The sequence below is a fragment of the Streptomyces sp. NPDC028928 genome (assembly GCF_055564915.1).
Genome location: NZ_JBVHVI010000001.1, coordinates 1,018,994 through 1,075,930, shown reverse-complemented (window position 1 = coordinate 1,075,930; position 56,937 = coordinate 1,018,994). Strand labels below are relative to the sequence as shown.

General features: G+C 73.1%; 46 protein-coding genes and 2 pseudogenes (1 of these 48 running past the window's edge). 19 read left to right on the top strand and 29 right to left on the bottom strand.

The annotated features are described in order from the left end of the window. Positions 1–155 precede the first annotated feature (155 nt). From ACZ4U1_RS04660 to ACZ4U1_RS04650, 3 genes are read right to left on the bottom strand one after another with little or no spacing between them, the layout of a single operon-like run. Positions 156–1,040: a class I SAM-dependent methyltransferase gene (locus ACZ4U1_RS04660; RefSeq protein WP_467899515.1), complete on the bottom strand. Its 885-nt coding sequence runs from the start codon at positions 1,038–1,040 to the stop codon at positions 156–158. Beyond that, the gene (locus ACZ4U1_RS04655) at positions 1,037–1,666 is read right to left on the bottom strand and encodes a TIGR04282 family arsenosugar biosynthesis glycosyltransferase (RefSeq protein ID WP_467899513.1); all 630 of its coding nucleotides are present in this window, start codon (positions 1,664–1,666) and stop codon (positions 1,037–1,039) included. The genes ACZ4U1_RS04660 and ACZ4U1_RS04655 overlap by 4 nt, the downstream gene beginning before the upstream one ends. After that, positions 1,663–2,376 carry a glycosyltransferase family 2 protein gene (locus tag ACZ4U1_RS04650; RefSeq protein WP_467899512.1) on the bottom strand — a complete coding sequence of 238 codons (714 nt, stop codon included), beginning with the start codon at positions 2,374–2,376 and terminating at the stop codon, positions 1,663–1,665. The genes ACZ4U1_RS04655 and ACZ4U1_RS04650 overlap by 4 nt, the downstream gene beginning before the upstream one ends. 577 nt (positions 2,377–2,953) lie before the next feature. Here ACZ4U1_RS04650 and ACZ4U1_RS04645 point away from each other — a divergent pair. Beyond that, positions 2,954–3,634: a response regulator transcription factor gene (locus ACZ4U1_RS04645; RefSeq protein ID WP_467900090.1), complete on the top strand. Its 681-nt coding sequence runs from the start codon at positions 2,954–2,956 to the stop codon at positions 3,632–3,634. A 1-nt stretch (position 3,635) separates the two neighbouring features. Then, complete coding sequence (locus ACZ4U1_RS04640) at positions 3,636–4,751, top strand: sensor histidine kinase (protein ID WP_467899510.1); 1,116 nt, start codon at positions 3,636–3,638, stop codon at positions 4,749–4,751. Here ACZ4U1_RS04640 and ACZ4U1_RS04635 read toward each other — a convergent pair. Together ACZ4U1_RS04635 and ACZ4U1_RS04630 are read right to left on the bottom strand one after the other, a co-directional pair. Beyond that, on the bottom strand, positions 4,723–5,016 hold the full coding sequence (locus ACZ4U1_RS04635; RefSeq protein WP_467899507.1) for a hypothetical protein: 294 nt from the start codon (positions 5,014–5,016) through the stop codon (positions 4,723–4,725). The genes ACZ4U1_RS04640 and ACZ4U1_RS04635 overlap by 29 nt on opposite strands. Before the next feature lie 69 nt (positions 5,017–5,085). After that, on the bottom strand, positions 5,086–6,075 hold the full coding sequence (locus ACZ4U1_RS04630) for an NAD-dependent epimerase/dehydratase family protein (RefSeq protein WP_467899505.1): 990 nt from the start codon (positions 6,073–6,075) through the stop codon (positions 5,086–5,088). 186 nt (positions 6,076–6,261) lie between these two features. Between ACZ4U1_RS04630 and ACZ4U1_RS04625 the strand changes: the two genes are divergently transcribed. Further along, on the top strand, positions 6,262–7,236 hold the full coding sequence (locus ACZ4U1_RS04625; RefSeq protein WP_467899503.1) for a phosphotransferase family protein: 975 nt from the start codon (positions 6,262–6,264) through the stop codon (positions 7,234–7,236). Positions 7,237–7,250: 14 nt separating this feature from the next. On the opposite strand, the gene ACZ4U1_RS04620 is transcribed toward ACZ4U1_RS04625, so the two are convergent. The 6 genes from ACZ4U1_RS04620 to ACZ4U1_RS04595 form a co-directional block, all read right to left on the bottom strand. Beyond that, complete coding sequence (locus ACZ4U1_RS04620; protein ID WP_467899500.1) at positions 7,251–8,465, bottom strand: cytochrome P450; 1,215 nt, start codon at positions 8,463–8,465, stop codon at positions 7,251–7,253. A gap of 314 nt (positions 8,466–8,779) precedes the next feature. Beyond that, positions 8,780–9,001, bottom strand: coding sequence for an MbtH family protein (locus tag ACZ4U1_RS04615; protein ID WP_467899498.1), 222 nt, complete (start codon positions 8,999–9,001; stop codon positions 8,780–8,782). A 21-nt stretch (positions 9,002–9,022) separates the two neighbouring features. Next, positions 9,023–21,268 carry an amino acid adenylation domain-containing protein gene (locus ACZ4U1_RS04610; protein WP_467899496.1) on the bottom strand — a complete coding sequence of 4,082 codons (12,246 nt, stop codon included), beginning with the start codon at positions 21,266–21,268 and terminating at the stop codon, positions 9,023–9,025. A 38-nt stretch (positions 21,269–21,306) separates the two neighbouring features. Then, positions 21,307–22,317, bottom strand: coding sequence for a class I SAM-dependent methyltransferase (locus ACZ4U1_RS04605; protein WP_467899494.1), 1,011 nt, complete (start codon positions 22,315–22,317; stop codon positions 21,307–21,309). Between the two features lie 40 nt (positions 22,318–22,357). Next, the gene (locus tag ACZ4U1_RS04600; RefSeq protein ID WP_467899492.1) at positions 22,358–23,548 is read right to left on the bottom strand and encodes an ornithine cyclodeaminase family protein; all 1,191 of its coding nucleotides are present in this window, start codon (positions 23,546–23,548) and stop codon (positions 22,358–22,360) included. A gap of 37 nt (positions 23,549–23,585) precedes the next feature. Beyond that, on the bottom strand, positions 23,586–24,344 hold the full coding sequence (locus ACZ4U1_RS04595; protein WP_467899489.1) for an iron-containing redox enzyme family protein: 759 nt from the start codon (positions 24,342–24,344) through the stop codon (positions 23,586–23,588). Positions 24,345–24,761: 417 nt separating this feature from the next. On the opposite strand from ACZ4U1_RS04595, the gene ACZ4U1_RS04590 reads away from it, so the two are divergent. Beyond that, positions 24,762–26,018, top strand: coding sequence for an MFS transporter (locus ACZ4U1_RS04590; protein WP_467899487.1), 1,257 nt, complete (start codon positions 24,762–24,764; stop codon positions 26,016–26,018). Positions 26,019–26,237: 219 nt separating this feature from the next. Here ACZ4U1_RS04590 and ACZ4U1_RS04585 read toward each other — a convergent pair. After that, positions 26,238–26,423, bottom strand: a pseudogene (locus ACZ4U1_RS04585) (pirin-like C-terminal cupin domain-containing protein); the annotation flags it as partial. 210 nt (positions 26,424–26,633) lie between these two features. On the opposite strand from ACZ4U1_RS04585, the gene ACZ4U1_RS04580 reads away from it, so the two are divergent. The 3 genes from ACZ4U1_RS04580 to ACZ4U1_RS04570 all read left to right on the top strand — a co-directional run bounded on the left by ACZ4U1_RS04580 (position 26,634) and on the right by ACZ4U1_RS04570 (position 27,790). After that, positions 26,634–27,239 (top strand): hypothetical protein, encoded by a 606-nt coding sequence (locus ACZ4U1_RS04580; protein ID WP_467899485.1) that lies wholly within the window; start codon positions 26,634–26,636, stop codon positions 27,237–27,239. A gap of 6 nt (positions 27,240–27,245) precedes the next feature. Then, on the top strand, positions 27,246–27,509 hold the full coding sequence (locus ACZ4U1_RS04575; protein WP_467899483.1) for a hypothetical protein: 264 nt from the start codon (positions 27,246–27,248) through the stop codon (positions 27,507–27,509). Between the two features lie 107 nt (positions 27,510–27,616). Beyond that, positions 27,617–27,790 carry a hypothetical protein gene (locus ACZ4U1_RS04570; protein WP_467899482.1) on the top strand — a complete coding sequence of 58 codons (174 nt, stop codon included), beginning with the start codon at positions 27,617–27,619 and terminating at the stop codon, positions 27,788–27,790. Position 27,791: 1 nt separating this feature from the next. Here the strand turns inward: ACZ4U1_RS04570 and ACZ4U1_RS04565 are convergent, their stop codons facing one another. The 3 genes and pseudogenes from ACZ4U1_RS04565 to ACZ4U1_RS04555 form a co-directional block, all read right to left on the bottom strand. After that, positions 27,792–27,953 (bottom strand): hypothetical protein, encoded by a 162-nt coding sequence (locus tag ACZ4U1_RS04565; RefSeq protein ID WP_467899478.1) that lies wholly within the window; start codon positions 27,951–27,953, stop codon positions 27,792–27,794. A 251-nt stretch (positions 27,954–28,204) separates the two neighbouring features. Next, a complete protein-coding gene (locus ACZ4U1_RS04560; protein ID WP_467900088.1) occupies positions 28,205–30,826 on the bottom strand; it encodes a P-loop NTPase fold protein in 2,622 nt (873 codons plus the stop codon). A 567-nt stretch (positions 30,827–31,393) separates the two neighbouring features. Continuing rightward, positions 31,394–31,531 (bottom strand): annotated as a pseudogene (locus ACZ4U1_RS04555) (hypothetical protein); the annotation flags it as partial. Between the two features lie 910 nt (positions 31,532–32,441). Between ACZ4U1_RS04555 and ACZ4U1_RS04550 the strand changes: the two are divergent. From ACZ4U1_RS04550 to ACZ4U1_RS04540, 3 genes are all read left to right on the top strand, one after another. Then, entirely contained in the window at positions 32,442–32,594 is a 153-nt protein-coding gene (locus ACZ4U1_RS04550; protein ID WP_467899475.1) for a hypothetical protein, read from the top strand. A 129-nt stretch (positions 32,595–32,723) separates the two neighbouring features. Continuing rightward, positions 32,724–32,921, top strand: a complete 198-nt coding sequence (locus ACZ4U1_RS04545; RefSeq protein WP_467899474.1) for a hypothetical protein — start codon at positions 32,724–32,726, stop codon at positions 32,919–32,921. Beyond that, positions 32,918–33,091, top strand: coding sequence for a hypothetical protein (locus ACZ4U1_RS04540; protein ID WP_467899472.1), 174 nt, complete (start codon positions 32,918–32,920; stop codon positions 33,089–33,091). The genes ACZ4U1_RS04545 and ACZ4U1_RS04540 overlap by 4 nt, the downstream gene beginning before the upstream one ends. Before the next feature lie 488 nt (positions 33,092–33,579). Here the strand turns inward: ACZ4U1_RS04540 and ACZ4U1_RS04535 are convergent, their stop codons facing one another. Next, a complete protein-coding gene (locus ACZ4U1_RS04535; protein WP_467899470.1) occupies positions 33,580–34,545 on the bottom strand; it encodes a pirin family protein in 966 nt (321 codons plus the stop codon). A gap of 484 nt (positions 34,546–35,029) precedes the next feature. Here ACZ4U1_RS04535 and ACZ4U1_RS04530 point away from each other — a divergent pair, with 484 nt between their 5' ends. Then, on the top strand, positions 35,030–35,974 hold the full coding sequence (locus tag ACZ4U1_RS04530; RefSeq protein WP_467899467.1) for a LysR family transcriptional regulator: 945 nt from the start codon (positions 35,030–35,032) through the stop codon (positions 35,972–35,974). 15 nt (positions 35,975–35,989) lie between these two features. Here the strand turns inward: ACZ4U1_RS04530 and ACZ4U1_RS04525 are convergent, their stop codons facing one another. Together ACZ4U1_RS04525 and ACZ4U1_RS04520 are read right to left on the bottom strand one after the other, a co-directional pair. Continuing rightward, entirely contained in the window at positions 35,990–36,556 is a 567-nt protein-coding gene (locus tag ACZ4U1_RS04525; RefSeq protein ID WP_467899465.1) for a GNAT family N-acetyltransferase, read from the bottom strand. Between the two features lie 2 nt (positions 36,557–36,558). After that, the gene (locus ACZ4U1_RS04520) at positions 36,559–37,158 is read right to left on the bottom strand and encodes an HD domain-containing protein (RefSeq protein ID WP_467899462.1); all 600 of its coding nucleotides are present in this window, start codon (positions 37,156–37,158) and stop codon (positions 36,559–36,561) included. Between the two features lie 62 nt (positions 37,159–37,220). Here ACZ4U1_RS04520 and ACZ4U1_RS04515 point away from each other — a divergent pair, with 62 nt between their 5' ends. Further along, positions 37,221–37,847 (top strand): transmembrane-type terpene cyclase, encoded by a 627-nt coding sequence (locus ACZ4U1_RS04515; RefSeq protein WP_467899460.1) that lies wholly within the window; start codon positions 37,221–37,223, stop codon positions 37,845–37,847. 159 nt (positions 37,848–38,006) lie between these two features. Continuing rightward, positions 38,007–38,363, top strand: coding sequence for a cupin domain-containing protein (locus ACZ4U1_RS04510; protein WP_467899458.1), 357 nt, complete (start codon positions 38,007–38,009; stop codon positions 38,361–38,363). A gap of 102 nt (positions 38,364–38,465) precedes the next feature. Here the strand turns inward: ACZ4U1_RS04510 and ACZ4U1_RS04505 are convergent, their stop codons facing one another. The 3 genes from ACZ4U1_RS04505 to ACZ4U1_RS04495 all read right to left on the bottom strand — a co-directional run bounded on the left by ACZ4U1_RS04505 (position 38,466) and on the right by ACZ4U1_RS04495 (position 41,710). Then, the gene (locus ACZ4U1_RS04505; protein WP_467899456.1) at positions 38,466–39,440 is read right to left on the bottom strand and encodes a D-cysteine desulfhydrase family protein; all 975 of its coding nucleotides are present in this window, start codon (positions 39,438–39,440) and stop codon (positions 38,466–38,468) included. A 63-nt stretch (positions 39,441–39,503) separates the two neighbouring features. Beyond that, positions 39,504–40,856 (bottom strand): vWA domain-containing protein, encoded by a 1,353-nt coding sequence (locus tag ACZ4U1_RS04500; protein ID WP_467899453.1) that lies wholly within the window; start codon positions 40,854–40,856, stop codon positions 39,504–39,506. Further along, positions 40,853–41,710 (bottom strand): AAA family ATPase, encoded by an 858-nt coding sequence (locus tag ACZ4U1_RS04495; RefSeq protein ID WP_467899451.1) that lies wholly within the window; start codon positions 41,708–41,710, stop codon positions 40,853–40,855. The genes ACZ4U1_RS04500 and ACZ4U1_RS04495 overlap by 4 nt, the downstream gene beginning before the upstream one ends. 110 nt (positions 41,711–41,820) lie before the next feature. On the opposite strand from ACZ4U1_RS04495, the gene ACZ4U1_RS04490 reads away from it, so the two are divergent. The 4 genes from ACZ4U1_RS04490 to ACZ4U1_RS04475 all read left to right on the top strand — a co-directional run bounded on the left by ACZ4U1_RS04490 (position 41,821) and on the right by ACZ4U1_RS04475 (position 44,800). Then, entirely contained in the window at positions 41,821–42,393 is a 573-nt protein-coding gene (locus tag ACZ4U1_RS04490; RefSeq protein WP_467899449.1) for a TetR/AcrR family transcriptional regulator, read from the top strand. A gap of 88 nt (positions 42,394–42,481) precedes the next feature. Beyond that, a complete protein-coding gene (locus ACZ4U1_RS04485; RefSeq protein WP_467899447.1) occupies positions 42,482–43,162 on the top strand; it encodes an ABC transporter permease in 681 nt (226 codons plus the stop codon). A gap of 28 nt (positions 43,163–43,190) precedes the next feature. Then, complete coding sequence (locus ACZ4U1_RS04480) at positions 43,191–43,862, top strand: ABC transporter permease (protein ID WP_467899445.1); 672 nt, start codon at positions 43,191–43,193, stop codon at positions 43,860–43,862. Next, complete coding sequence (locus ACZ4U1_RS04475; protein ID WP_467899442.1) at positions 43,859–44,800, top strand: ABC transporter substrate-binding protein; 942 nt, start codon at positions 43,859–43,861, stop codon at positions 44,798–44,800. Before ACZ4U1_RS04480 ends, ACZ4U1_RS04475 begins: the two co-directional genes overlap by 4 nt. Before the next feature lie 6 nt (positions 44,801–44,806). On the opposite strand, the gene ACZ4U1_RS04470 is transcribed toward ACZ4U1_RS04475, so the two are convergent. The 8 genes from ACZ4U1_RS04470 to rhaI form a co-directional block, all read right to left on the bottom strand. Then, positions 44,807–45,961: a betaine/proline/choline family ABC transporter ATP-binding protein gene (locus ACZ4U1_RS04470; protein ID WP_467899439.1), complete on the bottom strand. Its 1,155-nt coding sequence runs from the start codon at positions 45,959–45,961 to the stop codon at positions 44,807–44,809. Positions 45,962–46,030: 69 nt separating this feature from the next. Further along, complete coding sequence (locus ACZ4U1_RS04465) at positions 46,031–47,032, bottom strand: zinc-dependent alcohol dehydrogenase family protein (RefSeq protein WP_467899437.1); 1,002 nt, start codon at positions 47,030–47,032, stop codon at positions 46,031–46,033. A 95-nt stretch (positions 47,033–47,127) separates the two neighbouring features. Further along, a complete protein-coding gene (locus ACZ4U1_RS04460) occupies positions 47,128–47,769 on the bottom strand; it encodes a LutC/YkgG family protein (RefSeq protein WP_467899435.1) in 642 nt (213 codons plus the stop codon). Next, positions 47,766–49,244 carry a LutB/LldF family L-lactate oxidation iron-sulfur protein gene (locus ACZ4U1_RS04455; RefSeq protein WP_467899433.1) on the bottom strand — a complete coding sequence of 493 codons (1,479 nt, stop codon included), beginning with the start codon at positions 49,242–49,244 and terminating at the stop codon, positions 47,766–47,768. The genes ACZ4U1_RS04460 and ACZ4U1_RS04455 overlap by 4 nt, the downstream gene beginning before the upstream one ends. 25 nt (positions 49,245–49,269) lie before the next feature. Continuing rightward, positions 49,270–50,025: a (Fe-S)-binding protein gene (locus ACZ4U1_RS04450; protein ID WP_467899432.1), complete on the bottom strand. Its 756-nt coding sequence runs from the start codon at positions 50,023–50,025 to the stop codon at positions 49,270–49,272. A 72-nt stretch (positions 50,026–50,097) separates the two neighbouring features. After that, positions 50,098–51,564: a rhamnulokinase gene (locus tag ACZ4U1_RS04445; RefSeq protein WP_467899430.1), complete on the bottom strand. Its 1,467-nt coding sequence runs from the start codon at positions 51,562–51,564 to the stop codon at positions 50,098–50,100. Then, on the bottom strand, positions 51,561–53,600 hold the full coding sequence (locus ACZ4U1_RS04440; RefSeq protein ID WP_467899428.1) for a bifunctional aldolase/short-chain dehydrogenase: 2,040 nt from the start codon (positions 53,598–53,600) through the stop codon (positions 51,561–51,563). The genes ACZ4U1_RS04445 and ACZ4U1_RS04440 overlap by 4 nt, the downstream gene beginning before the upstream one ends. A 108-nt stretch (positions 53,601–53,708) precedes the next feature. Next, a complete protein-coding gene (gene rhaI, locus ACZ4U1_RS04435) occupies positions 53,709–54,869 on the bottom strand; it encodes an L-rhamnose isomerase (protein ID WP_467899426.1) in 1,161 nt (386 codons plus the stop codon). Positions 54,870–55,146: 277 nt separating this feature from the next. On the opposite strand from rhaI, the gene ACZ4U1_RS04430 reads away from it, so the two are divergent. Both ACZ4U1_RS04430 and ACZ4U1_RS04425 read left to right on the top strand, forming a co-directional pair. Next, the gene (locus ACZ4U1_RS04430) at positions 55,147–56,664 is read left to right on the top strand and encodes a sugar ABC transporter ATP-binding protein (RefSeq protein WP_467899424.1); all 1,518 of its coding nucleotides are present in this window, start codon (positions 55,147–55,149) and stop codon (positions 56,662–56,664) included. Continuing rightward, positions 56,661–56,937, top strand: the beginning of a protein-coding gene (locus tag ACZ4U1_RS04425) for an ABC transporter permease (RefSeq protein WP_467899421.1). Its footprint extends 794 nt past the window's final position; the window shows 277 of its 1,071 coding nt (coding positions 1–277); its start codon is at positions 56,661–56,663; its stop codon lies beyond the right edge, outside the window. The genes ACZ4U1_RS04430 and ACZ4U1_RS04425 overlap by 4 nt, the downstream gene beginning before the upstream one ends.

Genomic DNA, 56,937 nt, shown 5'->3' with positions numbered 1-56,937 from the left:
CTGCCGCTGTACACGCTCGCGGACCGGGCGGTCGTGCGCGGGCTCGGCGCCGCCGGGCGCCGGGAGCGGACGATGTACGTCCGCGTCCCGGCCGCCCTGTCCGGGCTGCTCCTGCTGGTGTGGTTCCCGCTGGTCAGCGGGATGGTCGACCGGCGCTACCGGTCCGCCACCGGGCTGTCGACGGACGGCTTCCTCGCCCGCTGGCTGCTGATCAGCGCGGTGCTCTTCGGCGGCTCCGCGCTGCTGCTCCTGCTGCGGTTGCGCAGGGCGACGAAACGGCGCCCGCCGGCCGTCCACTGACCGACGGGCCGCCAGCCCGCCCGGCCCGCGTACCGCAGCAGGGCCGGGGTACCGAGCCGCGCCCACGGGAAGACCCCGCCGCCCGCCGCGCCGCCGGTGGCGCGGCGGTCTGTCCGGCCGTCGGTGGCGCGGCTGCTCGTCCGGCCGTCGGTGCCGCCGCCCGCCCCGCCGTCGGTGTCGCCGCTGTCCGGCCCGCCCTCGGCGCCGCCACCCGTCCCGCCCTCGGGACCGGCGACGACCTGTACCTCGGACCGCTCGTCGACGTCCACCGCGGCCGTCTCGGCGATCAGCAGACCGCCGGGGCGCAGCAGCCGGGCCACCCGGTCCAGCAGGGCGCGCGGATCGCCGCCGATGCCGATGTTGCCGTCCATGAGCAGCACCGTGCCCCAGCGTCCCTCGCCGGGCAGCGGCTCGAACACCGAGCGCCGCAGCGCCTGGCCGCCGGTACGCACGGTGTGGTCGACGGCGGCCTCGCTGACGTCGATCCCGAGAACGGTACGGCCCCGCGCGGCGAGTTCCGCCACCAGCCGCCCCGGCCCGCAGCCGACGTCGAGGACGGCACCCTCGCACCGGTCCAGCACCGCCCGGTCCACCGGGTCCGCCCGCGCGCACCACCGCTCGACCTCCAGCGGCAGCAGCCAGCCGTCGCTGCGGCGCAGGAACAGCGGGCCGCGCCCGGTGCGCAGCGCGGCGGCGTAGGGATCGGCCCCGGCCCAGGCGACGGCCGCGCGTGTGCTCACCGCCCGGTCCCGGATCCGGTGCGTGCGGTGCACCGGGCCAGCCGGGCGGCGAACCGGCCGTGCGGCGCCAGGGCGGCGACCGCGGCCGCGTCGGCGGCGGTGTCCACATCCCGCAGCCGGGGCAGATCACGCACCCGCAGCCCGGCGGCCACCAGCCGCCCCCGCTGGACGGCACCCGTCCGCCGCGTCGACATGGGCACGCCCCGCAGCAGCGCCGGATCGGGCTCGGCCAGCCCCAGCGCCCAGAAACCGCCGTCCTCCGCCGGCCCGAAACACGCGTCGTACCCGGCGAAGTCCACGGTGAGCAGCTCCGGGGTCACCTGCGGGGTGTCCATGCCGATGAGCAGGGCGGGACCCTCGCACCCGGCGAACGCGTCGGCGAGCCGTACGTCCAGACCGCCCGGGCACTGCGGTACGACGTCGAAACCGGGCGGCAGCCAGGGGCCGGGAGCCCCGTCCAGCACCAGGACGCGCCGGGTGGCCGGAGCCGCCGCCACCGCGCGCAGGGTGTCGGCGAGCGCCGCCTCCGCGAGCGCGGCCGCCTCCGCCGGGCTGAACGGCGGGGTGAGCCGCGTCTTGACCCGGCCCGGCAGCGGTTCCTTGGCGATGACGAGCAGCGTGGTCACGGTGCCGCCCTTCCGCCGGCCGGGGGCTCGGCCAGCACCCGGCTCATGTCGCGCACCGCCTGCCAGGTGCCCCGCCAGGTGCCCGTCACCTTGGAGGCACCGGAGCGCGGCAGGTACGGCACATCGCGCTCGGCGATCCGCCAGCCCGCGTCGGCCGCGCGCACCACCATCTGCAGCGGATAGCCGCTGCGGCGGTCGCTGAGACCGAGCGCGAGCAGCGGCTCCCGGCGGGCGGCGCGCAGCGGGCCGAGGTCGTGCAGCCGCAGTCCGGTACGGCGGCGCAGCAGCCGCGCGAGCGCGAAGTTGCCGGCCCGGGCGTGCGCGGGCCAGGAACCCCGGCCCCGCGCCCGCCGCCGCCCCAGGACCAGGTCGGCCCGGCCGTCGAGGACGTCCTGGACGAAGGGCACCAGGTGGCCCGGGTCGAGGGAGGCGTCGCAGTCGCAGAAGCAGACGACGTCGGCGGTGGCGGCGGTCAGCCCGGCGTGGCAGGCGGCACCGAAACCGCGCCGCGACTCGTGGACGACGGTCGCGCCGAGGGCCCGGGCGATGTCCGGCGAGCCGTCGGTGGAGCCGTTGTCGACCACGAGGGCGCGCCAGCCCGCCGGGATCCGGGCGAGCACCCAGGGCAGGGCCGCCGCCTCGTCCAGGCAGGGCAGCACGACGTCCACGCTCGCCGGTGATGAGGGAGATGAGGTGGTCACGCCGTTCACCCTACGAACGCGAAGCGGACATACCGGACGGGCGCTCCTTACGAAACGCGGACGTCCGGGGTGGGACCCCGCCGAGGGTGCGACACCCACGAGGGTCCGGTGCGAGTCTGAAACCATGCAACAACCGCCCCCGCCCGGAGCCATGAACGCCCCCGCCCCCGGCCCCACCACCCCGGCCCCGACGCCCGCCCCCGGCACCGCGGCCCCGGCCCCGGCGTCCGCCTCCGGCACCGCTGCCCCGGCCCCGGCGCCCGACGCTGTCGTCCAGGCACCCGCGCCCGCATCCGGTGCCGCCTCGGCCTCCGCGTTCGCATCCGGTGCCGCCGCCCCGTCTCCCGCGCCCGCTCCTGGCACCGCTGGCCCGGGCCCGGCGTCGGGCGCTGTCGCCCAGGCCCCTGCGGCCGCCCCGGCTACCGTCGCCCCGGCTTCCGCGCCCGGCGCTGTCGACCAGGCTCGCGCCCCCGCATCCGGTGCCGCCGCCCCGTCTCCCGCGCCCGCGCCCGGCACCGTCGCCCCGTCTCCCGCACCCACCCCCGCCGCCCCGGCTCCCGCGCCCGCCCCCGGCGCCGCCCGAGTCCTGGTCGTTGACGATGACGCGACCGTTGGTGAGGTCGTCGCCGGGTATCTCGGTCGTGCCGGCTATGTCGTGGACCGGGCCGACGACGGGCCCACCGCCCTGACCCGCGCCACCGCCCACTGGCCCGACCTCGTGGTGCTCGACCTGATGCTGCCCGGCATGGACGGCCTGGAGGTCTGCCGCCGGTTGCGTGCGCGGGCCTCCGTGCCGGTCGTGATGCTCACCGCCCGCGGTGACGAGGACGACCGCATCCTCGGGCTGGAGGTCGGTGCCGACGACTACGTGACCAAGCCGTTCAGCCCCCGCGAACTGGTCCTGCGGGTACAGTCGGTGCTCCGCCGCGCCCGCCCGGGCACCCTCACCGGCCCGCTGGCCGCGGCCGGCCTCACCGTCGACCCCGCCGCCCGCCGCGCCACCAAGGACGGCACGGAACTCGCCCTCACTCTCCGCGAGTTCGACCTCCTCGCCTTCTTCCTGCGGCACCCGGGCCGGGCGTACAGCCGGGAGGACCTGATGCGCGAGGTGTGGGGCTGGGACTTCGGCGACCTCTCCACCGTGACGGTCCACATCCGCCGGCTGCGCGGCAAGGTCGAGGACGACCCGGCCCGGCCGCGCCTGATCCAGACCGTGTGGGGCGTCGGCTACCGCTTCGACCCGAGCGGCCGGGACGCGGAGGACTGACATGCGCGACACCCTCCTCATCGCCCTGTACGCCTTCGCCGGGGCCGCCGCCACCGGCCTCGCGGGGGCCGCCGCGCTCCGGCTGCTGCGGCGCCGCTCGCTCACCGTGTCCCTCGCCGTCGTCGCCGCCGTCGGCGTGGGCGGCGTGCTCGCCGGCACCCTCGCGGTCGCCTGGGCGATGTTCCTGTCCCCGCACGACCTGACCGTGGTGACGACGGTCGTCGCGATGGCGGCCGTGGTCTCCCTCGCCACCGCCCTGCTGCTGGGCCGCTGGGTCGTCGCCCGCAGCCGTGAACTCGCCCTGGCGGCACGCTCCTTCGGCGAGGCCGGCGACTTCGCCGCCCCCGCGGGCCCGGCCACCGCCGAACTGGCCGAATTGAGCCGCGAGTTGGCCGCCACCAGTGCGCGACTCGCCGAATCCCGGGAGCGGGAACGCCTGCTGGAGACCTCACGCCGGGAACTCGTCGCCTGGATCTCCCACGACCTGCGCACCCCGCTCGCCGGTCTGCGCGCCATGTCGGAGGCCCTCGAGGACGGTGTCGCCGCCGACCCGGAACGCTATCTGAAGCAGATCCGCACCGAGGTGGAGCGCCTCAACGACATGGTCGGCGACCTGTTCGAACTCTCCCGCATCCACGCCGGAACCCTCCCCCTGGCACCGTCCCGGATCTCCCTCTACGACCTCGTCGGCGACGCCCTCGCGGGAGCCGACCCGCTCGCCCGAGCCCACGGCGTACGGCTGGTCGGCGACCGGGTGGAGCCGGTCCCGGTCGAGGTCGACGCCAAGGAGATGAGCCGCGTCCTGGGCAACCTGCTGGTCAACGCCATCCGCCGGACGCCCGCCGACGGCACGGTGGCCGTCGCCGCCGAGCGGTCGCCCGACGGCGTGGTCCTGTCCGTGACCGACGCCTGCGGCGGCATCCCCGAGGAGGACCTGCCCCGCGTCTTCGACACCGGCTGGCGCGGTACCCACGCCCGCACCCCGCCGGCCGGCGCGGGCCTGGGCCTCGCCATCGTGCGCGGCATCGTCGAGGCCCACCGGGGCCGGGCCACCGTACGCAACATCCCCGGCGGCTGCCGCTTCGAGGTCACCCTGCCCGCGGCTCCCGCACCATGAACACGTCCACCGGACCCTCGGTCTCGCGGGTGAATCCGTGCCGCTCGTACAGCCGCCGGGCCGGACCGCCCCGCAGGACGTTCAGCCGGGCCGGGACGCCGCTGCCCTGAAGGCGCGGGGCCAGGTGGAAGTGTTCCAGCCGGTGGGCGTCCTCGGCCGGGCGCAGCGGCACACAGCCGGCGGACGCGCCGCCCACCTCGAGCACCCAGGCGGGCGCCGGAGCGACCCCGTCCCGCAACTCGGCCACCGCCCCGGCGTCCGCCACCGAGGCCGGCCGAATCCCCCCGTCCGCGGTGATCGCCGGACTTGCGCGGCACGCTCCCGGCGCACTCGTTCACCCGGCGGCCGCGAACTCCCGCATCCCCTCCGCGAATCCGACCTCCGGCTTCCAGCCCAGTTCGGCCCGCAGCCGCGAGGAGTCGGCCGTGATGTGCCGTACGTCCCCCAGCCGGTACTCCCCGGTGACGACCGGCGCGGGCCCGCCGTGGGCGTCGGCCAGCGCGCGGGCCATCTCTGCGACGGTGTGCGGCTCACCGCTGCCGGTGTTGTACGCGGTCAGCACCCCCGGAGGGCAATCTGCCTCCAGCGCCACGACGTTGGCCGCGGCCACGTCCCGCACGTGCACGAAGTCCCGCCGCTGCCGCCCGTCCTCGAACACCCGCGGTGCCTCACCGCGGGCGAGCGCGGACCGGAAGAAGGAGGCGACACCGGCGTACGGGGTGTCGCGGGGCATGCGGGGCCCGTACACGTTGTGGTAGCGCAGCGACACGGCGGACCCGCCGGTCGCCCTGGCCCAGGCGGCGGCCAGATGCTCCTGGGCGAGCTTGGTCGTGGCGTACACGTTGCGCGGATCGGCCGGCGCGTCCTCGCCGACCAGCCCCGGAGCCAGTTCCGCGCCGCACACCGGGCACCTCGGCTCGAACCGCCCCGCGTCCAGATCGGCGACCGCCCGCGGCCCCGGCCGGACGACCCCGTCGCGCGGGCACACGTACCGCCCCTCCCCGTACACCACCATCGACCCGGCCAGCACCAGGTGCCGTACCCCCGCGTCGGCCATGGCGGAGAGCAGTACCGCGGTGCCCAGGTCGTTGCGGGAGACGTACTCGGCCGCGTCCCCGAACCCGACCCCGAGCCCGACCATCGCGGCCTGATGACAGACGGCGTCCACACCGGCCACGGCCCGCGCGACCGCCACCGGGTCGCGTACGTCCGCGCCCGGATCCGTCCGTACGTCGAACACCACCGCCTCGTGCCCGCGCGCCCTCAGCGCCTCGACGACATGAGACCCGATGAACCCGGCACCGCCGGTGACCAGAACCCGCATACGCCCACGCTAGGCCCGCCACGGCGGCGGAACACGAGACCGCGCCCGTACGTCACGACTCCGTAAGCCGTGCCCGGGCTCCCGCACCGTCCGCGACAGCCTCTCGGGGTCGCGGACGGCGTACGGGCCGGTGCGGGGGCCGTCGGTGATGCGCACCGCGAAGACCGTGGTCGTTAGGCTGCTGCCGTGACCGAGGGCGAGAGCACGGCAGCCGGCGAGGCCGGCACGGAGGGGACCCGGACGCGTCTGTGGGTGGAGCGGAGCCTGCGCCCCGGTGAACGGATCCGTGGTGGGGCGCGGCTGCGCGGGGGCTGGACCTCACGGATGCGGCGGCTCGACGTCGAGGGGAACGGCGAGCGGTACTCCCTCGTCCTGCGGTCGTTCGTCAAGCCGTTCTACGTCAGGCACGCGCGGGGACTGCTCACGCGGGAAGCGGACGTCCTCCGGCTGCTCGCGGACAGCAGCGTCCCGGCCGCCCGGCTGCACGCCGTCGACGCCACGGCCGAGCACTGCGAACACCCGTCCCTGCTGATGTCGTCGCTTCCCGGGACGCTCCGGCTGACGGGGGAGGGCATCGGGCGGACGACGGAACTCCTCGCCCGGCAACTCGTCGCGATACACGCGGTGTCCGTGCCGGAAGGAGCACGGCCGCGCGCCTACGAGGCGTGGACCGGCCCGGAGCGGGTGCGGCTGCCCCGGAGCCCGGGACGGCCGGACGTGTGGCGGCGTGCCGTGGACGTGATCCGCCGACCGCCCCCGGCACACCGGCCCTGCTTCCTGCACCGCGACTTCCACCCGGGGAACGTGCTGTTCTCGGGAACGGGTGCGGATCTGGCGATCACGGGTGTCGTGGACTGGGTGGAGACGTCCTGGGGCCCCGCCGACCTGGACGTGGCCCACTGCTCGACGGCGCTCGCCCTGCTGCACGGAGTGCCCGTGGGCATGAGCCTGGCGGAGCACTACGTCGCGGCCGGCGGAACACTCGCCGAGGAGCCGGCCGGCCACCTGTACTGGCGGATCCTCGACGCGCTGGCCTTCGCTCCGGACGCCGAGAAGGTCGCCGAGCCCTGGCGGGAACTGGGCAGGCACGACCTGACACCCGCCGTTCTCACGGAGCGCCTGGAGGCGTACCTCCAAGCGCTCTTCGAGCGGTACGGCTGACGCCCGCTCCGGCCCTACCAGGTGACCGGCAGGCGCAGCGGGAAGCGGCGGATGGTGCCGGTGTCCCACTGGATGTCGCCGGGGTCGACGTCGAGACGCAGGCCGGGGAAGCGCGTCAGCAGTCCGGTGACCGCGCTGTCCAGCTCCGCCCGGGCGAGCGGTGCGGCGAGGCAGTGGTGCCCGCCCCAGCCGAACGTCATGTGCGGGTGCACCGGCCGTTCGAGGTCGAGCGTGTGCGGGTCCGGGAAGACGGCCGGGTCGCGGTTGGCCGCCAGGTAGGACACGTGCACGTAGTCGCCGGCCTTGATGGCGGTCCCCTCGATCTCCGCGTCCTCCAGCGCGATCCGCGGGATGCCCACGCCCTTGCGGAAGGGGATGAACCGCAGCAGCTCCTCCAGCGCGCCGGGGAACCGCTCCGGGTCGCGCGCGAGCGCGGCGCGCTCCTCGGGCCGGGTCAGCAGCAGATAGGCGATGTTGCTGATCTGGCAGGTCGCGGTGTCGTTGCCGCTGAGGATCAGCGTCACCGCCAGCACCGCCAACTCGTCGTCGCTCAGCGGCTCCTCGCCCGGCGGCACCTCGGCGGTGGCCATCGCGCTGAGCAGGTCCTCGCCGGGCGCGCTCCGGCGGGCCGGGATGAGTTCGGCGAAGTACTTCCGGAGGCTGGCCTTGGCGTCGGCCGCGTCCTGCCGGGCGTCCGGGGACGTGGCCAGCAGCCGCATGGTGTACGCGCGCAGCTCGTCGCGGTCGGCCTCGGGGACGGCGAGCAGCTCGCAGATCGTCAGGTGGGGCAGCGGAACCGACAGATGGGTCACCAGGTCCGCCGGCGGCCCCGCCTCCGCCATCGCCGTGAGCAGCCCGGCCACCACCCGGTCCACGGCCGGCCGCATGGCCGCCACCCGCTCCCGGGTGAACGCCTGGGCCGTCACATGCCGCAGCCGGGTGACGTGCGGCGGGTCCGTCACGTTGATCGACTCCGGTGACACGATGGGCTCGGGCGTCATCCTCGGATAGTCGCGCCCCACGATCGCCGCCCGGCTGAACCTGGGATCACAGGTCACCTGACGCACTCCGGCGAAGCTGGTCACCAGCCACGCCTCGGCCTCGCCGTAGGGCAAGCGGATCCGGCTGACCGGGCCGCGCTCCGCCAGCGCGGCCAGCGCGGGGTCGAACTCCAGCGCGTCGGCGAAGTCGAACGGGCAGACGGGCACTGCCGTGTCGTGGAACGACATACAGCCTCCTTTGCGCGCCGCTGGGCGCGTCGCTTCCGAGGTGCGGGTCCTTCCCGTGCCGGCCGCCGAGCGTCGGACAACGATGTCGGCACGGCCCGTCACCGTGTCGGAGACGCTTCCCGCCGGGATGTCGGGGGCCGGCCGATGCACAAAGGCGCTGATCCGGTCAGCTGGGCTGCCCCTGGAAGAGGCCACCGCGTCCACTATGCGGGAGATCGGCCGGCCTCGCAGAACGGACGCTTCAGGCAACCAGCCGGCCCTGCGTCCGGCGTCGGCTCACCCCGGTGTCCCGCCGTCCGCTGTTCCCGGCCGGGTCAGGCCCCGCCGTCCTGGGCGCGGACCAGGCCGGCCGGGCGCATGTCGGTCCAGTGTTCCTCGACGTAGGCGAGGCAGGCGTCCCGGCTGTCCTCGGGGTGGGCGACCCGCCAGCCGGGCGGTACGGCGATCGGGGCCGGCCACAGCGAGTGCTGGTTCTCGGCGTTGACCAGCACCAGGAAGCGGCCGTCGGGGTCGTCGAAGGGGTTGGCGGTGTCCATGGGATGCGGGGCTCCTCCTGGTCAGTGCCCGGGCCGGGCGGGGCCGTGCAGGGCCTCGGCGAGGACGCGGGCGATCCGGGCGGCGGGGTCCGGCCGCAGCATGTGGGTGTGCCGGCAGGGCACGGAGTGGGGGGTCCGAGTGCCGGCGATGAAGGGGCGCCAGGCCTCGTCGATCGGGAGGCGGTGGGAGTCGAGGTCGGCGCTGAACAGCAGGGCGTCGCCGCCGTAGTGGGGCGGGCGGTAGCGGCCGAGGATGCCGACGCTGTGGGCGTACACCTCGACCAGGGTGTCGAGGGTGTGTTCGTCCAGGGCGGCGAGGGCGCTGCCCTCGCGATGCAGGAGGGCGCGCAGGGCGGCCCGGTCGGTGGGCGCCTCCGCGGCGCGCAGCACGTCCGGGTCGAACGAGTCGAGGGCCCTGATCAGCAGTTCCCCTTCGTCGGTGGGGTCCCAGGAGGGGGTGGCCGGTGCGCCGGGCGGGGCGGGCCGGGCATCCAGCAGGGCGAGCAGCGCGACCTGTTCCCCGGCCTGCTCCAGCCGGGCGGCGATGTTGTGGGCGACCATGCCGCCCAGCGACCAGCCCACGAGGTGGTAGGGGCCGGCGGGCTGGATCTTGCGTATCTGGCCGAGGTAGTCGGCTGCCATGGTGTCGACGCTGTCCGGCATGGGCTGCGACCGGGCGAGCCCGCGTGCCTGGAGGGCGTAGACGGGGTGGTCGGGCAGATGCCGCATGAGGGCGGCGTAGCACCAGCCGAGGCCGCTGCCGGGGTGCAGGCAGAACAGGGCAGGCCCGCTGCCGGTGGGGCGCAGCGGCAGCAGCGGGTCGAGCCAGTCCTGGTCGTCGCTGCTGCCGAGCCGGCGGGCCAGCCGGGCCGGGGTGGGGTCGCGGAAGACGGCGCTGAGCGGGAGTTCGGCGCCGAGCAGGGTGCGGATCCGGGTGATGAGGCGGATCAGCAGCAGGGAGTGGCCGCCGAGGGCGAAGAAGTCGTCGTCGGCGCCGGCCCGGGGCCGGCCGAGGACCTCCGCGAAGAGCGTGCAGAGCAGTTCCTCGTGCGGGTTGGCGGGGGCGCGGCCCGGGCCGGGGGCGGCGCCGGCCGCCGGTGCCGGGAGGGCGCGCTTGTCGAGTTTGCCGTTGGCGGTGAGCGGCAGCGTGTCCAGCTGGACGAGGTGCGCGGGGACCATGTGGTCGGGCAGGGCGTCCGCGACATGGGCGCGCAGGGCCGCCGGATCGGCGTCGTGGCCAGGGCGGGGCACCACGTAGCCGACGAGTTCCTGTCCGCCGTCGGCGGCGGGGCGGGCGACGACGGCGGCCCGGGCCACGGCAGGGTGGGTGGCGAGGCGCGCCTCGATCTCGCCGGGCTCGACCCGGAAGCCGCGGATCTTCACCTGGCCGTCGGCGCGCCCGAGGTATTCCAGTTGTCCGTGCCGGGTGCGGCGCACGAGGTCCCCGGTGCGGTACATGACCGTGCCGGGCGGCCCGTACGGGCAGGCCACGAAGCGGGCCGCGGTCAGGGCGGGCCGCCGCAGGTAGCCGCGGGCGACCCCGGCGCCGGTGGCGTACAGCTCGCCGGTCACGCCGGGCGGTACGGGGTTGAGGGAGGCGTCCAGCACCAGGAGCCGGAGGTTGCTGACCGGGTCGCCGAGGGGGACGGTGTGCGGCCAGCCGGCGGGGTCGCCGTCGAGGGTGTGGGTGGTGACGGCGTGCGTCTCGGCGGGGCCGTACACGTTGTGGACGCGCCGGGCGGGCCGGCCCGGGCGGGGGGCGCAGAAGTCCTTCAGGCGGGGCGTGGCGGTCAGGGCCTCGCCGCCCTGGAGGAGGTCGGTCAGGTCGGGCAGGTCACGGCCGCGGGCAGCGGCGGAATCCAGCAGGGCGTCGATGACGGAGGTCGGCGCGTACAGCTCGTTGACGTGTTCGTCCGCGAGCCAGCGGGTGGCGCGGTCCCCGTCCCGGCGGGTCTCCTCGTCGGGCAGGACGAGGGTCTTGCCGGTGACGAGGGTGGCCAGGATCTCCTGCACGGAGAAGTCGAAGCCGAGGGCGGTGAACTGGCCGACGCGGGTGCCGGGGCCGCCGGGGAAGCGGCCGCGGTGCCAGGCGAGGAGGTTGGCCAGGCCGCGGTGGGGCATGGCGACGCCCTTGGGGGTGCCGGTGGAGCCGGAGGTGTAGATGACGTAGGCGAGGGTCGCCGGGTCGGGGCGGTGGCCGGGCGGGTCGTCGGGGAGCGCGGAGAGCGTCCGCAGGGTGGCGGGGGCGTCAAGGACGACGGTGGTGCCGCGGTGGGCGAGCCGGGGCAGGGCGGCGGTGCGGGTGAGGACGACGTCGGGGCCGGCGTCGGCGAGGACGGCCCGGATCCGGGTGTCCGGATGGGCAAGGTCGAGCGGCAGGTAGACGGCGCCCGCCTTGAGGATGGCGAGCAGGGCGACGGGCAGGTCGAGGCCTCGGGGCAGGGCGACGGCGACGAGCCGCTCGGGTCCGGCGCCGAGCGCGGCGAGGTGGCGCGCCAGCCGGTTGGCGCGGGCGTCGAGTTCACGGTAGGTGAGGACGCCTTCGGCGTGGCTGCACGCGGGGGCGCCGGGGGTGCGGCGGACCTGTGCCTCGAAGAGTTCGGGCGCGGTGCGCCGTACGGGCACGGCGGGGGTGTCCGCGGCGAGCAGGGTGTGCCGTTCGGCGGGCGAGAGCAGGTCGGCGGCGCCGATGGGCCGGTCGGGGTCGCGCAGGGCGGCGTCCAGGAACCGGACGAGACGGTCGAGGAGGGCGGCGACGCTCTCCCGGTCGAACAGCTCGGTGCTGAACTCGACGGTGGCGCGCAACCCGTCGGGGGTGCCGTCCGGCCGGTGCTCCTCGGTCAGCAGGAAGGTGAGGTCGAACCGCGAGGTACCGGTGCCGACGGTCTCCTGCCGCACGGTCAGCCCGGGGAACCCGAAGTCGCCGCGGGGGGTGTTCTGGAGGGCGAGCATGGTCTGGAAGAGGGGGTTGCGGTTCGGGTGCCGTGGCGGGTTGAGCACCTCTACGAGGCGTTCGAACGGTGTCTCCTGGTGCGAGTAGGCCGCGAGGTCCGTTTCCCGTACGCGTCCCAGCAGTTCCCGGAAGGTCGGGTTCCCGCCTGTGTCGGTCCGTAGGACCAGGGTGTTCACGAAGAATCCGACCAGTGCGTCCAGCCGGTCGTCCGTGCGTCCGGCCACCGGTGTGCCCACCACGATGTCCGGTCCGGCGCCCAGCCGTGTCAGCAATGCCGCCAGCGCCGCGTGCAGCACCATGAACACACTCGTCCCCGACACCCGTGCCAGCTCCACGATCCCCCGGTGCAGCTCCGCCGGTATCCGTCCGTGCAGGAGTTCGCCCGTCCGGGTGGCCTCGGTCGGGCGGGGCCGGTCGGTGGGCAGGGCCAGTTCCTCGGGCAGCCCGGCCAGTACGGTCGTCCAGTAGGCGTTGTCGTCGGGGGGATTGTCGTACTGCCAGAGCGTGTAGTCCGCGTACTGCACCGGCAGCGGCTGCCACTTCGGGGCCCGGCCCGCGCACCGGGCCGCGTAGGCGGCGGCGAGGTCGCGGGCGAGGGGGCCGTTGGACCAGCCGTCGCACGCGATGTGGTGCACGGTCAGCACGAGGACGTGCTCGTCCTCACCGACCACGAGCAGTTCGCCGTGCACGGGGAGCCCGGTCGTCAGGTCGAAGGTCCGGCGGGCGGCCGTGCGCACGGCCTCGGCGAGCCTGCCGCGGCGCACGGGTACGACGGCCAGGTCGGGCCGGGCCTCGGCGGCGGGCAGTACCCGCTGGTACGGCTCTCCGTCCACCTCGTGCACGACTGTCCGCAGTGTCTCGTGCCGGGCCACCACGTCACCCAGCGCCCGTTCCAGGGCGTCCCGGTCCAACGGGCCGGTCAGATGCAGTGCGAAGGGGATGTTGTAGCTCGGGTCCGGCCCGTCGAGCCGGTTCAGGAACCACAGCCGGCGCTGGGCGGACGACAGCGGGATCCGGGCGGGGCGGGGGCGTGGGGTCAGCGCGGGCCGGGCCCGGGCGGCGGTTGCGACGCGGGCCGACAACCGGGCGGGGGTGGGTGCCTCGAAGAGGTCCCGGATCCGCAGTTCGACCCCGAGGACCGTGCGCACCCGGCTGACCAGTCGGGTGGCGAGCAGGGAGTGCCCGCCCAGGGCGAAGAAGTCGTCGTCGGCACCGACACCGTCGGCTCCCAGCACCTCGCCGAACAGTTCGCGGACGAGGGCCTCCTCGGGGGTGCGCGGTGCCCGGCCGTCCGCGGTGCCGGTCCGTTCCGGTTCCGGCAGGGCGCGGCGGTCCAGCTTGCCGTTCACCGTCAGCGGCAGCCGCTCCAGCGGGACAATTACCGACGGCACCATGTACTCGGGCAGGACCTGCGCCGCGAACGCCCGCAACTCCGCCGGATCACATGCCGTCCCGGCCGCCGGGACGACGTAGGCCACCAGGTCCTGGCGTGCCGACGGCACCACCGCCGCCTGCGCCACCGAGGCGTGCGCGGCCAGTCGCGCCTCCACCTCACCCGGCTCCACCCGGAAACCCCGGACCTTCACCTGGGCGTCCGCGCGGCCCACGAACTCCAGCACGCCGTCGGCGTTCCAGCGCACCAGGTCCCCGGTCCGGTACATCCGCTCGCCCTCGCCCCCGAAGGGACAGGCCACGAAACGCCCCGCCGTCAGCCCCGGCCGGCCGAGGTAGCCCCGTGCCAGCCCGGCACCGGCCACGTACAGCTCTCCGGTCGTGCCGGGCGGCACCAGCCGCAGCGACTCGTCCAGCACGTGCACGCGGACGTTCGCCATGGGCGTGCCGATCACCGGGGTACTGCCCGTGACCTCGGCGATCAGGGTGTTGATGGTGCACTCGGTCGGGCCGTAGTGGTTGTAGAAGGTGACGCCCTCGGTGGCGGCGAGGGCCCGCCAGGTCTCCTCGGTGATCGCCTCACCGCCGACCAGCAGGACGGCGGGCCGCTGAGCGGACTCGAACAGCCCGGCCTCGGTGAGGGCGCGCAGATAGGAGGGGGTGCAGTTGACGGTGGTGACCTGCTGCTCCCGGACGTACGAGGTGAGCGCCTCGGCGTCGCGCCGGATGTCGTCCGGCAGGACGTGCAGGGGAACACCGCGCAGCATCAGGGCGAGTTGCTTCAGCGATCCGTCGAAGACGAACGGGGAGACCAGCGCGGCTTCGGAGCCGTCCGCCCACAGCCGGGGCGCCGGCAGCGCGGCCCGCAGTCCGGCGCAGTAGTTGACCACGGCGCTGTGCGGCACTTCCACACCGCGCGGTTCGCCGGTCGAGCCGGAGGTGTACAGGATGTACGCGGTGTCCGCGCCGTCGAGCGGGCGCGGGCGCGCCCGGTCGTCGGGGTCCGTCTCCGGGGAGCGGTCCAGCGCGCCGTGGACCGCCGGGTCGTCGAGGAGGATCCGCCGGGGCGCCGGAGCGTCCGCCGGCGGGTCGTCGGCCCGGGTGGTGACGAGGAGCGCCGGGGCCGCGTCGGCGAGGATGCGGCGCAGCCGGTCCACCGGGTAACCGGGGTCCACGGGGAGGTAGGCGGCTCCGCTCTTCAGGACGGCGAGCAGTGCCACGACCATGTCGGCCGACGCCGGCAGGCAGAGCGCGACGCGTCCGCCCGGCCCGGCGCCCCGCGCGGTGAGCAGATGGGCGAGGCGGTTGGCCCGCGCGTTGAGCTGCGCGTAGGTGAGCCGCCGCGCGCCGTGGACGAGGGCCGTACGGTCCGGGGTGCGGGCCGCCTGGGCCTCGAACACCTCGGCCACCGTGCGGTGTCCGGGCGTGACGGCGGGGCCCTGTCCCCACGCGAGCAGCTGCTCCCGCTCGGCGGGGGCGATGAGCTCGTGGGTGCCGATGGGGAGGTCGGGGCGGGTCGTCGCCGCACCGAGCAGCCGGATCAGGTACGTGCCGATGCGCTCGGCCGTGGTGTGCTCGAAGAGGGCCGTCGCGTAGCGGATGCGCATCCCGAGTCCGGCGGGGGCGCCCTGCGCGTCGCGCTCCTCGATGAGGTCGAAGAACAGGTCGAACTTGGCGGCGCCGGTGTCGACGGGTTCGAGGCCGACGTCCAGGTGTGGCAGGTCGGGGGTGGGTGTCGCGCCCGACTGGAGGGCGAGCATGGTCTGGAAGAGGGGGTTGCGGTTCGGGTGCCGTGGCGGGTTGAGCACCTCTACGAGGCGTTCGAACGGTGTCTCCTGGTGCGAGTAGGCCGCGAGGTCCGTTTCCCGTACGCGTCCCAGCAGTTCCCGGAAGGTCGGGTCCCCGCCCGTGTCGGTCCGTAGGACCAGGGTGTTCACGAAGAATCCGACCAGTGCGTCCAGCCGGTCGTCCGTGCGTCCGGCCACCGGTGTGCCCACCACGATGTCCGGTCCGGCGCCCAGCCGTGTCAGCAATGCCGCCAGCGCCGCGTGCAGCACCATGAACACACTCGTCCCCGACACCCGTGCCAGCTCCACGACCCCGCGGTGCAGCTCCACCGGTATCCGGGTGGACACGAGGGCACCGCCGCGCTGGCCGGTGGTGCTGCGGGGGCGGTCCACCGGGAGGGGGAGTTCGTCGGGCAGCCCGGCCAGTGTGGTCGTCCAGTAGGTGTCGTCGTCGGGGGGATTGTCGTACTGCCAGAGTGTGTAGTCCGCGTACTGCACCGGCAGCGGCTGCCACTTCGGGGCCCGGCCCGTGCACCGGGCCGCGTAGGCGGTGGAGAGGTCCTCCGCCAGCGGCCGCAAGGACCAGCCGTCGCAGGCGATGTGGTGCAGGGTCAGCTGGACCACGTGTTCGTCGTCACCGAGTGTGAACAGTTCGGCTCGCAGTGGGAGTTCCGCCGTCAGGTCGAAGGCGTGCACCGCGCCCGCGCGCAGGACTTCGGCCAGTTCCGCGGCTCCGGCCGGCCGGGCCTCCAGTACCGGTCGGGCCTCGGTGGTGGGCAGTACGCGTTGGTACGGCTCTCCGTCCACCTCGTGCACGACTGTCCGCAGTGTCTCGTGCCGGGCCACCACGTCACCCAGCGCCCGCTCCAGGGCGTCCCGGTCCAGCGGGCCGGTCAGACGCAGAGCGAAAGACACGTTGTAGCTGGGATCCGGCCCGTCCAGCCGGTTCAGGAACCACAACCGGCGCTGGGCGAACGACAACGGGATCCGGGCGGGGCGGGGCTGCGGGGCCAGTGCGGGCCGGCCCCGGTCGGCGGTTGCGACCCGGGCCGACAACCGGACAGGGGTGGGTGCCTCGAAGAGGTCCCGGATCCGCAGTTCGACCCCGAGGACCGTGCGCACCCGGCTGACCAGTCGGGTGGCGAGCAGGGAGTGCCCGCCCAGGGCGAAGAAGTCGTCGTCGATGCTGACCCGGTCCCGTTCCAGCACCTCGGCGAACAGCCGGCACAGGGCCTGCTCGCGCGGGGTGCGGGGCGGGCGGCCGTGAGGCACGGTCGAGCGTTCCGGTTCCGGCAGGGCGCGGCGGTCCAGCTTGCCGTTCACCGTCAGGGGCAGCCGCTGCAGCGGGACGATCGCCGAGGGCACCATGTACTCGGGCAGGGCCTGGGCCGCGAACGTTCGCAACTCCGCCGGATCACATGCCGTCCCGGCCGCCGGGACGACGTAGGCCACCAGGTCCTGGCGTGCCGACGGCACCACCGCCGCCTGCGCCACCGAGGCGTGCGCGGCCAGTCGTGCCTCCACCTCGCCCGGCTCGACGCGGTGGCCGCGGATCTTCACCTGGGTGTCGGCGCGGCCGATGAACTCCAGTTCGCCGTCGGTGTTCCAGCGCACCAGGTCCCCGGTCCGGTACATCCGCTCGCCCTCGCCCCCGAAGGGACAGGCGACGAAACGCCCCGCCGTCAGCCCCGGCCGGCCGAGGTAGCCCCGTGCCAGCCCGGGACCGGCCACGTACAGCTCTCCGGTGGCGCCGGGCGGCACCAGCCGCAGCGACTCGTCCAGCACGAACGCCCGCATGCCGTGCAGGGGCCGGCCGATGGGGACGCGGTCGCCGAGGGTGTCGGCGGCCGGAACGATGTGGCGGGTGGCGAAGGTGGTGGTCTCGGTGGGGCCGTAACCGTTGGTGATCTCCAGGCCGGGCTCGGCGCGCAGGACCCGGCGTACGGCGTCCGGCGACACCGCGTCGCCGCCGGCCCACAGCCTGCGGATGCCATGGAAGCAGCCGGGCTGCTCATCGGCGAGCACATGGAACAGGCCCGCGGTGAGCCAGAGCGCGGTGACGCCGTGCCGGGTGACGAGGTCGCGGATCACCGGACCGTCCACGTCTCCCGGCGGCGCGACGACGACGGTGCCGCCGGTGAGCAGAGGCACCCACAGCTCGAACGTGGAGGCGTCGAAGGCCAGGGGCGAATGCCACAGGACGCGCTCGTAACCGCCCGTCCGCCAGACCGGCTCGCGAGTCAGCGCCACGATGTCGGCGTGGGTGGTCATGATGCCCTTCGGGACTCCGGTGGAGCCCGAGGTGTGCATGACGTAGGCAAGGTCGTCCGGCCGGGGCGCGGCGGGCTCCGGGGCCGGGCCGGCCGGCGCGGCGGGGGCCGGGTCCGGGACGGTGAGCGTACGGACGTGGCCGGGCCAGTCCGGGGCCGGGCCGGGCACGTCGGTGAGGACGAGGGCCACGGAGGCGTCGGCCAGGACGCGGTTCCTGCGGTGCGGCGGAGCGGCCGGGTCGAGGGGGACATAGGCGGCGCCGGCCTTCAGGACGGCCAGCACGGAGACGACCGCCCGGGTCGAGCGGCGGTGCAGGACGGCGACCGCGGCACCGGGGCGCACCCCCTCCTGGGCGAGGCGGGCGGCGAGCCGGTCGGAGGCCTCGTCCAGGGCGCGATAGGTGAATTCGGCGTCGGGTCCGGACACGGCGACGGCATCCGGGGTGCGGGCCGCCTGGGCGCGGAAGGCCTCCGGGACGGTGCCGGAGAGCGCGGCGGCGGGCGCGGCGGGCGGCCGCAGCAGTCGGTGCTCCTCCGGGGTGAGGAGGTCGATGTCGCCGATCTTGCGGTCGGCGTCCGCGATCACCTCGCGGAGCAGGGTCTCCAGCCGCCACCACAGCTTCTCCGCCGTGGCCTGTGCGAACAGTGCGGCGTCGTATGCGAGGACGCAGGCGAGTCCGGCGGGGGCGCCCTGCGCGTCGCGTTCCTCGGTGAGGTCGAAGAACAGGTCGAACCGCGCGGCCTTGGTCGCGACCGGCTCAAGGGCCACGTCCAGGCCGTGGAGGCGTGGGGTGGGTGTCGTGCCTGGCTGGAGGGCGAGCATGGTCTGGAAGAGGGGGTTGCGGTTCGGGTGCCGTGGCGGGTTGAGCACCTCTACGAGGCGTTCGAACGGTGTCTCCTGGTGCGAGTAGGCCGCGAGGTCCGTTTCCCGTACGCGTCCCAGTAGTTCCCGGAAGGTCGGGTTCCCGCCTGTGTCGGTCCGTAGGACCAGGGTGTTCACGAAGAATCCGACCAGTGCGTCCAGCCGGTCGTCCGTGCGTCCGGCCACCGGTGTGCCCACCACGATGTCCGGTCCGGCGCCCAGCCGTGTCAGCAATGCCGCCAGGGCCGCGTGCAGCACCATGAACACACTCGTCCCCGACGCCCGTGCCAGCTCCACGACCCCGCGGTGCAGGCCGGCGTCGACGGCCCGGTGCAGGCGTTCGCCGTGGTGGGCGGGCGAGGCGGAGCGCTTGTGGTCGGTGGGCAGGGGGAGTTCGTCGGGCAGCCCGGCCAGTGTGGTCGTCCAGTAGGTGTCGTCGTCGGGGGGATTGTCGTACTGCCAGAGTGTGTAGTCCGCGTACTGCACCGGCAGCGGCTGCCACTTCGGGGCCCGGCCCGTGCACCGGGCCGCGTAGGCGGTGGAGAGGTCCTCCGCCAGCGGCCGCAAGGACCAGCCGTCGCAGGCGATGTGGTGCAGGGTCAGCTGGACCACGTGTTCGTCGTCACCGAGTGTGAACAGTTCGGCTCGCAGTGGGAGTTCCGCCGTCAGGTCGAAGGCGTGCACCGCGCCCGCGCGCAGGACTTCGGCCAGTTCCGCGGCTCCGGCCGGCCGGGCCTCCAGTACCGGTCGGGCCTCGGTGGTGGGCAGTACGCGTTGGTACGGCTCTCCGTCCACCTCGTGCACGACTGTCCGCAGTGTCTCGTGCCGGGCCACCACGTCACCCAGCGCCTGCTCCAGGGCGTCCCGGTCCAGCGGGCCGGTCAGACGCAGAGCGAAAGACACGTTGTAGCTGGGATCCGGCCCGTCCAGCCGGTTCAGGAACCACAGCCGGCGCTGGGCGAACGACAACGGCACCCGCTCCGGCCGCTCGGACCGCACGACCACCGGACGCGCAGCCGCCACCGCCCCACCGAGCCGCCCGGCCAGCGCGGCCGGGGACGGCGCCTCGAACACGTCGCGAACCCTGATCGCGGTGCCGAGCGCCGCGCGGATCCGGGCGACCAGTCGGGTGGCGAGCAGGGAGTGCCCGCCCAGGGCGAAGAAGTCGTCGTCGGCACCGACGCCGTCGGCTCCCAGCACCTCGCCGAACAGTTCGCGGACGAGGGCCTCCTCGGGGGTGCGCGGTGCCCGGCCGTCCGCGGTGCCGGTCCGTTCCGGTTCCGGCAGGGCGCGGCGGTCCAGCTTGCCGTTCACCGTCAGCGGCAGCCGCTGCAGCGGGACAATTACCGACGGCACCATGTACTCGGGCAGGACCTGCGCCGCGAACGCCCGCAACTCCGCCGGATCACATGCCGTCCCGGCCGCCGGGACGACGTAGGCCACCAGGTCCTGGCGTGCCGACGGCACCACCGCCGCCTGCGCCACCGAGGCGTGCGCGGCCAGTCGCGCCTCCACCTCACCCGGCTCCACCCGGAAACCCCGGACCTTCACCTGGGCGTCCGCGCGGCCCACGAACTCCAGCACGCCGTCGGTGTTCCAGCGCACCAGGTCCCCGGTCCGGTACATCCGCTCGCCCTCGCCCCCGAAGGGGCAGGCGACGAAACGCCCCGCCGTCAGCCCGGGCCGGCCGAGGTAGCCCCGTGCCAGCCCGGCACCGGCCACGTACAGCTCTCCGGTGGCGCCGGGCGGCACCGGTCGCAGGGTGGCGTCCAGGACCCAGACCCGCATGTCGCCGAGGGCGCGGCCGATGGGCACGGTGGTGCCGAGGGGGCCGGGGTCCAGACGGCGGTTGGTGCAGGCGGTGGTCTCGGTGGGGCCGTAGAGATTGTGGACGGTGCGGTCGAGGACGGCGAAGAACTGTTCGGCCAGGCGCGGGGTGAACGGTTCGCCGCTGCAGACGACATGACGCAGGTCCGTGCAGCGCGCGAGTTCCGGTTCGAGGAGCAGGACCTCCAGCATCGAGGGAACGAAGTGGGCGGTCGTGACGCGGTGGCGGCGGATCACGGAGGCGAGGTAGGCGGGGTCCTGCTGGCCGCCGGGGCTGGCCACGACGACGGTGGCGCCGGTGACCAGCGGCCAGAACATCTCCCAGACGGAGACGTCGAAGCCGGGGGACGTCTTGTGCAGGACGCGGTCGCCGGCCCGCAGCCGGTACTCGCCCTGCATCCAGCGCAGCCGGTGGGTGACCGACTCGTGCCGCAGCACCACACCCTTGGGCACCCCGGTCGAGCCCGAGGTGTAGAGGAGGTAGAAGGGCTGGTCGGGGTGGGCCGGGCTGGTCGGGGCCGGCCGGTCGGCGGGGTGTGCCGTCAGGGCGTTGCGGACGGCCGGGTCGTCGAGCAGGACCGCGTCGGTCAGCAGGGCCGGAGAGGCGGCCTGGGCCGGAGAGGCGGCCTGGGGCGGAGAGGCGGTCTGGTGTGAAGAGGCCGCCTGGGGTGAGGAGGCGGTCTGGGGTGCGGCGGTGCCGGCGGTGCGCAGCCGGGCCAGGGTGGCGCGGTCCGTCAGGAGCAGTACGGGCCCGGCGTCGGCGAGCATCGTGTGCAGGCGGGCCGTGGGCAGGTCGAGGTCGAGGGGGAGGTAGGCGGCGCCGGACTTGAGGACGGCTAGGGAAGCCACGACCGTCCAGGCCGAGCGGGGCAGGGCGATGGCCACGACCCGCTCGGGCCCGGCGCCGCGCTCGTGCAGCAGCCGGGCGAGCCGGCCGGCCGCCGTGGCGAGTTCCCCGTAGCTGAGCACGGCGGGCCCGGCGGGCCCGGCGGGCCCGGTGGCGCTCCGGCCGCCCGCTGTGTACCCGGCGGTCCTGGAGCCGCCGCTACTGCCCGCATGCCCGGTACCTCCGCCGTCCTCCCCGTCCCCCGTGTCGACGATGACGGCTATGGCGTCCGGGGTGCGGGCGGCCCGGGCGTCGAAGAGTTCGGGGACGGAACGGAAACCTTGCAGCATGCTGACCCCTCCTGCGGGGCGGGCGCCGGCCCGCCGGCTCAGCTGAGTTTCAGGCCCAGGCCGACCACGGCGCGGCGGGGCAGCACGGAGCGCCAGCCCCCGCCGGCGGGGTCCTGGCCGGTCATGGTGCGGCGGGCCGCGGTGTCGTCCCCCTGGAACACGTCCTTGCCGCGTTCCAGGGCCCAGCGGGCCGCCGCCTCGGCACCCATCCGACGGCGGGCGCGCTCCAGGCCGTACATGTCCAGCAGATAGGCGCCGAGCCGCAGTTCGGCCTCCTCGCGCGTCGGCCCGGTGACGGTGTACGGGTCGTCCAGCTCCACCAGCCGCTGCTCGGCGAAGCCCGCCTTGGCGAGCAGCCCCTCGATCTCCGTGCCGGTGAAGTGCGGGAACTTGTGCCCGGTGACGGAATAGGGGTCGACCACCTCGGCGAACCAGGTCTCCATCGGCGACCCGACCAGGAAGTCGTGGAGCAGGAAGACACCGCCGGGGCGCAGCATTCGGTACGCCTCGGTGGCCACCCTCACCCGCTGCTCGACGGGGATGTGGTGGGAGCCGTAGGCGAGCAGCACCACGTCGACGGAGTCCGGGCGCATCAGCGGCCGTTCGGCGCGCTGGAGAAGTGCCGGGAGGCCGGCGGCGAGTGCGGCCTCCACCATGAACGGCGAGGCGTCGCAGGTGAGCACGGAGAGCCGGGCGAGGCCGAGGTGCGCGCAGACCCGCCGGACGAGGCCGTCACCGCCGAGGAGGTCGATCAGCAGCAGTTCGCGGCCGGGTCCGGGGTCCGCGGCGTGCCGTACGGCCAGGTCCATGAGGTGACGGATACCGACGGCCCGGGCGGTCATGTCGCTGGCCTGGGCCCGGACGTAGGCGTCGCCGCGGCCGCCGGCGGCGTCGGCGCCGAAGTGGTCCCGGTCGGGGGCCGCGGCGCGGAACTCGGCGCCCCAGGCCAGGGCGCGCTCGCGGTCGACGCAGGCGTACAGGTCCGGGTGGTCCCGGCGTAGTGCGGTGAGCTGGGCTCGGACGTCGTCTCCGGGGATGTCGCCTGGCATGGTTCGCTCCTTCATGTGCGAACCCGGCATGGCTCGCTCGTCAGTGTCCGGGCTCGGCACGGCTCGCTCGTACAAGTGCGGGCCCCGCACGTGTCGTTCCTTCGTGTGCGGGCCTGGTGTCGCTCGCTCCTTCATGCGCGGGTGCGGCAGAGCGCGGGCCCGGTGACGGCGGGCTCGAACCGGGCGGCCGGGGCGGGGCGGCATCCGGGACCGGTGGCGCGTAGGGGTCGACGCAGTCGGCCGGCACGTACTCGATCCGGGTCGGGGTGCCGAGGCCCTCCTCGCGGGCGAGTTCGGCGAACACGTCCAGGACGACGTGGTCCTCCAGCGCGGTGCCGGTGGAGTCGAAGACGGTGAGGCCGGTCCGGAAGGCCGCGGCGCGGCCTGGGTCGGCGCACAGCAGGCCGAGGGAGGGACCGACACGGGAGGCGTCGAGGCGCTGGCACTCGCCTTCCCTGCGGGCCTGTTCCGGGTGGTCGGGGCAGACCAGGACGGCCCGGCGCAGCAGTTCCAGGGGCAGTTCGGTCTTGCCGGGCAGGTCGGCGCCGATGGCGTTGACGTGTGCGTCCGGTGCGTCTGGCACGGTGGGCAGCACCGGTGGCGCGCCGGGGGCCACGGTGGTCGCGGTGCACAGGACGTGGGACTCGGCGGCGATGGTCCCGGGGTCGCTGACGCGTACCGGCAGGCCGGTGAAGGCCACTCGGCGGCCCAGGCTCCGGGCCCGGTCCGGGTCGATGTCGTGCACCAGGACCTCGCGCAGGGGCAGGACCCGGCTGAGGGCGTGCACCTGGGTGACGGCCTGGGCGCCGGCGCCGATGACGCCGAGGACGGTGCTGTCGGGGCGGCCCAGGAGGCGGGTGGCGACCGCTGAGGCGGCGCCGGTGCGCAGGGCCGTGAGGAGGACGCCGTCGCAGAGCACGGTGAGCCGGCCGGTGACGTCGTCGAAGCGGGCGATGGTGCTGAGGATGGTGGGGAGGCCGCGGGTTCCTGGGTTGTCGGGGGTGTAGGCGACGAGTTTCAGGGTGATGGCCCGGCCGGGCTGCCGGTGCGGCATCCACTCCAGCACGCCGGTGTGCTCGCCGTCACGGACGAAGCCCGCGCGGGCCGGTGTGGTGTCGGGTCCGGCGCGCTCGCCGGCGAAGGCCGCCTGCAGGCGGTCGATGACGCGGTCCATGACGGCGTCCCTGCCCCTGCGCCGGATGATCTCGGCGATGTGGCTCTGGTCGAGCACCGTGGTGGATTCCGCTGCCCCAGAAGGTGGCTCCGGATCAGCGGGCATTGATTTCCCTGTGTATTTCCGCCCAGTTCGCGGACAGCAGGTCGGGGTAGCCGCGGAACCCCTTCTCCAGATGGGCGTAATCGTCCAGGTCGCGGCACATCTGGGCGGCGGTGGAAAGAGAGTGGATCTTGTGCTGCTTTTCCGTGGCGCCGATGTGCAGGTAGAAGTACTCGCAGTTCTCGTGGAATTCTTCCAGTTCGAACAGCGGCATGTAGTTGCGGACGCCCTCGTAGATGAAGACGAGCTGCGAGTAGGCGTGCCACTCCTGGGCGAGGAGGGCGCCGCAGACCTCGGCGGGGCGGCTGCTGCTGAACAGCCGGTGGCTCTCCTCGATCAGGGCGCGGGTGGTCGGCAGGACGGGGGCGGTGAGCGAGTCGAAGTCGACGTCCACCCCGCGCAGCCGGGACAGCAGGGTCTCGAAGAACCGCCGGAGCAGCACCGAGTGGGCCTTGCGGGAGTCACCCATGCCCATCTCGTCGGCCAGGTTCTCCACGGTCTCGGCCCGTGCGCGGACGTCACGCATGTGCAGGAAGGCGAGGGCGATCCGGTTCGGGGTGTCGCTCACCCGCTCGTAGAAGTTGCGGGCGAAGAGTTCCACCTGGTCCGCGGTGAGCGCCCGGTTCATCCAGGTGCGGTAGAAGGCGTTGTCGAGAGCGTCGCTGGCCGCGGTGGACCTGGCGAGTTCACGTATGCGCTCTTCCAGTTTCGCGGTGAGGTGCTGTCCGGTTTCCGTATGTGCCTGACTCAAGTCTCCGCCTCCAGGGGATGCGCGGATGCGCGGCGGGGTCTCCGCCATGAATCCTTCGGGGGGTGCACACAGATGGGATCGACGGGCCCTATCAGGCCGCTTTGATCAACGGTCGTCGATCGTACGGGAGTTTATTTTGCGCAGTCAACGAATAGATTCGGCCGACACCGCGTGCAGGGCACACCGGTCGACCGTGAAAGACTGGTCAATCGCATGTAAAGATTCCGCGGGCCTGATCGCCGGAAGGGATTTCTTTCGGCCACTGGGGCGCCTCGAAAGGGCGGCGGGGGGCTGGATCCGGCCATACGCCGTTGTGGTGTCCGGCGGCTCTGCGGATGGCCGGGAAGCGGTGGTGCGGGGGTGGCCGCCCGTGATCGGCTGGGAACAGGCCAGGACGCGCGTGGGAAGTGAGGGCACGTGAGGCAGGCGGATGCGGAATCGGCCGGGCGTGCGGACACGGTGACGGTGCCGTCGCTGTGGCGCAACCGGGACTTCGTGCTGCTGTGGTCCGGTCAGGTGCTGTCCACGCTCGGCACCCGGATGTCGTCCGTCGCCGTCCCGCTGATCGTGCTGGCCATGACCGGCTCGCCCGGCCGCGCGGGGGTCGCCGGTTTCGTCTCCACCCTCCCCTACCTCCTCTTCTACCTGCCCGCGGGGGCGCTCCTCGACCGGCTCGACCGCAAGCGGGTGATGCTGTGGTGCGAGGGCGTGCGGGTGGTCGCGCTCGGCAGCGTGCCGGTGGCCCTGTGGCTGGGCCGGCTGACGTACGCGCAGCTCCTGGTGGCGGGTTTCGTCGGCGGCACCTGTTACGTCTTCTTCAGCGTCGCCGAGAAGTCCGTGCTGCCGGCGCTGGTGCGTCCCGAGCAGCTGACACCGGCACTCGCCCAGCAGGAGGCGAAGTCCCGGGGCGCCGGCCTCGCCGGCCCGCCGCTCGGGGGCCTGCTGTACGGCGTCGCGCACGCGTTGCCCTTCCTCGCCGACGCCCTCTCCTACGTCGTCTCCTTCCTGACGGTCTCCGCCATCCGCGCCGATCTGCGGGTACGGCGCACCGACCCGGCCGGGTCGCTGTGGCGGGAGGTGGCGGCCGGGGTGCGCTGGCTGCTCGGCCAGCCGTTCATCCGGGTCACCGTGGTGTGCGTGGCGCTCACCAACGTCATGTTCCAGGCGCTGACCCTGGTCCTGATCGTGCTCGCCCGGCATCTGGGGGCCTCGTCGGGGCTCACCGGTGCCGTGCTCGGCTTCTTCGGCTGCGGGGGCCTCGCGGGGGCGTTCGCCGCGCCGTGGATCCAGCGCCGGCTCACCCCGCGGACCGTGGCGATCGGGGCGACCTGGCTGTGGGTGCTGCTGCTGGTGCCGATCGCCGCGATGCCGTCCCCGCTGACGCTCGGTCCGCTGGTGGCGGCGATGGCGTTCATCGGCCCGGTGTGGAACGTGGTGGTCGTCGGCTACCAGTACAAGGTCATCCCGGACCACATGCTGGGCCGGATCAAGAGCATCGTCCTGCTGGTCAGCTGGGGTGCCATCCCCTTCGGCTCACTGATCGCGGGCGGCCTGCTGGACCGCACCGGCCCGCGCGGCGCCGTCCTGGCCCTGTCCGGCCTGACCCTCTTGGTCGCCCTGATCGCCTCGCTGAGCCCGGGACTCCGGCGGGCGGCGGTCCTCGCCGAGGGATAGCGGAGCCGGGGGGCCGGGCTGGAGGACCGGGGCCGCCCGGCTGCCGCCGACCGGGACGTCGGCGGCGTGAGCCGTCCGCGGACCAGCCGGTGGGCGAGGCGCGCCACCCCGATCAGGCCCCCCGGACCCTGCCGGTCGCGTCGAGTGGGAACAGGCATCGACTGACGAACCGTCAGTAGAGGGGGCCTCGGGTCGGCATGCGTCCGGAAAAAGCCGCCCTCAGCCGTCCACACCCGGGAAACGCGGTCGTGGCTCGAGCGGCACTCCCGGCGGCTCCGGCGCGGGCAGCGGGTCCCCTTCGTAGCCCTTCACCTCGCCGAAGCGGGTGCCCGTCATCCAGTCCGCGCGGGCCTGCTCGATCTCCGCCTGGGTCCGGGCCACGAAGTTCCACCACATATCGAACTCCGCCGCTGTTTTCGCAGGTCAACAGCCTGCGCGACTGCTCCTGGTCAGCAAAAGGTCAGCATCAGTCGCGAGGAGTCGGTTCGCGTGGCACAGGGTTCGTTGCCCCGGGGGATGGGTTCGTTCTTCAAGGGCTGCGAGCATCCGCGCTCGCGGTGGTCGAAGTGCTCCCACCTCTAAAAGATCCGGTACCGGTCTGCAGCCGGTAATCAGTTGGAGGAGACGGGGTTCGCCACTCAGGACGACGCGATCGAGCGTTTGACGGAGATCTACAAGGAGAAGAAGGCCGCAAGGCAGTCGCAGCCGAAGGCGGAGCGCATCCGGAAGTACGGGGCGATGCGCTTCGAGGAATACGCCGAGGAGTGGAAGGCCTGGCAACGGCACCTGGCCGTGGCCTCCCTTCGGCACCTCGACTCGCTCCTGGTGCATCACATCTACCCGGCGCTCGGCAGCCGGCGGATGAACTCCTTCGACCACAAGGTGGTCGACGGCTTCGTCCGCACCATGGAGCGAAATGGCGCCGGTCTGGCCACGCAGTCCAACGCCTTCGACAAGGTGCGTGCGATCCTCCACGACGCCCATCGGCTCGGGCTCTTCTCCGACAACCACCCTGTGGCCGGCGTCAACGAGCCGCAGTACGAGTCCGGGCGGGCTGTCATCCCGTCTCCCGAGCAGCTGCGCGCCATACGCGCTGCGGGCGATGACGCGTTCATGCTGATCGTCGACATGATGAGTGGCTGCGGTCTGAGGAACGGCGAAGCGTTCGCGGTGAATCTCAACAACATCGTCGCCGATGACGTGTACCGGGTGTCTGAGTAGGTTGTCATGACCTCCCGGCAGTACGGGCCGCTCAAGCACCGGAAGCTCGGGGAGTATCGGGATGTTCCCCTGCCGGCCCAGGTGAAGGAGACAATCGAGTGGTACGCCGACAAACACGGAACGGTCGATGGCTATCTGCTTCGGCACCCGAGCGATCCCACCAGGCCCTATCCGCACTACGCGGTGGACAATCAGTGGAAGCGGATCAAGGCGTCGGGCAAGGTGGACATCCCGGAAGGCATGGTGGTCTACGGGAATCGCCACTGGTGATGCGGGAGTAGACGCCGCCGTCCGGAGAACGCAGTTCGAGCCGGTCATCGACGAGTCGGTGCAGGCCCCAGCCGGGGATGGTCCGCAGATCGGCGAAGCCGCAAGGCATGCGCCGCATCCCGGCCGCGATCGCACCCTCCACCTGGATCTCCTTCGGCTCGCCGCCGGGCAGGCGCGACATCATCGCGCGCTGCGGCTCGAACAGCGCCATCGGCATCGGGTCCTCTCTGTCGGTGGTCTGCACGGTGCCGGTGTCCGGGGCGATGCCGGTGGCGACCTGACCTAATCCGAGCGCGGGGGAGTCCTGTAGAGCAGCCGGCTGTGGTCGTCGACCTTGTCGCTCAGCTGCGCCCCCGCCGCCAGGATCTCCGCCCGGCTGACGGCTCGGCCGTCGATGTGAAACCGCTGACGAGGTGGTTGCTGGCGGTCACGCCGCTGCTTCATGGGATTGAACCGTCCCATCGTAGTCCCCCCGGTGTGTGATCAGCCAAGCCTCAGCCAGGCGTGAGCGGCGGCACAAGACCGCCTTCTCGTCAACGGCTGGACCGTAGAGCAACCACTGTGCGTTGGCCGTGTACCAGACGTCGCTCTCGATCTCGTGGCCCGTAACGTCCTGACGCTGAGCGGCTCAATCTCGGGCTGAGCGAGCTATGCATACCAGTCTTCCGGGTTGCGCGGGCGCGGCGAGGGCGTCTTCAACGGCGCTCCGAGCTGGTCTTCAGGGGGCGTTGGCGTTCGAGGCCGCTGACAATCGCGCCAGTGAGGAAGGAGAGTCGGCCGACGGGGACGACCCACTCGGCCCAGGCAATGAGGGGCGCTGGGAGGTCCAGCTGGGTCGCTGCCGCTTGTCCGCTGACTCGGTCGAGTCCTTCGAGTAGAGCCTGCCATTCCTGGGCCCGAACGGGCGTCATGTCTGAGTCGGCAGGGTTCTGCCAGACCCCGTGGGCATTGTGTGGCGTCAAGGTGGCGCGGTACTGCTCCCACGTCTGGTCCGGGCGCCTAGCCGCAGTGTCGTGAAGGTTGAGGAACAACGTCGGGCCGAGGGCTGGGTACGCGATCAATGCGGCGAGCAGAACCATGCTGGCGCGGTACGGGAAGTAGGTCGCATCCCTTCGCTCTCCGTTGGCCGGGTCGAAGAAGCTGGCGTGCCGTTCAGCCAAGTCGGCCTGGCGACGCTCTCGTCGCAGGGCGGTGAGAAGTCCGTAGCTGTTGGCAAGCCGCTTGGTCGCGCGCGGGGTGGCTACCAGCAGGGGAGGGCCGAGGAGGTCCAGTAGCGCCAGCTCGTCCGGCGTGAGGGTGAAGGGGTCGACGCTCTCGACCACGCGCGCCGGCGGGAGCTCGACTCCGTGCGGTTCTCGCGGCAACGGTTCGGCGGATCCCTCGCCCAGCCGCCACTCGTCGGTTGGGACCCGCATGGCGGCAACCGGGGAGGCAGGAGTGATGCGCGGAGCGGTATTGGCGGGCGATAGGGCTTGCGTATCGGGAGGTGCGAGGTGCTCGGCGCGGACGCCGACGAGCGTCTCCAGCAGTTGCCGGTATCCATCGGCTTTCAGGGGCGGCAGGGTGAGCACTACCTGAAAGATCTTCTCAAGGTACTGGGCGGGCGTGGAGCACCACAGTTCCTCGGCCTCGACATCGACCAGCCCGGTCTGCTCACTGACCGCGACCAGGCCTACGCGGCGGCCCAGGAGGTCGCGGTAGTGGGTCTCGATCGCTCGCAACAGCCAGCGCGGATCCACCGCGACGACCACCACGAACAACTCCACAGCGAGCAGCAGATGGATGGCCTCCAGCATTTCCACCACCCGCCGTGGTGGGCAACGGTCAAGGTCGTCGATGTACAGGATGATCCGGTCGATCCGCGGGAGCTCGTCTTGGGCCTCGTCTTCACGGGTGGATAGGCTGGGACCGGCCCGATGATCCCGGGGGCCAGGGGCTGTGTCTGCAGGTTTCTGGTGGCGGTTGGGGGCTGGCTGCTCAGGTGAGGGGTCGCGGGCGGCGTCGGCCAGGAGAGCGGCCATGTGCTGGAAGTCCTCCCGGATCTGCGTCATGACCCCGAGCTGGCTGCGGTAGTCGGTGCCCGCCGCGCGCTCGGTCACGAGTCCGGCGAGCTGGCCGGCCGAGGTGAGGTTCTGCAGCTGCTTCTCGAGGCTGGTGACCTCGGCGGTGGCAACCTCAGCGGCGGTTTCGAGCCGAAGCCGCTGCCTTTCCGCGAACTGCCAGGCCCTTTTCCACGCGTCGCTTTCCCGGATCTGTTGTGCTTTCCGGACGCGGCCACGAAGCTGCAGGGCCGTCCACAACGAGGCGAGGGCTGGAACCGCGGCGGCCCACTTCCATAGCGACGTCAGCGCCCACGCGAGTCCAACGACCGCCGTCATCAAGGAAATCAGAACAGCCAGGAATCGGGCGAGGGTACCGCGTGGAATACTACGGACGAGCCGCCAGGACGCCCGGCCCGTTTCCCGCAGCGCTGCGACCTGCCTGGCCGCTTGCCGATACACCTCTTCGGGACGGTCACCGGTTAGCAGCCGCAACTCGTTCTGCTGTTCCGCTGGCAGTTTGTCCCACGGTCCTGCCGGCTCGCGCAGCGCCTCCTGCAGTTTGCGGCGGCGCTCTTGGGCTGCCTGCAAGCGCTCCTTTAGACCCCGCTCCGCGACCAGCTCGGCCGTCAGCCGGGACTGGCGGCGCTGTTCGGCACCACGGTCTCCGTCTGCTGGTGTGACCAGCTGGGCGAACAGCTCGGCGACCAGACTGGCCCACAAATCCGTTTCGGCGTAGTGCCATGCATTGAACCGGACCTGCCGCACCGCACTGTGCGCGACCAGGTTGCCCGGCCGGGCCGTCGCCTCCACCTGGCGCTGTACCAGCCCGAGGAAGTGGCTCTTGCCCTCACCCCAGTCACCGAACAGACCCACAGCCAACGGCGGCCTTGCCGTCCGCGCCGTGATCAACTCCGCGACCGCCAGCGCATCCCCGGTCCGGTCCAACTCGTCCGCGACGGCCGTCACGTCTGAGCGATACGACGGCGGACGGGGTATCGTCCGATCCTCAACCACCTCCCAGAGGCGCACTGCGCCGTGGCTGTCACCAGCGGCCAGGACGGGCCGGCTTTGGACACGGCCCCACACGCCCCAGATAACGGCACTTCCGGGACTGTTGGGCAGTGGCTCTCCCAGGCTTGTGACCGTGGCCGGATCCCACAGACGCACCGTGCCGTCATCACCCCCGGTAGCCAGCACAGGCCGACCATCCATGCTCGCCCACTCGCCCCATCGCACTGTGTCGGTGTGGCCGGGCAGCGGATCGAGCAGAGTCATGCCCGTGACCCAATCCGCAGCCCACAGGCGCACGATTCCGTCATCGCCCCCCGCGGCCAGGATCGCTCGGCCAGCTGCACAACCCCACGCTCCCCATCGAAGAGATGTGTAGCCCCCCACCTCGTCAGCGATCTTGCCTGTGGCCAGGTCCCACAGCCGCACCAGTCCGTCAGTGACCTCAGCGGCCAGAACCGGCCTACCACCCACGCGGCCCCACGCGCCCCACTCCTGATGGGTGCGGCGGCCCGGCAGCTCCCTCATGACCCTGCCCGTGCTCGGGTCCCACAGGCGCAAGGCCCCAACACCGCCAGTGACCAAAACTGGCTGGTCACCCACGCTGCCCCACACGCCCCACCACATCCTGTTCATGTGGCCGGGCGGCTCTATCCGATTTGTGCGTATACCGGCGACCGGATCCCACAGGCACACCGCTCCGTCATCACCGCCGGTGACCAAAACTGGCTGGCCACCCACGCTGCCCCACACGCCCCACCGCACCTTGTCGGTGTGGCCAGCCAGTGACGGGTCCCGGTTGGTGCGTATGCCCGCGACCGGATCCCACAGGCACACCGCTCCGTCATCACCGCCAGTGGCCAAACCCGGCTGGCCACCCATGCTGCCCCACACGCCCCACCGCACCTTGTCGGTGTGGCCTCTCATCTGCCCTACGACCCTCCCCGTGGCCGGGTCCCACAGCCGCACCATGCCATCGACGTGGCCTGTGGCCAGGGCCGGTCGGCCTGCCACGCTGCCCCACACGCCACACGTTGCGGGGACGGTCTCAGTCAGTGGATCGCCCAGCGGCACGCCCTGAAGCCGGGAAGCTGGTGCACCCATGTTCTAAATCTAGGGCTTCATCCGTTGTGTGGAGAACATGTAGGGACGCCGCTCCGGCGCTCGGCTCCGACTGGGTGGCCGACAGGATGCGCTTGGGCCTGAGCATCGACACCGGCGAGCAGGCCGCGCTCACGGAGGTACTGACGACTGCCCGAACGGTCCCGTCACCGTCACGCCGGCCCGCTGACAGACCTCGTCCCGTCGGCGCGCCCCAGCGAGCAGTTCCACTGCGACGGTGGCGTAAGGCGGCAGCCCGTTCAGAGGGTGTTTTGATCCCGGTCCGGCGGACACGGACGTCTGGAAGGATGAGGGAATGACCCCGGAGGAAGCCCGCCAGGCCGTGCGTCGACTGCAGGAGATAGTCCTGGTCGCCGAAGCTCCGCCCAACCGGGCGGCGGCCTGCTCGGGGCCGAGCGGGGTGTCGGCGGCGACCAGGTCCGCCAGGCCTGCCGCGCAATGATGCCGAGCAACCGCTGCTTGGCACCCTCGTAGAGGTCGCGAACGCCTGGCGGCCGAGCCTCCGAGGGGCTCCCTGGCTGGCTTGGGTGGCGGAGCCGAAGGCGTGCCTCGTCTACGGCTTCAGCCGTGCCGAGACCTCGGGCTGGGGGCGACGCCGTGACGGTCGCCATGTTCATCTTCGCCGCCGTCCTGCTAGCCGCGTTCGTCCCGGTCCAGGCGAAGAAGCAGGCACCCCTGCTTCCGCTCCGGGTCGTCACCGAACGCAACCGCGCCGGTGCCTACCTGGTAGTCGCCCTGGGCGGCAGCGCGATGCCTGGCCGTGTTCCTGTTCCTCACGTACTACCTGCAGGACCTCAAGGGCTACCCGCCGATGCTGACCGGCTTCGCCGTCTTCCCGATGCTCGTCGGCCTGATGGTCAGCTCGACACAGACCTCGGCCCGCCTGCTGCCGTTCGTCGCCCGGGCACGCTGATCCAGCCGGGCCTGCTCCTCGCCGCCGCGGGCATGGTGCTGCTCGCCCTGCTCGACACCGGCAGCGGTTACGCCGCCCCATGCGCTGCTGGCGCTGATCCTGCTCGGCTTCGGCCTGGGCACCCCCATCATGACGTCGATCCAGATGAGCACCCGTGGCGTCGAACCCACCGACGCGGGCGCGGCCTCAGCCACTGTCAAAGCCTCGCAGCAGATCGGTGGCGCGGTTGGCACGGCCCTGCTGAACACGGTCGCGGCCTCCGGCACCGTCGCGTACGCCGCCGCCCATGGCACCGGGGGCGCGTGCAGGCCGCGCTCGCGAGCATGACGCACGGCTACACCAGCGCCTTTGCGTTGGCCGCCTCCTTCCTCAGGCTCGCCTTCGTGATCGCGGCCCTTCTCATCAACGCGGGCAAGCCCGGCGCCCCGTCGAGCGTCGCGGCAGGCGGTGATGGTCGGGACGCCACCGAGGCGGATGCACCGGTCATGATCCACTGACCTGGGTGCGGGTCGGTCCCGCGCGGGTCCTCACAGCGCGGGTTCGACCGCCCTCTTGTCCCGAAGGCGAGGGCGGACCCGCCGCCGACCGAGCGTGGCGAAGGGTTCGTCCACGTCCACGGGCACCCGGGTCTGTGGGATCCCTACAGTCACCTCCTAGATCGGCCCTGTGACAGCTGTCGCGGTGAAGCCCATCGACTCCAGAACCAGCCCCGGCTGGCGACGGCGTCCGGAAGACGGCCTCCTTGTTGGGCTCGCAGCGGCGATGCAACCACCTCACCGTCTGCTGACGGCCATCAGGAAAGTCAGCATTGGGTTAGCATCCGTCCGACCAAAGCTGCTCGCAGATGGCCACACCTTGGAATCGCGGGCATCCCCGGAGGCGCTTTGCGTACGTCCGAGGGCGCTCGCCGCACGAAAGTGTTGGTTGGATGCCAAGCGGACACCCTGCGCGAACGGCTGGGGGCATTAGCCCATGCTTCCGCAGGTCAGTGCACCCTTCCGCGTGGTTTCAGCGGTACCCCCGGCAGCTCCGGTGCAGGCAGCGGAGCTCCGTCGTACCCCTTCACTCCGCCGAAGCGGGTGCCCTTCATCCAATCCTCCCGGGTCTGTACGATCTCCTCTTGGGAGCGGGCGATGAAGTTCCACCACATGACCAGCTCCTCGGCGAACGGCTCGCCGCCCAGCAGCATGATCCCGGCGTCGGACTCGGCGCGCAGCGGGAGGGCGGACCGGCCGCAGCCGAGGTAGAGCAGGGAGCCGGGCAGCACCGGCACCCCGTCCACGCGCACCTCGCCGGACATGGCCAGCACGCCGTACTCGAAGTCGGGCTCCAGCGGCAGACGGGCCTCGGCGCCCCGGCGCAGGGCCAGGTCCGCGCCGACGATCGGGGTGTACGCCGTACCGGGGGAGCGGGAGCCGTCCAGGTCGCCCAGGATCACCGTGGCGGTCAGCCCGGGCGCGGTCACCGTGGGCAGCTCGGGGTGGTACTCGAACGACGGGTCGGTGTGCCGGTGCTCGTCGGGCAGCGCGACCCACAGCTGGGCGCCGTGCAGGAAACGGGCGTGCGGGCGGGGGCTTTCCTCGGAGTGGCTGATCGCGCGGCCCGAGGTCATCAGGCCCAGCTGCCGGGGCCCGATCGTCTGCAGGCTGCCGGTGGAGTCGCGGTGCAGCACCTCGCCCTCGTGCAGCCAGCTGACCGTCTGCAGCCCGGTGTGCGGGTGCGGCGGGACCTGCATGCCGGGCTCGTCGGCGATGTCGTCCGGGCCGTAGTGGTCGACGAAGGCCCACGCGCCGATCATGCGCCGGCCGAGGTTCGGCAGCAGCCGCCGCACCTCGGTGGACCCGCCCAGCGTCACCCGACGGGGACTCAGCAGTTCGCGGACGGGCTCGGCGACGACGAATCCACGGCCACCACAGACACTGGGCACGGGCACGCGGTCAAGGTTGCTCATACCGCCCAACCTAGCGCCCGCACCCTGTCCCGGAGGGCCAGTGCGGGGGCGGTTCACGGTCGCGGTGCGCTCGGGGAGGGCTGGGCCGTGGACGGGCTCACCGGGCTCGGCATCGGGGGCGGCGTGTCGCCCGGCGGGCGGGACGAGCGGGCCGGCCAGGCCGGGCAGGGCCGGGGCGGTCCGTCTGGCCGAGGCGGGACGAACGTCGGCGTGGCTACGGTGTCCGGGGTGTGGGTGTTCTGTCCGGCGGAGCCGGGACGAACGCCGGCGCGGCCACGGCGCCCAGGGCCGGCACACCCGCCACCGGACGCGTCATCGGGGCCCCTCCGGACGCAGCCCTTCCGGCCGCGACGCAGCCCCTCCCGACGCCGGCCCCCAGTCGGGGTGCCGGCGACGGCCAGGCCGCGGCTGCGGCGGAGACCCCCCCAGGGCGGTATGCCGTCGCGCCGCACGGCCCGTGGCAGTGAGCGGTGATACTCGGAGCGTGGAGACCGCTTCCCTCGACCTGAACCTGCTGCGCACCTTCCTCGCGGTGTACCGCGCCGGATCGTTCACCGGTGCCGCACGCCTGCTGGGCCTGTCGCAGCCGACGGTGACGACGCAGATGCGGGCACTGGAACGGCAGACCGGGCGGGAGCTGTTCGAGCGGCTGCCGCGCGGGGTGACGCCGACGCCGGTGGCCGACGAGCTGGCGGCCCGGATCGCCGCGCCCCTGGACGAGCTGGCCGCGGTCGCCGGCCCCACCCCGCCGGCCGGTGCCCGGGCCGAGCCCGTCCACCTGGCCGGACCGGCGGAACTCCTGTGCACCATGGCCCTGCCGGCCCTCGCCCCGCTGGTCGCCGAGGGCGTACGGCTACGGGTGGCGACCGGGCTGACCGATCCGCTGCTGGACGAACTGCGCGCCGGCCGGCACGACCTCGTGATCGCCACCCACCGTCCGCGCGGCCGCACCCTGCAGGCCGTGCCGCTGAGCGACGAGGAGTTCGTACTGGTCGCGGCCCCGGTCTGGGCCGAGCGGTCGGCGGACCGCCGGAGCGCCCCGGACACGGCAGGCCAAGAGGCCCCGGCACAGGGCGACTTGGATCCCGGTGTCCTGCAGGGCGTCCCGCTCGTCACCTACGCGGAGGATCTGCCGATCGCCCGCCGCTACTGGCGGCACGTCTTCGGCCGGCGTCTGTCCCGTACCGCCGCGGTGACCGTGCCCGACCTGCGCGGGGTCCTCGCGGCGGTGGCGGCGGGCGCCGGGTTCAGCGTGCTGCCCCGCTATCTGTGCCAGGACCTGCTGGACTCCGGCGCGCTCGTCGCGCTGCTGGAACCGGAGGACCCGCCGATCAACACCGGCTTCCTCGTCCAGCGGCCCGGCGCCTCCGACAATCCCGACGTCGCCCGCGTCCGCGCCCTGCTGTTGCGGGCGGCACGCAACTGGTAGGGGTGGGAGGAGAGTTCAGGGCGCGTAGGCTCCGGGCGCGGCCGGCCACTCCGGCGCCAGCACCGCCCAGATCTCCTCGTCGTGCCGCTCGCCCCGGTACGGGTGACTCTCGCGCAGTACAGCCTCCTTGCGCATGCCGAGCCGGCGGGCGACCGCGATGCTGGGCGCGTTGCCGGCCGACACCCACCACTCGACGCGGTGGATGCCCCGCTCCCGGATCGCCCAGTCGATGAGCAGGCGGGCCGCCCGGGTCACCAGGCCCCGGCCCACCGCGGCCGGCTCCAGCCAGCAGCCCGCCTCCGCCGTGCCCTGCGGCACGTCCATCCGACGCAGGATCACCGCACCCACCAGGGTGCCGTCGAGGCGGATCGCCCGGATGAGGCCCGCGTCGGCCGCCTCCTTCGCGGCGTACGCCTCCAGGAACGCCCGGCTGGAGGCCAGGTCCGCCACCACGTCCGGCAGCCCGTTGAACCGCCCGATGAACTCCCGCCCCCGGTCCACGTGGGCGAGGAACTCCTCGGCCTGCCAGGGCTGGAGCGGGCACAGTTCGGCGCCGTCGTCACCGAGAGAGGTCGCGAACATGGTCACCTTCGCGTGAGGGGGTGGGACATCTGGTACGCCAGCCTACGGTCCGCGCCCTCACCGATCGCGGTGAGAGCCTCGTCCAGCTCCATGAACCACTGCCAGGCCGGCCGGCCGTCGGCCCCTGCCAGCCGCGCCACCACCAGGTCCTCCAGCTCCGGGACGCGTTTGTTCTTCCAGACCTTGTCGGCCAGGCTCACCAGCAGGTCCTCCACACCCGTGTCGGGAGCCGTCCAGGAGGCGTGCGTGCCGGCGAACCGGGCGAGTTCCGCGGGCACCCCCTGCGCCAGCAGCAACTCCCGCCCCGCCGCCTCGTGGTGGGCGCCGGGCCCGGACAGCTCGGCCGGGTGCAGGGCCTTGCCGATGTCGTGCGTGGCCGCGCCGAACAGCACCGCCTCCGCGTCCAACTCCAGCCGGGGGCAGTGCTCTCGCACCCATGTCACGAGCTGTGCCGCGACGTCGTGCACCGCCCTCAGGTGCGCCACCAGCCGTGGCGGCGCGTCCACCCGCTCCAGCAGCAGAGCGGCCCGCGGGGGCAGGGGGCGCAGGGGCGGGTCCGCGGTGTCGTCCGTCGCGATCGACGGCGTGTCGTCGGCTGTCACCGTGCCAGAGTAGTCAGTGACGCGCACCCTACGGCCGGCTGACGGGGGTATGGATGCAGGCGGTGCACACGGCGTTTCTGCTCGGCACGGGCGTGTTCTGGACGGTGGCCTATGTGCTGCTCATCCGCACGGGACTGCGGGAGCACACCTTCGGTATGCCGGTCGTCGCCTTCGCCACCAACATCAGCTGGGAGTTCATGTTCGCGTTCGTGCGGCCTCCCTCCGGGGTCATGCACGTCGTCAACATCGTCTGGTTCTGCTTCGATCTCGCCATCGGCTACACGGTCGTACGCCACGGCCGCGAGGAATTCCCCTACCTGCCCCGGCAGTTGTTCCTCCCCGCCCTCGCCGCGCTGCTCGTCCTCGCCTACCCCGGTATGAACTTCGCCTCCGAGCAGTTCGACGAGGGCGGCGGCGCGGTCACCGCGTTCGGCAGCAACCTGGCGATGTCCGCCATGTTCCTCGCGATGCTCGCCGCCCGCCGGGGCACGCGCGGCCAGTCCACGGGCATCGCCCTGACCAAGCTGCTGGGTACGGCCTGCGCCTCCCTGGCGATGCTCACCGACCCCGACCTGGCGCCCCGCCACGACACCGCCCTCATGCACTACCTCTACGCCGGCTGCTTGCTGCTGGACCTCGCCTATCTCGCCGCCCTGTGGACCGTACGCCGGGCGGCGGTCCGGAGCTGACATCGTTGTCCGGCGTCCCTGGATGGCGCGGCCGGGTTGCGGGGCCGACGATGGTGCTGTGGGGTACGGCCGCCGCCGCAGCACCGGTGCCGTCCGAGGCCACCGGGGGACGGAGGCCGGCCCCGGCCGCGGTCAGCGGCCGGAAGGGAGGACACCGTCATGCTGGAAGTGAAGACGGTCGAGAAGCCGGACGAACGGCGCGACTTCCCCCGCGGCCACCTCGAAGCGCTCCACCTGACCGGGCTCGACTTCGCGGTGGCCACGTTCGAACCAGGATGGCGCTGGACGGAGTCCGTGGCACCGATCGCGGGCACCGAGAGCTGCAAGGTCCACCATAACGGGTACGTGGTGCAGGGGCGGCTGCACATCCGCATGGACGACGGCGGCGAGGGCGAGGTCGGCCCGGGTGACGTCTTCGTCTGCCCGCCCGGCCACGACGCCTGGGTGGTCGGTGACGAACAGGTCGTGGTCTACGACTTCGCCGGAACGATGGCGAACGTGTACGCGAAGGGCTAGCCGAGCGCCGGGCCTCGCCCGCGAGATTTCCCTGCCGGGCCGCACCGGGTGCGGCCCGGTGGCCTGTGCGGGGCGGTCCCGGGCCGGGCGCCGGCCCCGCCCTCACCCGGCGAAGGCCCCCGCCCCCTCCTCCGCGAACGCGACCGCGTCCGTGTGGCCGAACAGGCCCGGCAGGCCGCCGGTGTGGAGGAAGACCGTCTTCTCGCCGGGGCGGATGTCGCCGGCCCGGACCGCGGCGTGGAGCCCGGCCAGGGCGCGGCCCGTGTAGGTCGGGTCCAGGGCCAGGCCCTCGGTGCGGGCGGCGAGGCGGAGGGCTTCGCGTACCGGGTTGGTCAGGGCCGCGTACCCGGCGCCCACCTGGTCCCGGCGGATCCGCAGCCCCTCCGGTGTGACCTCCGCGTCCGTGAGGGGTGCGGCGAAGTCCGACACCGCCGCGGCCGGGTCGGCCAGCGCGCCCACGTCGACGCCCAGCACCGACCCGCTGCCGAGGGCCGCGACCAGCCCGGCCATCGTGCCGCCCGAGCCGAGCGCCACCACCGCCGTACGCAGGTCCGGCAGTTGCTCGCGCAGCTCCTCGCCGCAGCGCAGGTAGCCGCGTGCGCCCAGGGCACTGGAGCCGCCGAACGGGATCAGCGCCGGGCGGGCGCCGTCGGACCGCAGGCGTGCGCAGACCCCGGCCGCCGCCGCGTCCAGCCCGGCCTGGTCCACCTCGCCGGCCCAGGCGAGCCGGGCGCCGAAGAGGCCGTCCAGGGCCAGGTTCCCGGAGCGTGAGGTGCCCGGGGCGCCCCGCAGGACGAGGACGACGTCCAGGCCGAGCCGGGCACCCGCGGCGGCGGTCAGCCGGGCGTGGTTGCTCTGCGGGGCGCCGGTGGTCACGACGGTGTCCGCGCCCTCGGCGAGCGCCGCGCCCACGGTCCACTCCAGCTTGCGGATCTTGTTACCGCCGCCGCCGAGGCCGGTCAGGTCGTCCCGTTTCACCCACAGGTCGTCCGGCCCGAGCCCGAGCGCGGCGGCCAGCCGGGGCGCCGGCTCCAGCGGGGTGGGGAAGGTGCCCAGCGGCACGGGAGGGTGATTCATGGCGACGCGTCCTCGGTCGGGGTCGGCGGTGAGGGCCAGTGGATCACGGAGCGGCGCCCGGCGTCACACCGGCAGCAGCCCCGCGATCAGCCCGCTGAGCTGCCGGGCCGTGCGGCACTCGTGCATCTCGACCAGTTCGGCGTAGGCGGGCGCGGCCGAGTCGCCGGTGCCCCACCGGTCGCGTGGTTCGGGGTTGAGCCAGTACACGCGCCGGGCCCGCCGGGCGAGTTCGCGTACGGCGGGGAGGTTCGGGTCGCTCATGTTGGTCCGCGCGTCGCCGAGCACGAACACCGTCGTGCGCGGGCCCACCGCACCGCCGTACCGCTCGGTGAACTCGCCCAGCGCCATGCCGTAGTCGCTGCTGCCGTGCCAGCCGGTGAGCGTGGCCTCGGCGCGGATCCGGGCGCCGAGCCCGTCGGGGTCGGCGCGGCCGTGGTCGAGCAGGCCGGTGACCTCGTCCAGCCGGTTGACGAAGGCGAACACGCGGACCTTGCTGAACTGGTCGTGCAGGGCCTGCACGAGGAGCATGGTGAAGTCGGAGAAGCCGGACACCGAGCCGGAGACGTCACAGAGCAGGACGAGTTCGGGGCGGACCGGGCGGCGCCGGCGCAGCACCGGCCGCATCGGCACCCCGCCCGTCGACAGCGAGGAGCGCAGGGTGCGGCGCAGGTCGATCGTGCCGCGTGCGGCCCGCCGGCGGCGCGCGGCGAGCCGGGTGGCCAGCTTGCGCGCCAGCGGCTGAACCGCCCTGCGCAGCTCGGTGAGTTGGTCCCGGTCGGCGTACAGGAAGTCGACCCGGTCGGCGGTGGGCCTCACGCCCCGCCGCGCGATCTCGTCCCGCCCGCGCCGCTCCGCGACCCGGCGCCGGGCCTCCGCGCCGACCAGCCGCCGGAACTCCTCGATGCGGCGCCGGATCTCGTCGTCCAGCAGTCGGTCCGTGAACCCCGGGCCGCTGCCGTTGCGGCCCCGGACCTCGTCCCGCACCCGGGCCAGCAGGGTCTGCGGGCGCAGCCGTTCCAGGGTCTGGTACGCCGAGAAGCCGTCCGACCCCGGTGAACTCCCGTACCCGCCCAGGCCGTCGACCGCCTCCGCCGCCAACTGGGCCATCAGGACCCGGTCGTCGGCGGCCAGCGCGTCCGCGAGCCGGTCGCGCAGGGTCTCCCGGTCCCGGGGGGCGTCCTCCGGGCCGCCGACACCGCGCGGGAAGTACAGGTCGAAGACCGCGTCGAACAGGGGCCGTTGACCCGGGCCGTGCAGCAGTGTCGCGGCCAGTCCCTCGCGCAGCAGCTCGCGGTCCGCGAGGCCCAGCGCCTCCACCGCGAGGGCCGCGTCCACGGTCTCCCCGGTGCCGATGCGCACCCCGTGCGCGCGCAGCGCCGCGGCCAGGCCGGTGATCCGGTCGGCGACGGCGGTCACAGCGCGTCCAGGTCGAGCTTGGCCGCCGCCTTCTGGATGTCGTCCTGGTGCTTGAGGATCACCCCGAGGGTGTCCCGTACGACGGTCTCGTCCAGCGTGCCGGCGCCCAGCGCCAGCAGGGTGCGCGCCCAGTCGAGGGTCTCGGCGACGGACGGCACCTTGCGCAGGTCCATCGCGCGCAGCGCCCCGACCACGCGGACCACCGACTCGGTCAGCGCCTCGCCGAGGCCCGGCACCTTCAGCCGTACGATGCGCCGCTCCAGCTCCTCCTCCGGGAAGCCGATGTGCAGGAACAGACAGCGGCGGCGCAGCGCCTCGGACAGCTCGCGCCCGGCGTTGGAGGTGAGCACGACGAACGGGCGGCGGGTCGCGGTGACCGTGCCCAGCTCCGGGACCGTGACCTGGAAGTCGCTGAGCACCTCCAGCAGCAGCCCCTCCATCTCGACGTCGGCCTTGTCGGTCTCGTCGATGAGCAGCACGGTCGGCTCGTCGCCGCGGATGGCGGTCAGCAGCGGGCGGGGGAGCAGGAACTCCTCGCTGAAGATGTCGGTGCGGGTCTCGTCCCAGCTCTCGCCGCGGCCCGCGCTGATGCGCAGCAGCTGCTTGGCGTGGTTCCACTCGTACAGGGCCCGGGACTCGTCCACGCCCTCGTAGCACTGGAGGCGGATCAGCCGGGCGTCGGCGACCTGGGCGACGGCCTTGGCCAGCTCCGTCTTGCCGACCCCGGCGGGGCCCTCCACCAGCAGCGGCTTGCCGAGCCGGGCGGCGAGGAAGACGGTGGTGGCGACGGCGGGCGAGGCGAGGTACCCGGTCTCGGCGAGGCGGGCGGAGACGTCGTCGACGGACGTGAACAACGGGGCCTCCGGCGGGTCGGGGACAGGGTCCGGTCATCTATCTAAGCGCTTGTTCAGGCCGCGCGCCACGGAATACACCGATCGGTTTCCGCCGGCGGTAGTCTTGCCGTATGGCCACCACAGAGAAGGCGTCCCCCCGCGACCGGCTGCTGGACGCCGCCGCGCGGCTCTCCTACCGCGACGGCGTGTCCATCGGCGTGGAGGCGCTCTGCCGCGAGGCGGGTGTCTCGAAGCGGTCGATGTACCAGCTCTTCGACAGCAAGGACGCGATGCTGGCCGCGAGCCTGGAGCGGCGGATCCCGCGGTACCTGACCCTGTTCACGCACCCCGATCCCGAGGCCGCCAGCCCGCGCGAGCGCATCCTGTACGTCTTCGGACAGCTGGAGAAGGGCTCCGCGGACCCCGGCTACCACGGCTGCCCCTACCTGGCCGCGCTGGTCGAACTGAAGGACCCCGGGCACCCGGCGAGCGTGGTCGCGCGCGGGGTCAAGGAAGCCCTGGCGAAGAGCTTTTGCGCCGAGGCGGAGCGGGGCGGCGCCCGCGACCCAGAGCTGCTCGCCCGCCAGCTCGTGCTGGTCTTCGACGGCGCCAGCGCGCGGGCCGGAGCGAAGATCGAGCACCTGGACGACGGGCTCGCCACGGCGACGGCGACCGCCCTGCTCGACGCGGCGGGGGTCCGGTAGAGCCCCTCCGGAAACCCCGGAACCCCAGGCCCCCCGGACGGGCCAGCCCAACGCGCCGATCCGGTCGCCCGCCCGGTCCAATGGATCCGTGACCGCGCCCCCGGACGACTGCCTCGCGCGCAACGAATGGATCTGCGGCGCCTATCTGAGCACCCGCCGCCAGATCCTGCTGGACGCGGTCGCCCAGCACCTCCAGCTGACCTTCCTGTCCGTCCTGATCGGCCTGGCCGTCGCCCTGCCGCTCGCGGTGCTGGCCCGCCGCTGGGGCTGGGCGGCCGGCCCGGTCCTCGCCGTCACGACGATCCTCTACACCATCCCGTCGCTGGCCATGTTCTCCCTGCTGCTGCCCCTCTACGGCCTCTCGGCCACCCTCGTCGTCGCCGGGCTGGTGCTGTACTCGCTCACCCTGTTGGTCCGGAACATCCTCGCGGGCCTGCGCGCGGTCCCGGAGGAGACCCGGCAGGCCGCGCGCGGCCTCGGCTACGGCCCGATCCGCCTGCTGCTCACCGTCGAGCTGCCCCTCGCCCTGCCCGCCGCGATGGCCGGCCTGCGCATCGCCACCGTCTCGGCGGTCTCCCTGGTCACGGTGGGCGCGATCGTCGGCTTCGGCGGTCTCGGCAACCTCATCTACGCGGGCATGAACACCTACTTCAAGGCCCAGGTGCTCACCGCCTCCGTGCTGTGCGTGCTGATCGCCGTCGCCGCCGACCTGCTCCTGCTGGGCGTGCAGCGGCTGATCACCCCCTGGACCCGGGCGGCCCGCGGATGAGCCGCGCCCGGCCGCGGAAGGCCCGCGCATGAGCACCCTCACCGCCGCCTGGGACTGGCTCACCGACCCCGCGCACTGGTCGGGCGACGACGGCATCCGGCACCGGCTGTTCCAGCATCTCGTGCTCACCGTCGTCTGCCTGCTCCTGAGCTGTCTGATCGCCCTGCCCGTCGCGCTCGTCCTCGGCCACCTCGGCAAGGGCGGCGCGCTCGCCGTGAACATCTCCAACGTGGGCCGGGCCGTCCCCACCTTCGCCGTGCTGGTCCTGCTGCTCCTGACCCCGGTCGGCAGGTGGGGCGAAGGGCCGACGGTGGTCGCCCTGGTGCTGTTCGCCGTACCGCCGCTGCTCACCAACGCCTATGTCGGCATGCGCGAGGTCGACCGCGGTGTCGTCCAGGCCGCACGGGGCATGGGCATGACGGGCCGGCAGCTGCTGCTCCACGTGGAACTGCCTCTTTCGCTCCCCCTGCTGCTGAACGGGGTGCGGATCGCCGCCGTGCAGCTCGTCGCCACCGCCACCATCGCCGCGCTCGCGGGCGGCGGCGGCCTCGGCCGGATCATCACGGCCGGTTTCAACCTGGCCAGCACGCCCCAGGTGGTTGCGGGCGCGCTGCTCGTCGCCGTGTTCGCGCTCGTCGTCGAGGGTGTCTTCGAGATCGCCGAACGGCTGGCGCCGGTCTGGCTCAGGGGCGGCCGGTGAGGGGCCGTACGGCACTGGCCGCGCTCGCGCTCCTCGCCCTGGGCGCCTGTGCCACCGGCCCGTCCCTGGAGAACCGCGGCCAGGTCACCGCGCCGCCCGGCGACAGCCGTCACCTGACCGTCGGCTCGGCCGGCTTCACCGAGAGCGACCTGCTCGCCCAGATGTACGCCCAGCTGCTGAACCAGGCCGGCTACCGGACGTCCCTCCTCACCGTCGCCAACCGGGAACTGTACGAACCGGCCCTGGAGTCGGGCCAGATCGACGTCGTCCCCGAGTACGCGGCCACCTTCGCCGACTGGCTGGGTGCCAGGACGCACGGCGCGGACGCCACCCCGGTCGGCTCGCCCGATCTCGGCGCGACCATGCGGGCGCTGCGCGCCCTCGCCGCGCCCCGCGGCCTCACCGTCCTGCCGCCGGGCCGGGCCGTCGACCAGAACGCCTTCGCGGTGACCGCCGCCTACGCCCGCCGGCACCGGCTCAGGACCCTCAGTGACCTCGGCGCCTCCCGGCTGAAGGTACGGCTCGCCGCGGGCGACGAGTGCGTGCAACGGCCGTACTGCGCGCCGGGGCTGCGGAAGGTGTACGGCATCGACATCACCGGCGTCGACCCCAAGGGTGTCGGCACCACCCAGGCCAAGCGGGCCGTGCAGGCCGGCCGGGACCAGATGGTGCTGACCACCACCACCGACGCCACCCTCGGTTCCTTCGGCCTGGTCCTCCTCGCCGACGACAAACGGCTGCAGAACGCCGACTACGTCGTCCCGGTCGTCAACCGTTCCCGTGCGGGTGGCCCCGGTGTGGCGAAGGCGCTCGGCAGGCTGGGCGACGTCCTCACCACCGGTGACCTGGCCGCCATGAACCGGCAGGTCGACAGCTGGCGCCGGCTGCCGGCCGACGTGGCCCGCGCCTATCTCAAGGACAAAGGCCTGCTGAAGTGATCCGGGTCAGGCGTCCGCCACCGAGTCGAACGGCACCTGCCCCCGCGTCACCCCGCGCGCGTCCGCGTCCACCGAGCGGCGCAGCGCCTCGTGCAGCTTCGCCGGGGTCAGCACGCCGAGGAACCGCGCCCCCTCCAGCACCGCGACCCACCCGGCGTCGTACTGGAGCATCACCCCGAACGCCTGCTTCAGCGGTGCTCCGACCGGCACCCAGGCGGTCATCCGGTGGGTCAGCTCCCCGACCGTGCCGCCCGCCACCAGTTCGTCGACGCCGACCCAGCCGTGCAGATCACCGCCCGCGTCCAGGACCACCGCCCAGCGGGCGTCCTCGGCCCGCAGCCGTTCCAGCGCCCGCCCCGCGGGTTCGTCCAGCCGGGCCACCGGCGGCTGCTCCAGGTCGTCCGGCTCGATCGCGGTGACCGACAGCCGCTTCAGTCCGCGGTCGGCGCCCACGAAGGAGGCGACGTACGGCGTCGCGGGCGTCCCGAGCACCGCGCCCGGCGTGTCGAACTGTTCGATGCGGCCCTGTCCGTACACGGCGATACGGTCGCCGAGCCGGACGGCCTCCTCGATGTCGTGCGTGACCAGCAGCACGGTCTTGCGCACCGCGGCCTGCATCCGCAGGAACTCGTCCTGCAACTGCTCGCGCACCACCGGGTCGACGGCGCCGAACGGCTCGTCCATCAGCAGCACCGGCGGATCCGCGGCCAGCGCCCGCGCCACGCCGACCCGTTGCCGCTGCCCGCCGGACAGCTGCCGCGGATAGCGCGGCCCGTAGGTCTTCGGGTCGAGACCCACCAGGTCCAGCAGCTCGGCCGCCCGCGCCCGCGCCTTCGCCCGCTTCCAGCCGAGCAGCGCGGGCACGGTCGCGGTGTTGTCCAGGACGGTGCGGTGCGGGAAGAGGCCCACCTGCTGGATGACGTACCCGATCCGGCGGCGCAGCCGCACCGGGTCGACGGTCGCGATGTCCTCGCCGCCGACGAGGATGCGGCCGGAGGTCGGCTCGATGAGCCGGTTCACCATCATCATGGTGGTCGTCTTGCCGCATCCGGAGGGTCCGACGAGCGTGACCAGTTCGCCCTCGGACACCTCGAAGGAGAGGTCGTCCACGGCCGTCGTACCGTCCGGATACCGCTTGGTGACCTGCTCGAACCGGATCATTCCCTCACGCTACGGCAGCGCGTCCCGGGCCTCATCCCGTCGTGCCCCGACCGGCGGACACGGGGCCGGTCAGCGCCCGGCCGTCAGCACGATCTTGCCGTACCGGGCGCCCGCCTCCATGTACCGGTGGGCCTCGACGACGTCCTCCAGTGGGAAGGTGCGGTCCACCACCGGGCGCAGGGTGCCGGTGCGCAGCCCCGAGTCGACGAAGGCGACGGCGCGCCGCATCCGTTCGGGGAGCGCCAGGACCTCGCGGGTCACGGTGTAGGTGCGCATGTTCAGCGCGGGCATGCCCAGGTCGAACCCGGGGAACGGGGTGGGCTCGCCGCTCTGCATCCCCCACAGCAGCAGCGTGCCGTCGGCGGCCACGGCCCGGGCCAGTTCCCGCACGCCCGGCCCGGCGACGGCGTCGAGGACGTGCTCGGCGCCCCGGCCGCCGGTCAGCTCCAGCACCCGGGCGGCCACGTCCTCCTCGTCGGAGACGATCACCTCGGCGGCGCCGTCGTCCAGCAGCCGCTGCCGCTTGGCGCGGGTCCGGGTGACGGCGACGGGCGTGGCGCCGAGCCGGTTCGCCGTCTGGATCGCGGCCAGACCGAGGCTGCTGGAGGCCGCGGTCACCACGGCCGTGTCCCCGGCCCGGATCCCGCCGACCTCCACCATGGCGCCGTACGCGGTCAGGTAGGGCATCCACACCGCCGCCCCGCTGACCGGGTCCACGTCGGGGGAGCGGGGGAGCAGCGCGGACGCGGGGACGAGCGCGCGTTCGGCGTACACGCCGTAGTCGTTGGGGGAGAAGCTCGGCACGACACTGACCGGCTGCCCGGGCACGACACCGGTCACCCCGGGGCCGACCGCCTCCACCACGCCCGCCGCCTCGTTGCCGAGCCGGGCCGGGAACCGCTTGACCGGTTCGATGTACCGGCCGCTGCGGAACAGCCCGTCGGCCCGGTTCACGCCGATCGCCTCGACGCGCAGCAGCACCTCGCCGGGACCCGGCTCACCCGGCTCCAGATCCTCCAGCAGCAGCACCTCGGGCCCGCCGGTCTCGTGGAACCGTACCGTCCTCGCCATGTCAACTCCCCGTTGCCGCAACAGTGATCACTCATCACTCTGCGGCAAAGTACGATGACTGTCAAACTACGACGGTTCTCGTACCAAGGGGATCGTCAGCCGAGCAGGATCACCTCCAGGGTGCGGGGGCCGTGCACGCCCTCCACCCGGTCGAGCTCGATGTCGCTGGTGGCCGACGGGCCGGAGATCCAGGTCAACGGGCGGGCGGGGTCGAGGCGTTCGAGGGCCTGCGGGACGGAGGAGACGACCTGGTCCGGGACGCGGACGACACAGATGTGGTGGTCCGGGACGAGCGAGATACGGCGCCGGCCCTGGTCCGGGGAGCCGTCCAGGACGATCGTGCCGGTCTCGGCGATCGCCACGGCGCAGCCCGTCACCACGCTGTCGACCCGGTCCAGCCGCCGCGCAGTGTCCGCCGCCCGGTCATCGATCCGCACGGGGTCCGCGGCCGCCGTCCACTCCGGCGGCAGTCCGGGCGGCACCAGCACCTCCCGGGCGCCCCGCTCGGCCAGCAACCTGCCGATCAGCTCGGGCAGTTGCGCCACCTCGCCGCGGTGCACGATCGCCCGGTAGTCCGCCAGGTTCTCCGCCAGCAGCTCCACCGTCTGCCCGGCGGTCCGCTCCCCGTGCTCGCGCAGATAGCCCCGGGGCACGGCCTCCTCGTACGGCCGCTCGTCCGGCGTCACATCGGCGAGCGCGCGCCGCACCCGGCCGAGGATCCGCTCCCTGCCGCTCACTCGGCACCGTCCTTTCCGCCGCGCGTGCGCTGCCACCAGTCCCGGAAGGGTTCCGCCGGCACGGCGGGCAGGTCCCGGGTGCCGCTCCAGGCCCGGCCGGGGCCGGGCAGGGTACGGGGGTGCAGCCGGCGGGTCCGGGAGGCCAGCCGCTGGCCCGCGCGCAGGGCGCCCGGGTGGGTGAACGCCCAGCGGGCCGCCCGCATCGCCGCCCGCTCCGCCGCGTGCCCCTTGGCCGGCTGGAGCACCACCTTGTTGCCCTGCCGCACCGCCGGGCCGCCCTCCACCACCCGCTCCCGCAGGTGCACCAGCACCTCGGGGATGTCGATGGCGACGGGGCACACCTCGTAGCAGGCCCCGCACAGGCTCGACGCGTACGGCAGGGAGGCGTCGATCTCGCTCGCCGTGCCCCTGAGCTGGGGGCTGAGGATGGCACCGATGGGACCCGGGTAGACCGAGCCGTACGCGTGCCCGCCGGCCCGTTCGTAGACCGGGCACACGTTCAGGCAGGCGGAGCAGCGGATGCAGCGCAGCGCCTGGCGGCCGACCTGGTCGGCGAGGGTGTCGGTGCGGCCGTTGTCCAGCAGGACCAGGTGGAAGGTACGGGGTCCGTCCTCGTCCGTGGTGCCCGTCCACATGCTGGTGTACGGGTTCATGCGCTCGGCGGTGGAGGAGCGGGGGAGGGTCTGGAGGAAGACCTCCAGGTCCCGCCAGGTGGGGACGACCTTCTCGATGCCGACGACCGAGATGAGGGTCTCGGGCAGGGTCAGGCACATCCGGCCGTTGCCCTCGGACTCCACCACCACGAGCGTGCCGGTCTCGGCGACCATGAAGTTGGCGCCGGAGATGCCGACCTTGGCCCGCAGGAACTTCTCCCGCAGGTGCAGCCGGGCCGCCTCGGCGAGTTCGGCGGGCGTGTCCGTGAGGCCGTCCGGCGCGGGACGGCCCCAGGTGCCCATCTCGGTGCGGAAGATGTCCCGGATCTCGCCGCGGTTGCGGTGGATGGCCGGCACCAGGATGTGCGAGGGACGGTCCTTGCCCAACTGGACGATCAGCTCGGCGAGATCGGTCTCGTAGGCGCGGATGCCCTCGGCCTCCAGGGCTTCGTTGAGGCCGATCTCCTGCGTGGCCATCGACTTGACCTTCACGACCTCCGACTCACCGGTCTCCCTGACCAGCCGGGCGACGATCCGGTTGGCCTCGTCGGCGTCGGCGGCCCAGTGGACCGTACCGCCGGCCGCGGTGACCGACTCCTCCAACTGCTCCAGGTACCGGTCGAGATGGCGCAGGGTGTGGTCCTTGATCCGCCGACCCGCCTCACGCAACTGGGCCCAGTCGGACAACTCGCCCACCGCCCTGGCCCGTTTGGCCCGGATGGTGTGGGTGGCGTGCCGCAGGTTGGCGCGCAGGGTGGGGTTGTGGACGGCGTCGTGCGCGGCCTCCGGAAAGGCCGGCATGCCGACGAACGTTCCGGTCATGCCGGCTCCTCCCGCGTCGTTCCGGTCATGCCGCCGGTTCCTCCTCCGTGCTCGCCAGGATCTCCGCGATGTGCACCGGCCGCATGCCCGTCCGCAGCCGGCTCATCGTGCCGCCGAGGTGCATCAGGCAGGAGTTGTCGGCCGCGCACAGCACCTCCGCGCCCGTCGACTCGGCGCTGCGCACCTTGTCCACGCCCATCGCCGCCGACACCTCGGCGTTCTTCAGCGCGAACGTGCCGCCGAACCCGCAGCACTCCTCGGCACCCGGCAGTTCGACCAGTTCCAGTCCCTTGACGGCCTGGAGCAGCCGGCGCGGCCGGTCGCCGAGCCCCAGCCCGCGCAGCCCGTGACAGGTCGGGTGATAGGTGACCTTGTGCGGGTAGCAGGCGCCGACGTCCGTCACCCCGAGCACGTCCACCAGGAACTCGGTCAGCTCGTACGTCTTCGGCACCACCGGCGCCAGCGTCCGCGCGAGGGCGTCCCCGCGTCCCTCGGCCCGCGCCCGTTCCCCCATCCGCGGATACAGCTCCCGCACCATCGCCCCGCACGACCCGGACGGCGTCACGATCGCCTCGTACTCCCGGAAGACATCGGAGAAATGCCGGGCCAGCGGCTCCGCCTCATGGCGGTAGCCGGTGTTGTAGTGCGCCTGCCCGCAGCAGCTCTGGCCCATCGGGAAGTCGACGTCGACACCCAGTCTGGTCAGCAGCTTCACCACGGCGCGCCCGGTGTCCGGATACAGCGTGTCGTTGACACAGGTCAGGAACAGGGCGACACGCATCGCGGCTCCTCGGTGTCGGTCGTCGGACGAGTGCAGGGTAGTCGGCGGGTCGCGCCGAGAAGAGAGCGCGGCTCACCGCGTGGCGAGCCGGGCCTCGGCCGCCCGCCACCGGGCGGTGTCGCCGCGAGGCGCGTACCGGGTGAGCGGCTGGGTACGGGTCAGCAGCCGGCGCAGGGCGGCCAGGTCGCCGCCGAGTCCGTGCGCGCGGGCCTGCACGAGGACGTTGCCGAGGGCCGCCGCCTCGGTCGCACCGGCCACCACCGGCAGACCGCAGGCGTCGGCCGTCAGCTGGCACAGCAGCGCGTTGCGGGTGCCGCCCCCGACCAGGTACACCACGTCCACCGGACGGTCGGCCAGCCGCTGCGCCTCCAGCACGGCCCGCCGGTGGGCGAGGGCCAGCGAGTCGAGGATGCACCGGGTGGTCTCGGCCCGGGTCTCGGGCACCGGCTGCCCCGACACCCGGCAGGCCTCGGCGATCCGCTCCGGCATCCGCCCCGGCGCCAGGAACGCCCCGTCCCCGGCGTCCACCACCGAGCGCAGCGTCGGCACGGTGGCCGCCTCCCGCAGCAGCACCCCCAGATCCGGCTCGCCCCAGGCCCGTACGCACTCCTGGAGCAGCCACAGCCCCATGATGTTGCGCAGATAGCGGACGGTGCCGTCCAGGCCCAGCTCGTTGGTGAAGTTCGCGGCCCGGCTCTCCTCGGTGAGCACGGGCGCGTCCAGCTCCAGCCCCGCCAGGGACCAGGTGCCGGTGCAGATGTAGGCGAAGCGCTCACCGGCCGCCGCCGGGATCGCGGCCACCGCGGAGGCGGTGTCGTGCGAGCCGACGGCCGTCACCGGCACCGGACCGGCCAGGCCCGTCTCCGCCAGCACCTCCGGCCGCAGCCTCCCGGCCGGATCGCCCGGCTGCCGCAGCGGCGCGAACAGGCCGAGGTCGATGTCCAGCCGCTCGGCGACCCCGTACGCCCAGTCACGGGTCCGGGGATCGATCAGCTGGGTGGTGGAGGCGTTGGTCAGCTCGGTGCCCTGCTCGCCGGTGAGCCAGTACGTCAGCAGGTCCGGGATGAGCAACAGCCGCCGCGCACCGGCCGACTGGGCGGTCGAGCGGGCGGCCGTGAGCTGGTACAGGGTGTTGAACGGGGCGTACTGGATGCCGGTGGCCGCGTACAGCTCCGCCGCCGGCACGGTCGCCCACACCTTCTCCGCCACGCCCTCCGTGCGGGCATCGCGGTAGTGCACCGGATTGCCGAGCAGGGCCCCGTCGGCGTCCAGCAGACCGTAGTCGACGGCCCAGCTGTCCACGCCCACCGAGGCGAGCCGTCCACCGCAGTGGGCACCCGCCGCCCGCAGCCCGTCCAGGACACCGCCGTACAGCGCGAGCACGTCCCAGCGCAGCCCCTCCGGGACCCGCACCGGCCGGTTGGGGAACCGGTGCGCCTCGCTCAGCTCCACCGAGTCCGGGCCCACCCGCCCCACCATCACCCGCCCGCTGGAGGCGCCGAGATCGACCGCGGCGTACGACCTCACACCCGCGCTCATCGCAGGAACGCGGCCGCCACACCCGCGTCGACGGGGATGTGCAGCCCGGTGGTGTGGGTGAGGTCCCCGCCCGTGAGCGCGAACACCGCGTTCGCCACATGCTCGGGCAGCACCTCCCGCTTCAGGATGGTCCGCTGCGCGTAGAACTCGCCCAGTTTCTCCTCCGGCACCCCGTACACCGCGGCCCGCTGCGCCCCCCAGCCGCCGGCGAAGATCCCGGACCCGCGCACCACGCCGTCCGGGTTGACCCCGTTCACCCGGATCCCGTGCTCGCCCAACTCGGCGGCCAGCAGCCGCACCTGATGGGCCTGGTCGGCCTTGGCGGCCGAGTAGGCGATGTTGTTCGGCCCGGCGAAGACGGCGTTCTTCGAGGCGATGTACACGATGTCGCCGCCCAGCCCCTGCGCGATCATCACCCGCGCCGCCTCCCTCGACACCAGGAAGGAACCACGGGCCATGATGTCGTGCTGAAGGTCCCAGTCCTTCGCCGACGTCTCCAGCAGCGGCTTGGAGACGGAGATCCCGGCGTTGTTGACGACCAGGTCCACCCCGCCGAAGGCGAGCACGGCCGCCCGGAACGCGGCGGCGATCTGCTCCTCGGACGTGACGTCGACGGTGACGGCGACGGCCTGGTCCGGACCGCCCAGCTCCTCGGCGACGGCCGAGGCGTTCTCACCGTTCAGATCGGCGACGACGACACACGCCCCCTCGGCCACCAGCCGGTGCGCGATCGCCTTCCCGATCCCGCTGCCGGCCCCCGTCACGAGCGCGACGCGCGTGGCGAGCGGCTTCGGCGCGGGCATCCGCCGGAGCTTGGCCTCCTCCAGCGCCCAGTACTCGATGCGGAACTTCTCGGCTTCCTCGATCGGCGCGTACGACGAGACGGACTCGGCCCCGCGCATCACGTTGACGGCGTTGACGTAGAACTCGCCCGCCACCCGGGCGGTCTGCTTGTCCTTGCCGAAGGAGAACATGCCGACGCCGGGGACGAGCACGATGGCCGGGTCGGCGCCGCGCATGGCGGGGGAGTCGGGCAGCGCGTGCCGCCGGTAGTAGGCGGCGTACTCCTCGCGGTACGCGGCGTGCAGCTCCTTCAACCGGGCCACGGCCTCGTCCAGCGGCGCGGCCGGCGGCAGGTCCAGGACGAGCGGCCGTACCTTCGTCCGCAGGAAGTGGTCGGGGCAGGAGGTGCCGAGAGCGGCCAGCCGGGGGTGCTCGGCACGGGCGAGGAAGTCGAGTACGGCATCCGAGTCGTCGAAGTGTCCGACCCGCGGCCTGTCCTGCGAGGCGAGCGCACGGACGTACGGCGCGAGAGCCGCGGCCCGCTCCCTCCGCTCGGGCTCGGGCAGCGCCTCGTACCCCTCGACGACGGGCCCGAACGGCTCCGCCTTCCCCTTCTCGGCGAGGAACGCCTCGGCCGTCCGGATGATGTGCAGCGAGTTCCGCTCGCACTCCTCGGACGAGTCGCCCCAGGCGGTGATCCCGTGCCCGCCGAGGATGCATCCGACGGCCTGCGGGTGGGCGGCCCTGATCGCGGCGATGTCCAGCCCCAGCTGGAACCCGGGCCGCCGCCACGGCACCCACACCACACTGTTCCCGAAGCATTCGGCGGTCAGCTTCTCCCCGTCGGCCGCACAGGCCAGCGCGATACCGGAGTCGGGGTGCAGGTGATCCACGTGCGGGGCGTCCACCAGCCCGTGCATCGCGGTGTCGATGGAGGGCGCGGCCCCGCCCTTGCCGTGCAGACAGTAGTCGAACGCGGCGACCATCTCGTCCTCGCGCTCGGCCCCCGGATACACCTCCACGAGCGCCCGCAGCCGATCCAGCCGCAACACGGCCAGCCCGCCCTCGGTGAGCGTGCCGAGGTCACCACCGGACCCCTTCACCCACATCAGCTCCACATCACCACCGGTGACGGGATCGGTGGCGGTGCCCTTCGCGGAGGCGTTCCCGCCGGCGTAGTTGGTGTTGCGGGGATCGGAGCCGAGGCGGTGGGAGCGGTCGAGGAGAGCGGCGACTTCGGGACGGGTGGTCATGAGTACGGTTCCCTTTTCAGAAGAGGGTGGGATGCAAAGGGGCGCGGGGAACTGCGCGACCCGCCACATGCGGCCCGCACCCCGCAGACAACAGAACCCGGCAGACGCTCACGCCCCCCAACCGGCCTGCTCGCCGCCAACCCGCTCGGCGACGATCTTCTCGGCCCACCCGGACCGGGCATACGCGGCCATGGGATCGGAGTCCAACCCCAACTCCTCCCGCACCTCGGCCAGAAGCCCCCGGACATCGGTGTTGTACGCATCCATCAGCACGGCATTGGCCCCGAGCACGTCCCCGGCCCCCTGAGCCGCTGCCAACGCCTCACGGTCGACCAGCAGGGCCTTGGCCGTGGCCTCCTGGACGTTCATCACCGAGCGGATGATCGCCGGAATCTTCGGCTCGATGTTGTGACACTGATCGAGCATGAACGCGACCTCGGAGGTGAACCCCCCGCCCCGGACCACCTCGAACATGATCCGGAACAACTGGAACGGATCCGCCGCCCCCACCATCAGGTCGTCGTCGGCGTAGAAGCGCGAGTTGAAGTCGAACCCGCCGAGCTTCCCCTCCCGCAACAGCGTCGCCACGATGAACTCGATGTTGGTCCCCGGCGCGTGGTGTCCGGTGTCCACGACCACCTGGGCCTGGTCGCCGAGCTTGAGACAGTGCGCGTACGCGGTCCCCCAGTCCGGCACGTCCGTGGTGTAGAACGCCGGCTCGAAGAACTTGTACTCCAGCAGCATCCGCTGCCCCTCACCGAGCCGCGCGTACACCTCGGCCAGCCCTTCCGCGAGCCGGTCCTGCCGGGCGCGGATGTCGTCCTGCCCGGGATAGTTCGTACCGTCGGCGAACCACAGCTTCAGGTCCCGCGACCCGGTGGTGTCCATGATGTCGACGCACCGCAGCAGGTGATCGACGGCCTTGCGCCGTACCGCCGCGTCCGGGTGGCAGATGCTGCCCAGCTTGTAGTCGTCGTCCTGGAAGGTGTTGGAGTTGATCGCGCCCAGCCGTACGCCCCGCTCCTCGGCGTACTTCGCCAGCGCCGCGTAGTCGTCGACCGCGTCCCAGGGGATGTGCAGGGCGACGGTCGGTGCGACGCCGGTGAGGGCGTGCACCTGGGCCGCGTCCTGGAGCTTCTCCCACGGTGAGCGCGGCACCCCGGCCTGGGCGAAGACCTTGAAGCGGGTCCCGGAGTTCCCGTACGCCCACGACGGCGTCTCGACGGCCTGGGTCTTGAGCGCGGCCTTCACCGCGGCGAGGTCGGTCACTTCGGGGCTCCTGTGATGTCGGCGGACGACTGAGCATGTGAAACGATTCAGAACGGCAAGCTAGGGGGCGCCCGGAGGGGTGTCAAGCAGTCCGACGGCTCCGGCTCGCCGTGACCCCGCCGTGACCTTCGGCTATCGAAATTTTTTCGATACGGACCCATTGACGTGACATGGCTGCGGTGCCTACCGTCCCGGCCATCCACTTGAAACCTTTCACGACCCCGTGGCGGCCCCGCGGCCCTGCCGTTCCCGCCGCCGGTGTCGCTGAGGAGCCCCCATGACCCACCCGCCTGACACGGGACCGGCCCCGGTGCTGGCACTGAAGGGCGTCTCCAAGTCCTTCGGTGCCGTACGCGCCCTGCGGGACGTCTCCCTGGAGCTGCTGCCCGGCGAGGTGCACGCCCTCGCCGGCGAGAACGGCGCGGGCAAGTCGACGCTGATCAAGACCCTCGCCGGAGTGCACCGGCCGGACACCGGCCAGGTGCTGCTCGACGGCGAACCCGTCCTCTTCCACGGCCCCGGCGACGCCCGTGACGCCGGCATCGCCGTGATCTACCAGGAACCGACCCTCTTCCCCGACCTGTCGATCGCCGAGAACATCTTCATGGGCCGCCGGCCCAGGCGCGCTCTCGGCCGGATCGACCACAGGGCCACCCGAGCGGCGACGGCCGCCCTGATGCAGCGGCTCGGCGTCGACCTCGACCCCGACCGGCCCGCCCGTGGCCTGTCCATCGCCGACCAGCAGATCGTGGAGATCGCCAAGGCGCTGTCCTTCGACGCCCGGGTGCTGATCATGGACGAGCCGACGGCCGCCCTGACCGGCAGCGAGGTCGCCCGCCTTTTCGGTGTCGTCCGCACGCTGCGCGAGCAGGGCGCGGCCGTGCTGTTCATCTCGCACCGGCTGGAGGAGATCTTCGAGATCTGCCAGAAGGTGACCACGCTCCGGGACGGCGCCTGGATCGCGAGCGAGCCGCTCGCCGGGATGACCGAGGACGACCTGGTCCGCCGGATGGTAGGCCGTGACCTGGCCGAGCTGTACCCCAAGCAGGAGGTGCAGCCCGGCGAGGTGGTGCTGAGCGTCCGCCGGCTGACCCGCGAGGGCGTGTTCACCGATGTGTCCTTCGAGGTGCGGCGCGGTGAGATCGTCGGCCTCGCGGGGCTCGTGGGGGCGGGCCGTACCGAGGTGGCCCGCGCGGTGTTCGGCGTGGACCGCTGGGACGCGGGCGAGGTGGAGGTCGCCGGGCGCCGGCTCACGGGCGGTGCGCCGTCCGTGGCGATGGCGGCGGGGCTGGCCCTCGTCCCGGAGGACCGGCGCGCCCAGGGCCTGGTGATGGATCTGTCCATCGAGCGGAACATCGGCCTGACCGGGCTCCGTACGACCGCCCGGGCCGGGCTGGTGAACCGGGGTGCCGAGCGCAGCCGTTCGCTGGACTGGGCGGTGAAGCTCCAGGTGAAGTACGCCCGGATCGCGGACGCCGTCGCCACCCTGTCCGGCGGCAACCAGCAGAAGGTCGTCCTCGCCAAGTGGCTCGCCACCGCCCCCGAGGTGCTCATCGTGGACGAGCCGACCCGGGGCATCGACGTCGGCACCAAGGCCGAGGTGCACCGGCTGCTCGGCGAACTGGCCGCCGACGGGGTCGCCGTCCTGATGATCTCCTCCGATCTGCCGGAGATCCTCGGTATGGCCGACCGGGTGCTCGTGATGCACGAGGGCCGGATCACCGCCGAGATCCCCCGTTCCGACGCCACCGAGGAGACCGTGATGGCCGCCGCCACCGGGAGGACCGCCGCATGACGGTGACCACCACGGACGAGACCCCCGTCGCCGCAGTGCCCCGGTCCGGCGGCACCCGGCTGGTCGACCGGGTCTTCAGGATGCGGGAACTCGCGATCCTTGCCGTCTTCCTGGTGATGATCGCGGTCACCCAGGCGGGCAACCGTGAGTTCCTCTCCGAGCAGGGCGTCAAGGACCTGCTGCTCAACGCCACCATCCTGGTACTGGTCGCCACCGGCCAGTCCCTGGTCGTCCTCACCCGCAACGTCGACCTGTCCGTCGGCTCCACCCTCG

What these genes read in the sequence shown, in the direction of transcription:
- ACZ4U1_RS04640 (WP_467899510.1), top strand. Translation starts at nt 3,636, where the DNA reads ATGCGCGACACCCTCCTCATCGCCCTGTACGCCTTCGCCGGGGCCGCC.
- ACZ4U1_RS04630 (WP_467899505.1), bottom strand. Translation starts at nt 6,075, where the DNA reads ATGCGGGTTCTGGTCACCGGCGGTGCCGGGTTCATCGGGTCTCATGTC.
- ACZ4U1_RS04620 (WP_467899500.1), bottom strand. Translation starts at nt 8,465, where the DNA reads ATGTCGTTCCACGACACGGCAGTGCCCGTCTGCCCGTTCGACTTCGCC.
- ACZ4U1_RS04615 (WP_467899498.1), bottom strand. Translation starts at nt 9,001, where the DNA reads ATGGACACCGCCAACCCCTTCGACGACCCCGACGGCCGCTTCCTGGTG.
- ACZ4U1_RS04610 (WP_467899496.1), bottom strand. Translation starts at nt 21,268, where the DNA reads ATGCTGCAAGGTTTCCGTTCCGTCCCCGAACTCTTCGACGCCCGGGCC.
- ACZ4U1_RS04605 (WP_467899494.1), bottom strand. Translation starts at nt 22,317, where the DNA reads ATGCCAGGCGACATCCCCGGAGACGACGTCCGAGCCCAGCTCACCGCA.
- ACZ4U1_RS04575 (WP_467899483.1), top strand. Translation starts at nt 27,246, where the DNA reads ATGACCTCCCGGCAGTACGGGCCGCTCAAGCACCGGAAGCTCGGGGAG.
- ACZ4U1_RS04570 (WP_467899482.1), top strand. Translation starts at nt 27,617, where the DNA reads ATGCGCCGCATCCCGGCCGCGATCGCACCCTCCACCTGGATCTCCTTC.
- ACZ4U1_RS04565 (WP_467899478.1), bottom strand. Translation starts at nt 27,953, where the DNA reads ATGAAGCAGCGGCGTGACCGCCAGCAACCACCTCGTCAGCGGTTTCAC.
- ACZ4U1_RS04560 (WP_467900088.1), bottom strand. Translation starts at nt 30,826, where the DNA reads ATGACTCTGCTCGATCCGCTGCCCGGCCACACCGACACAGTGCGATGG.
- ACZ4U1_RS04545 (WP_467899474.1), top strand. Translation starts at nt 32,724, where the DNA reads ATGACGTCGATCCAGATGAGCACCCGTGGCGTCGAACCCACCGACGCG.
- ACZ4U1_RS04540 (WP_467899472.1), top strand. Translation starts at nt 32,918, where the DNA reads ATGACGCACGGCTACACCAGCGCCTTTGCGTTGGCCGCCTCCTTCCTC.
- ACZ4U1_RS04535 (WP_467899470.1), bottom strand. Translation starts at nt 34,545, where the DNA reads ATGAGCAACCTTGACCGCGTGCCCGTGCCCAGTGTCTGTGGTGGCCGT.
- ACZ4U1_RS04525 (WP_467899465.1), bottom strand. Translation starts at nt 36,556, where the DNA reads ATGTTCGCGACCTCTCTCGGTGACGACGGCGCCGAACTGTGCCCGCTC.
- ACZ4U1_RS04510 (WP_467899458.1), top strand. Translation starts at nt 38,007, where the DNA reads ATGCTGGAAGTGAAGACGGTCGAGAAGCCGGACGAACGGCGCGACTTC.
- ACZ4U1_RS04505 (WP_467899456.1), bottom strand. Translation starts at nt 39,440, where the DNA reads ATGAATCACCCTCCCGTGCCGCTGGGCACCTTCCCCACCCCGCTGGAG.
- ACZ4U1_RS04490 (WP_467899449.1), top strand. Translation starts at nt 41,821, where the DNA reads ATGGCCACCACAGAGAAGGCGTCCCCCCGCGACCGGCTGCTGGACGCC.
- ACZ4U1_RS04480 (WP_467899445.1), top strand. Translation starts at nt 43,191, where the DNA reads ATGAGCACCCTCACCGCCGCCTGGGACTGGCTCACCGACCCCGCGCAC.
- ACZ4U1_RS04470 (WP_467899439.1), bottom strand. Translation starts at nt 45,961, where the DNA reads ATGATCCGGTTCGAGCAGGTCACCAAGCGGTATCCGGACGGTACGACG.
- ACZ4U1_RS04465 (WP_467899437.1), bottom strand. Translation starts at nt 47,032, where the DNA reads ATGGCGAGGACGGTACGGTTCCACGAGACCGGCGGGCCCGAGGTGCTG.
- ACZ4U1_RS04455 (WP_467899433.1), bottom strand. Translation starts at nt 49,244, where the DNA reads ATGACCGGAACGTTCGTCGGCATGCCGGCCTTTCCGGAGGCCGCGCAC.
- ACZ4U1_RS04450 (WP_467899432.1), bottom strand. Translation starts at nt 50,025, where the DNA reads ATGCGTGTCGCCCTGTTCCTGACCTGTGTCAACGACACGCTGTATCCG.
- ACZ4U1_RS04445 (WP_467899430.1), bottom strand. Translation starts at nt 51,564, where the DNA reads ATGAGCGCGGGTGTGAGGTCGTACGCCGCGGTCGATCTCGGCGCCTCC.
- ACZ4U1_RS04440 (WP_467899428.1), bottom strand. Translation starts at nt 53,600, where the DNA reads ATGACCACCCGTCCCGAAGTCGCCGCTCTCCTCGACCGCTCCCACCGC.
- ACZ4U1_RS04430 (WP_467899424.1), top strand. Translation starts at nt 55,147, where the DNA reads ATGACCCACCCGCCTGACACGGGACCGGCCCCGGTGCTGGCACTGAAG.